Origin of the sequence: Vreelandella titanicae BH1 (assembly GCF_000336575.1) — a bacterium.
GTDB classification, from domain to species: domain Bacteria; phylum Pseudomonadota; class Gammaproteobacteria; order Pseudomonadales; family Halomonadaceae; genus Vreelandella; species Vreelandella titanicae.
In genome coordinates, this window is record NZ_AOPO01000020.1 from 1 (window position 1) to 56,683 (window position 56,683).

58 protein-coding genes are annotated in these 56,683 nt (G+C 53.4%); 39 read left to right on the forward strand and 19 right to left on the reverse strand.

The features are described from left to right. Positions 1-20: 20 nt before the first annotated feature. The 4 genes from HALTITAN_RS21960 to flgA form a co-directional block, all read right to left on the reverse strand. Positions 21-761, reverse strand: coding sequence for an SDR family NAD(P)-dependent oxidoreductase (locus HALTITAN_RS21960; RefSeq protein WP_027958736.1), 741 nt, complete (start codon positions 759-761; stop codon positions 21-23). 73 nt (positions 762-834) lie between these two features. Next, positions 835-1,284 carry a flagella synthesis protein FlgN gene (locus tag HALTITAN_RS21965; protein WP_009288413.1) on the reverse strand — a complete coding sequence of 150 codons (450 nt, stop codon included), beginning with the start codon at positions 1,282-1,284 and terminating at the stop codon, positions 835-837. Between the two features lie 13 nt (positions 1,285-1,297). After that, positions 1,298-1,564: a flagellar biosynthesis anti-sigma factor FlgM gene (flgM, locus tag HALTITAN_RS21970; protein WP_039860564.1), complete on the reverse strand. Its 267-nt coding sequence runs from the start codon at positions 1,562-1,564 to the stop codon at positions 1,298-1,300. Between the two features lie 96 nt (positions 1,565-1,660). After that, positions 1,661-2,377 (reverse strand): flagellar basal body P-ring formation chaperone FlgA, encoded by a 717-nt coding sequence (gene flgA / locus HALTITAN_RS21975; protein ID WP_009288414.1) that lies wholly within the window; start codon positions 2,375-2,377, stop codon positions 1,661-1,663. A 204-nt stretch (positions 2,378-2,581) separates the two neighbouring features. Here flgA and flgB point away from each other — a divergent pair, with 204 nt between their 5' ends. The 11 genes from flgB (at position 2,582) to flgL (ending at position 13,396) form a co-directional block, all read left to right on the forward strand. Further along, the gene (gene flgB, locus HALTITAN_RS21980; protein WP_027958738.1) at positions 2,582-3,016 is read left to right on the forward strand and encodes a flagellar basal body rod protein FlgB; all 435 of its coding nucleotides are present in this window, start codon (positions 2,582-2,584) and stop codon (positions 3,014-3,016) included. A gap of 32 nt (positions 3,017-3,048) precedes the next feature. Beyond that, positions 3,049-3,459 (forward strand): flagellar basal body rod protein FlgC, encoded by a 411-nt coding sequence (gene flgC / locus HALTITAN_RS21985; RefSeq protein WP_009288416.1) that lies wholly within the window; start codon positions 3,049-3,051, stop codon positions 3,457-3,459. A gap of 3 nt (positions 3,460-3,462) precedes the next feature. Continuing rightward, positions 3,463-4,161 carry a flagellar hook assembly protein FlgD gene (locus tag HALTITAN_RS21990; protein ID WP_009288417.1) on the forward strand — a complete coding sequence of 233 codons (699 nt, stop codon included), beginning with the start codon at positions 3,463-3,465 and terminating at the stop codon, positions 4,159-4,161. A 65-nt stretch (positions 4,162-4,226) separates the two neighbouring features. Further along, complete coding sequence (gene flgE, locus HALTITAN_RS21995; protein ID WP_009288418.1) at positions 4,227-5,498, forward strand: flagellar hook protein FlgE; 1,272 nt, start codon at positions 4,227-4,229, stop codon at positions 5,496-5,498. A gap of 31 nt (positions 5,499-5,529) precedes the next feature. Continuing rightward, positions 5,530-6,288 (forward strand): flagellar basal body rod protein FlgF, encoded by a 759-nt coding sequence (locus HALTITAN_RS22000; RefSeq protein WP_009288419.1) that lies wholly within the window; start codon positions 5,530-5,532, stop codon positions 6,286-6,288. A 50-nt stretch (positions 6,289-6,338) separates the two neighbouring features. After that, positions 6,339-7,121, forward strand: a complete 783-nt coding sequence (gene flgG / locus HALTITAN_RS22005; RefSeq protein WP_009288420.1) for a flagellar basal-body rod protein FlgG — start codon at positions 6,339-6,341, stop codon at positions 7,119-7,121. A gap of 37 nt (positions 7,122-7,158) precedes the next feature. Then, a complete protein-coding gene (locus tag HALTITAN_RS22010) occupies positions 7,159-7,848 on the forward strand; it encodes a flagellar basal body L-ring protein FlgH (protein WP_009288421.1) in 690 nt (229 codons plus the stop codon). A 168-nt stretch (positions 7,849-8,016) separates the two neighbouring features. After that, a complete protein-coding gene (locus HALTITAN_RS22015; protein ID WP_230805444.1) occupies positions 8,017-9,084 on the forward strand; it encodes a flagellar basal body P-ring protein FlgI in 1,068 nt (355 codons plus the stop codon). Beyond that, positions 9,084-10,115, forward strand: coding sequence for a flagellar assembly peptidoglycan hydrolase FlgJ (gene flgJ, locus HALTITAN_RS22020; RefSeq protein WP_009288423.1), 1,032 nt, complete (start codon positions 9,084-9,086; stop codon positions 10,113-10,115). Before HALTITAN_RS22015 ends, flgJ begins: the two co-directional genes overlap by 1 nt. 73 nt (positions 10,116-10,188) lie before the next feature. Then, positions 10,189-12,132 carry a flagellar hook-associated protein FlgK gene (gene flgK, locus HALTITAN_RS22025; protein ID WP_009288424.1) on the forward strand — a complete coding sequence of 648 codons (1,944 nt, stop codon included), beginning with the start codon at positions 10,189-10,191 and terminating at the stop codon, positions 12,130-12,132. A 16-nt stretch (positions 12,133-12,148) separates the two neighbouring features. Further along, entirely contained in the window at positions 12,149-13,396 is a 1,248-nt protein-coding gene (flgL, locus tag HALTITAN_RS22030) for a flagellar hook-associated protein FlgL (RefSeq protein WP_039860565.1), read from the forward strand. 98 nt (positions 13,397-13,494) lie between these two features. Here the strand turns inward: flgL and fliR are convergent, their stop codons facing one another. The 13 genes from fliR to fliF form a co-directional block, all read right to left on the reverse strand. Next, complete coding sequence (gene fliR / locus HALTITAN_RS22035; RefSeq protein WP_009288425.1) at positions 13,495-14,286, reverse strand: flagellar biosynthetic protein FliR; 792 nt, start codon at positions 14,284-14,286, stop codon at positions 13,495-13,497. Between the two features lie 4 nt (positions 14,287-14,290). Continuing rightward, positions 14,291-14,560 carry a flagellar biosynthesis protein FliQ gene (gene fliQ, locus HALTITAN_RS22040; protein WP_027958744.1) on the reverse strand — a complete coding sequence of 90 codons (270 nt, stop codon included), beginning with the start codon at positions 14,558-14,560 and terminating at the stop codon, positions 14,291-14,293. A 45-nt stretch (positions 14,561-14,605) separates the two neighbouring features. Next, positions 14,606-15,340, reverse strand: coding sequence for a flagellar type III secretion system pore protein FliP (gene fliP, locus HALTITAN_RS22045; protein ID WP_051052194.1), 735 nt, complete (start codon positions 15,338-15,340; stop codon positions 14,606-14,608). A gap of 89 nt (positions 15,341-15,429) precedes the next feature. Then, positions 15,430-15,870: a flagellar biosynthetic protein FliO gene (gene fliO / locus HALTITAN_RS22050; RefSeq protein WP_027958746.1), complete on the reverse strand. Its 441-nt coding sequence runs from the start codon at positions 15,868-15,870 to the stop codon at positions 15,430-15,432. Then, positions 15,867-16,394: a flagellar motor switch protein FliN gene (fliN, locus tag HALTITAN_RS22055; RefSeq protein ID WP_027958747.1), complete on the reverse strand. Its 528-nt coding sequence runs from the start codon at positions 16,392-16,394 to the stop codon at positions 15,867-15,869. The genes fliO and fliN overlap by 4 nt, the downstream gene beginning before the upstream one ends. After that, entirely contained in the window at positions 16,391-17,446 is a 1,056-nt protein-coding gene (gene fliM, locus HALTITAN_RS22060; RefSeq protein ID WP_009288427.1) for a flagellar motor switch protein FliM, read from the reverse strand. Before fliM ends, fliN begins: the two co-directional genes overlap by 4 nt. A gap of 21 nt (positions 17,447-17,467) precedes the next feature. Next, complete coding sequence (gene fliL, locus HALTITAN_RS22065) at positions 17,468-17,944, reverse strand: flagellar basal body-associated protein FliL (RefSeq protein ID WP_009288428.1); 477 nt, start codon at positions 17,942-17,944, stop codon at positions 17,468-17,470. 180 nt (positions 17,945-18,124) lie between these two features. Beyond that, on the reverse strand, positions 18,125-19,666 hold the full coding sequence (locus HALTITAN_RS24595) for a flagellar hook-length control protein FliK (RefSeq protein WP_051052187.1): 1,542 nt from the start codon (positions 19,664-19,666) through the stop codon (positions 18,125-18,127). 19 nt (positions 19,667-19,685) lie between these two features. Continuing rightward, a complete protein-coding gene (gene fliJ, locus HALTITAN_RS22075; protein WP_027958749.1) occupies positions 19,686-20,138 on the reverse strand; it encodes a flagellar export protein FliJ in 453 nt (150 codons plus the stop codon). Continuing rightward, complete coding sequence (fliI, locus tag HALTITAN_RS22080) at positions 20,135-21,529, reverse strand: flagellar protein export ATPase FliI (RefSeq protein WP_027958750.1); 1,395 nt, start codon at positions 21,527-21,529, stop codon at positions 20,135-20,137. The genes fliJ and fliI overlap by 4 nt, the downstream gene beginning before the upstream one ends. An 11-nt stretch (positions 21,530-21,540) precedes the next feature. Then, a complete protein-coding gene (locus HALTITAN_RS22085; RefSeq protein WP_027958751.1) occupies positions 21,541-22,314 on the reverse strand; it encodes a flagellar assembly protein FliH in 774 nt (257 codons plus the stop codon). Next, entirely contained in the window at positions 22,307-23,314 is a 1,008-nt protein-coding gene (gene fliG / locus HALTITAN_RS22090; protein ID WP_027958752.1) for a flagellar motor switch protein FliG, read from the reverse strand. The genes HALTITAN_RS22085 and fliG overlap by 8 nt, the downstream gene beginning before the upstream one ends. Next, a complete protein-coding gene (fliF, locus tag HALTITAN_RS22095) occupies positions 23,307-25,097 on the reverse strand; it encodes a flagellar basal-body MS-ring/collar protein FliF (RefSeq protein ID WP_027958753.1) in 1,791 nt (596 codons plus the stop codon). The genes fliG and fliF overlap by 8 nt, the downstream gene beginning before the upstream one ends. Positions 25,098-25,352: 255 nt before the next feature. Here fliF and fliE point away from each other — a divergent pair, with 255 nt between their 5' ends. Further along, positions 25,353-25,685 carry a flagellar hook-basal body complex protein FliE gene (gene fliE, locus HALTITAN_RS22100; RefSeq protein ID WP_039860567.1) on the forward strand — a complete coding sequence of 111 codons (333 nt, stop codon included), beginning with the start codon at positions 25,353-25,355 and terminating at the stop codon, positions 25,683-25,685. An 18-nt stretch (positions 25,686-25,703) separates the two neighbouring features. Here the strand turns inward: fliE and HALTITAN_RS22105 are convergent, their stop codons facing one another. Next, complete coding sequence (locus tag HALTITAN_RS22105) at positions 25,704-26,069, reverse strand: flagellar protein FlaG (protein WP_039860569.1); 366 nt, start codon at positions 26,067-26,069, stop codon at positions 25,704-25,706. A 331-nt stretch (positions 26,070-26,400) separates the two neighbouring features. Here HALTITAN_RS22105 and HALTITAN_RS22110 point away from each other — a divergent pair, with 331 nt between their 5' ends. The 27 genes from HALTITAN_RS22110 to HALTITAN_RS22240 all read left to right on the forward strand — a co-directional run bounded on the left by HALTITAN_RS22110 (position 26,401) and on the right by HALTITAN_RS22240 (position 56,021). Further along, positions 26,401-28,089, forward strand: coding sequence for an HD domain-containing phosphohydrolase (locus HALTITAN_RS22110; protein WP_039860571.1), 1,689 nt, complete (start codon positions 26,401-26,403; stop codon positions 28,087-28,089). Positions 28,090-28,287: 198 nt separating this feature from the next. Then, positions 28,288-28,704 (forward strand): flagellar export chaperone FliS, encoded by a 417-nt coding sequence (gene fliS, locus HALTITAN_RS22115; protein ID WP_027958757.1) that lies wholly within the window; start codon positions 28,288-28,290, stop codon positions 28,702-28,704. Positions 28,705-28,711: 7 nt separating this feature from the next. Continuing rightward, positions 28,712-29,122 (forward strand): flagellar protein FliT, encoded by a 411-nt coding sequence (gene fliT / locus HALTITAN_RS22120; protein WP_022520934.1) that lies wholly within the window; start codon positions 28,712-28,714, stop codon positions 29,120-29,122. Continuing rightward, the gene (fliK, locus tag HALTITAN_RS22125) at positions 29,119-30,534 is read left to right on the forward strand and encodes a flagellar hook-length control protein FliK (RefSeq protein WP_027958759.1); all 1,416 of its coding nucleotides are present in this window, start codon (positions 29,119-29,121) and stop codon (positions 30,532-30,534) included. The genes fliT and fliK overlap by 4 nt, the downstream gene beginning before the upstream one ends. Beyond that, positions 30,518-30,811: an EscU/YscU/HrcU family type III secretion system export apparatus switch protein gene (locus HALTITAN_RS22130; protein WP_022520932.1), complete on the forward strand. Its 294-nt coding sequence runs from the start codon at positions 30,518-30,520 to the stop codon at positions 30,809-30,811. The genes fliK and HALTITAN_RS22130 overlap by 17 nt, the downstream gene beginning before the upstream one ends. Positions 30,812-30,917: 106 nt before the next feature. Next, on the forward strand, positions 30,918-31,250 hold the full coding sequence (flhD, locus tag HALTITAN_RS22135) for a flagellar transcriptional regulator FlhD (RefSeq protein WP_022520931.1): 333 nt from the start codon (positions 30,918-30,920) through the stop codon (positions 31,248-31,250). Beyond that, positions 31,247-31,789: a flagellar transcriptional regulator FlhC gene (gene flhC, locus HALTITAN_RS22140; protein WP_009288432.1), complete on the forward strand. Its 543-nt coding sequence runs from the start codon at positions 31,247-31,249 to the stop codon at positions 31,787-31,789. The genes flhD and flhC overlap by 4 nt, the downstream gene beginning before the upstream one ends. A 246-nt stretch (positions 31,790-32,035) precedes the next feature. Continuing rightward, positions 32,036-32,905 (forward strand): flagellar motor stator protein MotA, encoded by an 870-nt coding sequence (motA, locus tag HALTITAN_RS22145; RefSeq protein ID WP_027958761.1) that lies wholly within the window; start codon positions 32,036-32,038, stop codon positions 32,903-32,905. Next, positions 32,902-33,849, forward strand: a complete 948-nt coding sequence (gene motB / locus HALTITAN_RS22150; RefSeq protein ID WP_022520929.1) for a flagellar motor protein MotB — start codon at positions 32,902-32,904, stop codon at positions 33,847-33,849. The genes motA and motB overlap by 4 nt, the downstream gene beginning before the upstream one ends. Positions 33,850-33,891: 42 nt before the next feature. Further along, entirely contained in the window at positions 33,892-35,988 is a 2,097-nt protein-coding gene (cheA, locus tag HALTITAN_RS22155; protein ID WP_022520928.1) for a chemotaxis protein CheA, read from the forward strand. Continuing rightward, complete coding sequence (cheW, locus tag HALTITAN_RS22160) at positions 35,985-36,482, forward strand: chemotaxis protein CheW (protein WP_009288435.1); 498 nt, start codon at positions 35,985-35,987, stop codon at positions 36,480-36,482. The genes cheA and cheW overlap by 4 nt, the downstream gene beginning before the upstream one ends. 132 nt (positions 36,483-36,614) lie before the next feature. Then, on the forward strand, positions 36,615-37,877 hold the full coding sequence (locus HALTITAN_RS22165; protein WP_035538269.1) for a methyl-accepting chemotaxis protein: 1,263 nt from the start codon (positions 36,615-36,617) through the stop codon (positions 37,875-37,877). A 60-nt stretch (positions 37,878-37,937) separates the two neighbouring features. Next, positions 37,938-40,085 (forward strand): methyl-accepting chemotaxis protein, encoded by a 2,148-nt coding sequence (locus HALTITAN_RS22170; RefSeq protein ID WP_009288437.1) that lies wholly within the window; start codon positions 37,938-37,940, stop codon positions 40,083-40,085. Further along, positions 40,082-40,954 carry a CheR family methyltransferase gene (locus HALTITAN_RS22175; protein ID WP_039860573.1) on the forward strand — a complete coding sequence of 291 codons (873 nt, stop codon included), beginning with the start codon at positions 40,082-40,084 and terminating at the stop codon, positions 40,952-40,954. Before HALTITAN_RS22170 ends, HALTITAN_RS22175 begins: the two co-directional genes overlap by 4 nt. Positions 40,955-41,045: 91 nt before the next feature. Continuing rightward, entirely contained in the window at positions 41,046-42,107 is a 1,062-nt protein-coding gene (locus HALTITAN_RS22180; protein ID WP_009288439.1) for a protein-glutamate methylesterase/protein-glutamine glutaminase, read from the forward strand. A gap of 59 nt (positions 42,108-42,166) precedes the next feature. Further along, positions 42,167-43,870, forward strand: a complete 1,704-nt coding sequence (locus tag HALTITAN_RS22185; protein ID WP_009288440.1) for a methyl-accepting chemotaxis protein — start codon at positions 42,167-42,169, stop codon at positions 43,868-43,870. Positions 43,871-43,972: 102 nt separating this feature from the next. Further along, the gene (gene cheY / locus HALTITAN_RS22190) at positions 43,973-44,362 is read left to right on the forward strand and encodes a chemotaxis response regulator CheY (protein WP_039860575.1); all 390 of its coding nucleotides are present in this window, start codon (positions 43,973-43,975) and stop codon (positions 44,360-44,362) included. Between the two features lie 41 nt (positions 44,363-44,403). Continuing rightward, a complete protein-coding gene (gene cheZ, locus HALTITAN_RS22195) occupies positions 44,404-45,099 on the forward strand; it encodes a protein phosphatase CheZ (RefSeq protein WP_009288441.1) in 696 nt (231 codons plus the stop codon). A gap of 104 nt (positions 45,100-45,203) precedes the next feature. After that, complete coding sequence (flhB, locus tag HALTITAN_RS22200; RefSeq protein WP_009288442.1) at positions 45,204-46,370, forward strand: flagellar biosynthesis protein FlhB; 1,167 nt, start codon at positions 45,204-45,206, stop codon at positions 46,368-46,370. Then, entirely contained in the window at positions 46,367-48,454 is a 2,088-nt protein-coding gene (flhA, locus tag HALTITAN_RS22205) for a flagellar biosynthesis protein FlhA (protein WP_039860576.1), read from the forward strand. The genes flhB and flhA overlap by 4 nt, the downstream gene beginning before the upstream one ends. A 58-nt stretch (positions 48,455-48,512) precedes the next feature. Then, positions 48,513-50,696 (forward strand): flagellar biosynthesis GTPase FlhF, encoded by a 2,184-nt coding sequence (gene flhF / locus HALTITAN_RS22210; RefSeq protein ID WP_009288443.1) that lies wholly within the window; start codon positions 48,513-48,515, stop codon positions 50,694-50,696. Continuing rightward, positions 50,693-51,265, forward strand: coding sequence for a C15 family peptidase (locus HALTITAN_RS22215; protein WP_009288444.1), 573 nt, complete (start codon positions 50,693-50,695; stop codon positions 51,263-51,265). The genes flhF and HALTITAN_RS22215 overlap by 4 nt, the downstream gene beginning before the upstream one ends. Before the next feature lie 25 nt (positions 51,266-51,290). Continuing rightward, positions 51,291-51,722 carry a flagellar protein FlhE gene (locus HALTITAN_RS22220; protein ID WP_039860577.1) on the forward strand — a complete coding sequence of 144 codons (432 nt, stop codon included), beginning with the start codon at positions 51,291-51,293 and terminating at the stop codon, positions 51,720-51,722. A 26-nt stretch (positions 51,723-51,748) separates the two neighbouring features. Continuing rightward, complete coding sequence (locus HALTITAN_RS22225) at positions 51,749-52,450, forward strand: RNA polymerase sigma factor FliA (RefSeq protein WP_009288446.1); 702 nt, start codon at positions 51,749-51,751, stop codon at positions 52,448-52,450. A 39-nt stretch (positions 52,451-52,489) separates the two neighbouring features. Then, positions 52,490-53,311, forward strand: a complete 822-nt coding sequence (locus tag HALTITAN_RS22230) for a motility protein A (protein WP_022520917.1) — start codon at positions 52,490-52,492, stop codon at positions 53,309-53,311. Between the two features lie 5 nt (positions 53,312-53,316). Beyond that, entirely contained in the window at positions 53,317-53,991 is a 675-nt protein-coding gene (locus HALTITAN_RS22235) for an OmpA/MotB family protein (RefSeq protein WP_039860578.1), read from the forward strand. A 23-nt stretch (positions 53,992-54,014) separates the two neighbouring features. Further along, on the forward strand, positions 54,015-56,021 hold the full coding sequence (locus HALTITAN_RS22240; protein WP_083868881.1) for a sensor domain-containing diguanylate cyclase: 2,007 nt from the start codon (positions 54,015-54,017) through the stop codon (positions 56,019-56,021). Between the two features lie 8 nt (positions 56,022-56,029). Here the strand turns inward: HALTITAN_RS22240 and HALTITAN_RS22245 are convergent, their stop codons facing one another. Continuing rightward, positions 56,030-56,632: a hypothetical protein gene (locus tag HALTITAN_RS22245; protein WP_009288449.1), complete on the reverse strand. Its 603-nt coding sequence runs from the start codon at positions 56,630-56,632 to the stop codon at positions 56,030-56,032. Positions 56,633-56,683 lie beyond the last annotated feature (51 nt).

A 56,683-nucleotide genomic window follows, 5' to 3' on the forward strand; every position in this document is an offset into this window, starting at 1 on the left:
TTTTTTTTTTGCGTAACACCTCACCAGTCGATAGATTTGCCATCCCAGGCCCAGAAGGTTCCACTATCTTCGGGCGTTCGCTGAGAGATGACTGCCAGCAGCTTCTCTGCTACAAATGCGGGTGCAAATAGCTTTTCGCTAGGTACTCGGTTTTGAAAAGGTTTAGAGAGGGCTGTGTCGGTGGTGCCAGGATGAAGACAAAGCACTAGCGATTGCTTATTCAGCCGCTTGAGCTCAATGGATGCTGTCTTAAGCAGCATGTTATGCGCTGCTTTGCTGGCACGATAGCTGTACCAGCCTCCTAACTGATTATCTTCGATTGAGCCAACGCGAGCCGAAAGGCTGGCAATCACTGCAGGGTGTGACCCTTTGAAAGAGTCTTTCAGTGCCGCTAGCAATAAAATTGGCACATAGGCATTGATGTTCATTGTTTGTGCAAGGCTTTCGACACTAAGCTGGTCGAGGCACTTCTCGGGAAAGAGTCGTTGCGCGTCATCATGAAGGATGCCGATGGCATTGAAAAAGAAGTGGATTGGCTGCGAGGCTAGTTCTGTTTTAAGCGCCTGCCGGCCCTGCTCTTGAGAAACATCAAGCATTAGGTGTGTAAGACGGGGGTTGTCAATTCGTGGTGGCTGCCGGCTTACCGCAATAACATGGCCGACCTTAGAGGAAGAGAGTAGCTGATTAATAATAGCAGCACCTATTCCCCCCGAGGCGCCTACAACCACCGCTGTATAATGATGAGGCAATAAATTGAACATGATCGTCTTTTGATTTGCCGCTGAGAGTGGGCTTTCATTGAAACGTCATGCTGATGGCTTGTCGAGGGAGGTATCAGGCGGAAGCGTTGATTCTGCCGGGTTGGGCGCTGTTGCGTCCATCAGGCTTATAGAGCGTTTTTTCAGCGATTTGACGAATATAATCAAGCATTGCCTGATTATGCTTCAGTCGTACGGACAACATCTGGCCCGTTAGCTCATTCATACGCGCGGCTCGCTCGCTTTTTTCAAGCAAGCTTTCCCAAGCTGTCAGGCAGCCAGCATCATGAGCTGCCGCTCTGGCGCCGTTTGCGCCTTCGGCATAACCAAGACGTTTTTGCACATTGCGCCGCACAGTCTCAATGCGCTCGAGTTCGGCCAATAAAGACTGTTTGTCTAGTGCAACTTGCGATAATGCATCACCGTCAATATCACCTTGCGTCAATAAATTTTGCTCGCTGGACAACAACGAAATTAACGCCTCAAGACGCTGTTGCTGGTCGGTAAGCAAGGATGCAAGGCTCATTTACAGCGTCCCCTTATAGATCTTTAAGATTGGCAATTAAGCCCTCGGCGATACGGTCGGCGCGCATTTCAAGGCGACCTTCACGTATAGCATCGCGAATTTCTTCAACTTTAGCAGTATCGACGTCCTGAGATTCATCGATACTTGATTGGCTCAGTTGAGTCGATTCGCGAGCTGCGCCGCCCGGTGCGACGGGTGATACGCTATCAGCCTTTTGCGTTTCATCACGCTGCTGGGCTTGGCTTGAGCGTAATAGCGAATTAATGTTATCAATTTTCACGTTGTCTGCCTCATCGTCAACGTCGATGCGCTTGGCGCTTAGTGTAGCTTGTATAACAGTACATCGGCAGCATTGGGCCTAACTTTAGGCTGCGAATTAAAAATCCACGACCAAAATACCACGCTCGGCGACACGAGCAGTCATGATTTCTCGTGGACCAAAACGAACTCTAATTTGCTCACCAAGAGCACCATCTTCCAATGCTTCGCCTTCGCGTGAAACTCGGAAGGCAGAGCCTTGAGCTATGACAGTAACGCGCTGCCCACGTTCAACTAAATGAGGTGCTTGTAAGTAATGCGCTAAAAAGACACTACCACTACGAATAGGGCGCTGAGCTATTTTACCCACGATATCCTCTTCAGCTGTCAAAGCCTGAGCTGAGAGATCGCCGAGATTGCCCCCGCGTTCGCTAAGCATGCTTGATGTAATCAGTGTACCTCGCTCAATATCCCTGGCTGCCACCACATAATCACCAATGACATCAATCTGCGCCTGTAAATAGCGAACTTGCCGGCCATCTTCACCGCAACGCACCCCAACGGAAACGCGGCCCAAGGGTGCTTGATTGGCGTTGGCCAAAAAAGGTTCTGGCTGAACGCACTCTGGCAAATGCGGAGAGGGTGGTCGTAGGTCAATGACCACTTCCTCGCCTAATGCCTGTGTCTCTTCGTACAAAAATTGATGCACTTGCTGGAGAAGATTGTCGTCATCAGCTTGAATCCTGGTGAAGGCAGTAACGCTTAGGATTGCCCAGAAGAAGGCTAATTGCCAAAAGCGAAGCGTGCTTGGCTTAGTAAAGCGCAGTCGGAGCATGGGGAGGCCGCTTACTTGGGGGCTGAAGAAGAAGGAACGTAACGAGGAGAATTCATCGTTCAGTGTAGCGAAAAGGTAGTAGCCGTATCACGCGAAATGCTGGTGGAAACGCCAGCTGTTCCATGCTTTAGGCTGACAGCTCCAGACGTATTCTTCATCATCAACAAAATCCATTTTATTTTTTGCCTCAACGCGAGGGTCGGCATGATTGATCAACTGGAATCTGCCTTTAATTTTCATCAGCAAGCAGTAGGGTTACGTCAAGCGCGTCACGAGGTGTTAGCGGCTAATATCGCCAATGCCGATACACCTAACTATAAGGCGCGTGACATTGACTTTGCTAGTGAGCTGAAAAAAGCAGTCGAAGGTACTCAGAGTGCATCTAGCCATACCGGAGGCGGTCTGACTTTAGCGCGTACTTCTGGTAGCCATATTGCTGGAGAAGGTCCCGCATGGCGTGGAGCGGGCAACCCCGATTTGCTTTACCGCATTCCCGACCAGCCCAGTTTGGATGGAAATACGGTTGATATGGATCGTGAGCGCACGCAGTTTGCAGATAACGCTGTTCGTTATCAAGTCGGCCTCACGATGCTCAACAGCCGTATTCAGGGGCTGAAGAATGCCATGCAGCCCGAGTGATTCTGTCTAAATTAGTGAGGAGTTAATCCACGATGTCGATGTTCTCTGCGTTTGATATTGCCGGGTCGGCAATGAGTGCCCAATCCCAGCGCATGAATGTTACTGCTAGCAATATGGCCAATGCCGACAGCGTCGCAGGGCCTGATGGTGAAACCTATCGAGCCAAGCAGGTGATGTTTGAGACCCAGTCACAAGGTAACCGCTATGGCGTTGGCGGCGTGCGCGTCACCGAGGTAGTGGAAGATGACTCACCCCTGCGGATGGAGTACATGCCCAACCACCCGGCGGCAGATGAAGAGGGTTATGTAGCAAAGCCCAACGTTGAGCCGGTGCATGAGATGGTCAATATGATTTCTGCCTCGCGCTCCTATCAAGCCAACGTTGAAGTCTTTAATACCAGTAAGCAGATGCTGATGCAGACGCTGTCGCTGGGTGAGGGGTAACCGATGAGTAGTACTATTGATTCTAGCGTAGTAAACAAAGTAAATGGCGGTGGTGCCAATGGCCTCCCTGCCCGCCAGTCTGATGAGCTGCGTGAAAGCTTTATGACGTTGCTGATTACGCAATTGCAGAATCAGGATCCGCTCAAACCGATGGAAAATGCGGAGATGACCTCCCAGCTAGCGCAAATTAACACGGTGAGCGGCATTGAAGAGCTGAATAGCACGCTAGAAGGCATTACCAGCCAAATGGATGCCAATCAGGCACTGCAGGCGAGCGGCTTAATTGGCAAAGGTGTCATGGTGCCTGGGAAGGATGTATTGCTGGAGCAAGATGGCGACGGCAACACTTATACAACGCCTTTCGGAATAGAGCTGGCCGAGCCAGCGAAGAATGTAAAAGCTACCATCGTTGGTGAAGGTGGACAAATCATCAAACGTTACGATGATCTCGGTCCACTGAAAGCAGGTGTTCATTCGTTCGACTGGCCTGGGTTCAATGACCAAGGCGAAGCGGCTGCCAGCGGCCGGTATACGGTGCAGCTAGAGGCAACTGACGCTGAAGGTGAAAAAATTGAATCTACTGCCTTACAGTACGCGGTGGTTAACCGGGTAACGCCGAATGACGGCAGTGGCAGCGTTCGACTGGATCTGGGCGCTATTTACGGTCAAATCAATCTGAACGACGTTAAACAAATTCTTTAATTGCTGACTAAACACAGTCATAAACCACAGCATTTGATTAAACACAGCTTTATTAGGGGAACAGCATGAGTTTTTCACAAGCACTCAGTGGTCTAAGCGCACAGCAACAAAAACTAGGTGCGGTGGGTAATAATATTGCCAACTCGCAGACGGTTGGTTTTAAAAGTTCTAGCGTCCAGTTCGCTGATGTATATGCTGAGTCGCGCATCGGGCTTGGCGTTCGTACCTCCACGGTACTGCAGAATTTTAGCGGGGGTAATATTGAGTCCACCAACCGCAATATGGACTTGGCTATTTCGGGTGAGGGCTTTTTTCGCTTTCAGCAGCCCAATGGCGAAGTAGGTTATTCGCGCAATGGTCAGTTGACTATGACCGCAGATGGACGTCTGGTGAATGCCCAGGGCGCGCAGATTATGGGTTATGCTGCCGATGCGAATGGTGATGTTCAGGCAGGTGGTGATGTTACTCCCTTAACGGTCGATTCCGAAGCCCTTGCGGCGAGTGCCACAAACGAACTATCGGTAGAGGTCAACCTGGACTCAGGTGAGGCGGGTATAGATACCGCTGCTGCTGGTTATGTGTTTGATCCGACTGATAACACTACCTATAGCTTCTCAACGAATGCCACTGTTTATGATTCGCAAGGTAATGCACGTAACTTATCTATGTACTTTATTAAAGATGATGCTGCGCCCAATCAGTGGCAGGTTCAAGGTCGTCTAACAGGGGGGCCTAGCGACGCAGAAGCCTATAATTTTGACCTCGGAACACTAGCCTTCGATACAAACGGTAGGCTCGTTGATGGTGCACCTACCGCGATCAATGATATTGACAGCACTGATGCTGGCTTTAACGTCGAGGGAGCTGGCGCCAATGAGTTCGGCCCAATTTTTACCGACTTAAATATTGCAGTTGATTTTCAAGGCTCTACACAGTTTGCAGAACAATCAGATCCCAAATCTATTTCCCAGAATGGTTATTCTTCGGGATCTTTAGTGGGGATTACCATTGAAGACGATGGCACCGTGATGCGTAATTACGCTAACGAACAGTCGCGTGCCGCGGGCCAAGTAGCACTAGCCAGCTTCCGTAACCCAGAGGGATTAAAACCTGAGGGGAATAATCTTTGGACTGCTACCGGTAGCTCAGGTCAGGAACTGGTAGGTGCGCCGGGTACCGGTCTGCGTGGCTTAATTGAGCCAAGTGCAGTTGAAACGTCCAATGTCGATATGGCTCGCGAGCTAGTCGATATGATCGTTGCCCAACGGGCCTACCAGGCCAACTCACAAACTATCAGTACCCAGGACGAGCTCCTGCAGACCATTATTAACCTTTAATGATCGGTCATTTAGGTAAGGAGTCAGTACCGTGGATCGAATGATCTATACCGCCATGAGCGGTGCTAAGCACACCATGGATCAGCAGTCAGTGGTGAGTAATAACCTGTCGAATGTAACCACCACCGGTTTTCGCGGACAGCTACAGGCTGCTCGCTCGGTGCCTGTGCAAGGCGAGGCCTTACTGGCAACGCGTACCTCGGCGGTAACCACCACGCCGGGCAGTGACTTTTCTCAGGGGCCAGTTGAGTATACTGGCCGTACCCTTGATGTCGCGATGCAGGACGACGCGTGGATGGCGGTGCAAGCAGATGACGGTACTGAAACCTATACCCGCCGTGGCGATCTGCAGATCGATAGTGACGGCGTGCTACTTAGTGTGGGGCGTCCTGTGCTGGGCGATGGTGGGCCCATCGCCATCCCGCAAGGGGCACAGGTCTCAATTGGTGCTGACGGGACAATTAGTGCCATCCCTGAAGGTGTTGGACCCGAAGCGTTGGTCGAGGTAGGCCGCATTAAACTGGTGACGCCTGAAGAGGGGGATTTAACCCGTGGTGAAGACGGCCTGTTTCGCGCGCCCCCTAACGAAGAAGGTGTCCCCGGTGCCTTGCCCGCCGACGAAAATGCCACGTTAGTAAGCGGTGCGCTCGAAGGCAGCAACGTTAGTGCTGTCGATGCCATGGTCTCGATGATCGATGTTGCACGCCGCTACGATATGCAGATGAAAGTGCTGAGTACGGCCGACGAAAACGCCCAGCGTGCCAACGGCATCCTGTCCATTCAAGGTTAATGTTGGTCATTCAGCACTGATGCTAATCAGTCGGCCAAGGGAGTTTAATTATGATTAAGTCATTGTGGACCGCTAAAACCGGTTTGGAATCGCAGCAAACAAAGCTAGACGTGATTTCGAACAACCTAGCTAACGTAAGCACCAATGGTTTCAAACGCTCACGTCCGGTGTTTGAAGACCTGCTATATCAAAATATGCGTCAACCCGGCGCTCAGAATAATATTCAGGATCGTCTGCCATCAGGCATGCAGATCGGTACCGGTGTGCGTGCTGTGGCCACGGAGCGCCTGCATACCCAGGGTGGGCTGGAGGAAACCGGCAACTCCCGCGATCTGGCCATCAATGGCCAAGGCTTTTTTAAAGTCTTGATGCCTGACGGAACGACGGGTTATACCCGTGACGGTAGTTTTCAGCTCAATGAAAACGGGCAAATGGTAACCGCCAACGGTTACCCGATTGAGCCCGCTATCTTTTTGCCGGCTAATGCTCTGTCAGTGAGTATCGGTGAAGACGGTACGGTGAGCGTTAGTCAGCCTGGTGTCGCGGTCGACAATCAGGTGGGGCAAATAACCGTCAGTTCCTTTATTAATCCAGCAGGTTTGCAAAGCATCGGCGGTAACCTCTACCTGGAGACGGGAGCTTCTGGTGCGCCCAATGAAAACATTCCGGGTGCTAATGGAGCAGGACGGTTGTTTCAAAATTATGTTGAAACATCTAACGTCAATGTTGTTGAAGAGATGGTCAATATGATTCAGACCCAGCGAGCCTATGAAATTAATAGCAAAGCGGTGTCCACTAGCGATGAAATGTTGGCACGCTTAAGCCAGCTGTAACGGTTGTTACTCACCGGGCTTACTTATAGGTTGCGTTATGCTGGAGTTGCACCACATGTCACGTCGTATTGCGCTAGTAGGACTGGTGCTTTTTTTATTGGTTGTAGCCGGCTGCGCTCAAGTTCCAAGAGCTTCAGTGGTGGGTGAGCAAGAGCAGATCAGCATTGTTGATCGCCCGCCACCCATCCCCAATGGCTCTATTTACCAGGCTAGGCAAGGTTATCAGCCACTTTTTGAAGATCGTCGGCCGCGCGCCATGGGCGACATCTTGACCATTGTGTTGGATGAGGAGGTCAGTGCGAGCAAAAATTCGCAATCCAATGCAGGGCGTAGCGGTAGCGCTAGCCTGGAGTTAACACAGTTGCCTGATGTCCTTGATACGCTTGCAGAATATGGCTTTGATATTTCAGGTGAAAACGACTTTACCGGTAGTGGCGGGTCGCAGGCCAATAACTCCTTTACCGGTACTATCACGGTTTCGGTGTTAGAAGTAATGAATAACGGCAATTTACGTGTGCGTGGCGAGAAGCAAATTGCCATCAATCAAGGTACTGAGTTTATTCGTTTTTCCGGCGTGGTTAACCCACGTACGATTACCGCTCAAAACACCGTTCCTTCCACTCAGGTAGCGGATGCGCGGATTGAGTACGTCGGTGACGGCTATATTAATGAAGCGCAGCACATGGGCTGGCTACAACGTTTCTTCTTAAACGTCTCGCCGTTCTAGCTCTATGGGGAGCCATCAATGACAGAGCTACGCCAGGCAGGCCCTTCAATGGCAGGTCGACCAATGAACGCGGGACAGCGGGTTATCGTGATGCGGTTAAGAAATGTGTGGATTAATTGTCGGCAAGCCATCAACGCCGGGCTTATTCAACTGACCACCTTAGCGCTAATGTGCGCGCTGGCTATGCCTGTTCAGGCGGAAAGCGTTCGTGAACTGGCGAGCTTTGCCGGCGTTCGAGATAACCAACTGGTCGGCTATGGCTTGGTCGTCGGCCTCGACAGTACCGGCGACCAAACGACCCAGGCGCCCTTTACCAGCCAAAGCCTGACTAATATGTTGTCCCAGCTTGGGGTGACCGTGCCTGCAGGCACGAACTTGCAACTGCGCAACGTAGCTGCGGTGATGGTGACCGCTGATCTCCCGCCGTTCTCAATGCCGGGCCAGCGTCTAGATATAGTCGTTTCGTCGATAGCCAACGCACGTAGCTTGCGCGGCGGCACGCTGTTGATGACACCTTTAAAGGGGGCCGATGGTGATACCTATGCTATTGCCCAGGGCAACATGCTCGTGGGCGGCGCTGGCGCCCAAGCGGGTGGCAGTAGTGTGCAAATCAATCAGCAGGCATCGGGGCGTATTCCCAATGGCGCACTGGTTGAGAAGGAAGTGCCGCTTAACCTAGGTGGCAATGGTGGCATGCTTGAATTACAGCTTAACGACTCTGATTTTGGCACCGTTCAGCGCATGGTAACGGCGATCAATAACGAGTTTGGCCAGTCGGTGGCATATGCACGTAATGGCCGAGTAATCGCCCTTGACGGTCCTACTGATGATAATGCGCGGGTCAACTTTATGGCACGCATTGAAAACGTTCAGGTCACACCTACGGAGGCTCCGGCACGCGTTGTGCTGAACTCACGTACCGGTTCGGTAGTGATGAACAGTGCCGTCACACTGCGTGAAGCAGCCGTAGCTCACGGCAGTCTGTCTATCATGATTGATACCCAGTTTGGCGTTAGCCAGCCGAATCCGTTTGGCGAGGGCGAAACGGTTGTGGTGCCCGACGCAGATATTGATATTGAGCAGCAAGAGGCTTATCTGCAAATTGTAGAGGGTGCCCAGCTCAACGAAGTGGTCAATGCATTGAATGCGTTGGGCGCTACCCCTCAAGACTTGATGTCGATTCTGGAGGCGTTAAAAGCATCGGGATCGCTACGTGCAGAACTGGAGGTCATTTAATGAGCGCGAGTGATATGACCAGTCAGTTCGCCCTGGACATGAACGGCTTTCAGCGGCTCCAACACAATGCACGAGTCGATCCTGAGGCTGGTGTGGGTGGTGCAGCCCAGCAGTTTGAAGCGCTATTTATTCAGATGATGATGAAGAGTATGCGTGACGCGACACCCAGTTCAGGACTGATGAACAGTAGTGCGACGGATACCTATCAATCGATGCTGGATCAACAGTGGTCACAGGTGATGGCTTCGCGTGGAATGGGCCTTGCAGATGTGCTTGTTGAGCAACTGGAGCGCCAAGGAGCCATCTCAAAAGCGCGGCCAGATGCGGATCAAGAGTTGCAAGCATTGATAGCCGGTATTCCCCGCGGCACCCCGCGTGTGCTTGACGATTCATTCGCGGCTAATCCTGACACGATTGAAACCCAGCATGAGCAGGGCAGCGGTCGATTCTTAGCCGAGCTAGAGGCCATTCGCCAAGGTGTCGAGAAGGGTAGAGCGGTGGATGAATCTGCGCTAAACCCGCTAGCGCAAACGACGGCCTCTGCTCACGTAGATCAGTTTATTCAAACGTTAGCGGCACCCGCTCAAGCGGCCAGTGCGTCCACCGGCGTTCCTGCTGAACTCATTTTGGCCCAGGCGGCGTTAGAAACAGGCTGGGGACGGCACGAAATTGCGACTCGCAATGGCAACAATAGTCATAACCTGTTTGGTATCAAAGCCGGTAGCCATTGGCAGGGTGAAACCACCGATATTGTGACTCATGAGTATATTAATGGGCGGCGAACGCAGGTGGTTGACACCTTCCGTGTCTACGACTCGTTTGAACACGCTTTTACTGACTATGCCAGCCTAATCGGCAATAACCCTCGCTATGCTGGGGTTGTTCAAGCACCCACCGCTGAGCAGGCCGCGCGTGAGCTGCAGGCAGGTGGGTATGCAACTGATCCGCTCTACGCTGCAAAGTTAGTCGCAGTGATGAATACCATGGGGCCGCTTAACGCTGAGGGAAATTTCCTGGCTGACGCTCGCTAGCCCTTTCCTCAAGTTTTTCTGTGCAGCGCCGATAATTGAAGTAATGATAGGTATCGGCCTAAGGAATTGAACCATGAGCATGTTTTCGATCGGCTTAAGCGGCCTCAATGCCGCACAGAATGCCCTGAATACTATTAGTAACAATGCCAGCAATATGTTAACGCCTGGCTACAACCGCCAGATTACCATGCTTGGCGAGGGTAGCGCTGGCAGTAAAGGCGTGAAGGTCAATGATATTGAAAGGCAGTTCAACACTTACGTGGCCAGCCAGTTAAATAACGCCAAAACACAGTCAAGTGCTTTATCAACGTACAATCAGCAAGTGTCACAGATCGATAGCCTGCTGGCAGACCGAGAAGCGGGTTTATCTCCGTTAATGCAAAAATTCTTCTCCTCAATAGAAGATTTAGCCAGTGCTCCATCTGACCCGGCTGCACGTCAGGGGGTACTCGGTACCGCTAATACGTTGAGTGCCCAGTTCCGTTCTTTTGACGGCTATCTGCAAGATATGCAGGGCAACATAAACGGGCAAATTAAAGATGAAGTTACTCAAATCAATAACACTACTGAGCAAATTGCCGGATTAAATAAAGAAATTGCGTTGGCTCGAGCGCGTACGGGAGAAGCACCCAATAGCCTGCTTAATCAGCGCGATCATCTTGTCTCTGAGCTCAATGAGCGCATGGATCTGCGCCTGAATATACAGGATGGCAAAACTTACAATATTAGTTTGCCTAACGGGCAGCCGCTGGTGACAGGGGCGGATACCTTTAAGCTAGAAGCTAGACAGGCTGATTACGATCCTCAGCGTACCGTTGTGGGTTATATTGATGGTGGCGGTAATTCGGTTCAGCTGGATGAATCAACGATAACGGGCGGAACCTTGGGCGGATTAATGGCTTTCCGTTCAGAAACGCTGGATAAAACCCAAAACCAAATTGGCCAACTCGCTGTCTCCTTAGCGACTGCTTTCAATGAGCAGCACAAACAGGGAGTGGATCTTAACGGTGACCAAGGGGAAAACTTCTTCGCGACCCGCTCTCCTCAGGGTTATGGTTATACAAGCAACAGCGACCCGAATCTGCTGACGTCGATAGAGTTCGACCCAGCAACCGTCGATAAACTGCGTGCCACGGATTACACCGTTTCATTCGATGCGTCTGGCACTCCTACTGTAACGCGTAATGATACTGGTGACGTGCTTGATAGCACGGATCCTGATGATGCTGACTTTGTTGATCTATCTGAATGGGATGCTGCAGCTGGCGAGGGTGAAATCACCTTTGGCGGCGTAACGGTTGCGTTTAACAGCGGTAATTCTGTCGCAGGCGGTGATCGTTTTGAAATCCAGCCGGTGCGTCGCGCTGCTGGCGGTATGGATACGCGTATCGCCGACCTCGATAAGATTGCGGCAGCTAGCTTGGTTGAACGTGAAGGTGACTTGGATATCAGTCAACTAAGTGCTGCAAGCGGTGCTTTTGCCACCAATGACGAATATGAGATAGAAGTTGACGATGCCGGTGGCTTGTCAGTTACTCCAGCGGCAACCGTCACCCGAAATGGCGAGCCTTTTACTCCAGGAACGGACACCCTGGCAGAAGGTGATATCGTCACTATTGACGGTCTTAGCTTTACCCTTGATACACTTCCTGAGACAGGTAGTACAGCTAGCCTGGATATCAGCCTTAGTGATGCTAGTTCAGGCGATAACCGCAACGCTCTGGCTCTGCAAAATCTGCAAAGTAAGGATGTTGTCGGCGGACGTGCCTCGGTAAGTGGTGCGTACGCATCAATGGTCAGTGATGTGGGTAACCGGACTAATATCACGCAGGTTAATTTGGAGGCGCGACAAGGCTTGACTGATCAGCTCCGTGCAGTGCAACAGTCAGAGTCTGGTGTCAACTTGGATGAAGAGTTGGCTAATCTCCTTCAATATCAGCAGTACTATGCAGCTAATGCGCGTGTCATAGATACGGCGGGGTCGCTTTTAGACACCATTTTGAACCTGCGTGGCTAATTTAGGAGCATAAATTATGCGTATTAGTACTGTTACCATGTTTGAGCAGAGTACCGCGTCCTTAAACCGTCAGCAGGGCAATCTGTCGAAGGTCAGCCAGCAGATTGCCAGTGGTCGGCGTGTAGTTAATCCTTCTGATGACCCGCAGGCAGCATCGCGTGCAGTGGGCGTGGATCAGTCACAAGCGATTACTCAGCAATATGCTGATTCACGCATTTCTGCGCGCAACTCGCTATCACAAACTGATAGCATTTTGAGAAGTATTGTCGATGCAATTGATAGCGCAAAAGGACGTCTGGTTCAGGCCTCTAGCGATACGTTAAGTGACGTTGACCGTGAGTCCGTTGCCAGCGAGCTCAAAGGCATCTATGAAACGATGATCGGTCAGGCCAATGCCACCGATGGTAACGGGCGCTATCTGTTTGGCGGCTATAAAGACAGTGCTCAGCCCTTCACGAAAGATGCCAGCGGTAACGTGCAGTATCAAGGGGACTTTAATGTACGCGAACAGCGAATCGACTCTACGCGGTTGGTCAAGGTCGCGGACAATGGCGACACCATTTTCAAAAGCGTACCTAGCAGTGCCGGCTACGTGGCAGAAGCAAAGAAAGATGACGGCAGTCTGAATAGTGGCAATGTGACATTTCGCGGGCCGCAGATACGCGATGTTAATGATGCAGATTATGGAACAGATTTCCGTATAACCTTTAACACCCCTGCTGATACATTCGACATCGAGACATTTGATGGCACTGACTGGAATGCAGTTCAAACTGAAGGTTATACAGGTAATTTGGGCGACTCTGCTCAGCAAGTAACCTACGGCGGTGTGTCAATTGATTTAGAAGGTACGCCTACTGCTGGAGACTCGATTCTAGTCGCGCAAGCAGGTGGCGAACAACGCGAGCCCAATCTCTTCCGTAGCATGGAAGAAGCCATTCGCGTTTTGGAAAATCCGGCCGACACCGACGCTAAAAAAGCTGACCTGCGTAATACCCTGAATACCTCAATGCGTGATTTGGATAATGCGCTAGATAATGTTTCAACGGTGCTGGCTTCAGTAGGGGCACGGGTTAATGAGCTTGACGTTGTGGATGTTGTAGGGGGCAATAGGATGATGAACTATACGGAGACGTTATCTGATTTGGTAGACCTTGATTATGCCGAGGCCATTTCTGAATACAGCTTGCGTCAAGTGGGTTTGCAAGCGGCACAGAAAACGTTTGTGGATATTAAAGGCTTATCGCTGTTGAACTATATGTAATAGATCCGCTTTTTGCTATTGCTTGATCACTTTGCGTATTGCTCAAACAAACTTTAACCCATGCTTATGTGAAACCTTTCACCTACAGCATGGGTTTGTTAGTTTAAGGGCGCCATCGTTTCGATTAACGTCTGCATAAACTCTAGGCCTTGCGTAAACAACCGCTGTAGAAAGCGGTTAATGTCGGTCATGAGCACCATCATTAATATTAGCCCCACGATAAGAGAGGTAGGAAAGCCAATATTGAAGACGGTGAGCTGGGGGGCAGAACGGTTCAGTATGCCCAGCGCCAGGTTGATGGTCAGCAAGGATCCCACCAATGGTAGCGCCAATAACATTCCCGACGCAAAAATCGTGCCCGCATAACGAGATAACAAAATAAACGCATCTGGGTTGAACGTCCCAATGCCAATGGGCAGCGTTTGGAAGCTCATAATCAAGGTTTCAAGCACCATCAGATGACCATTCATGGCCAAAAACATGAGCAGAGTGATCATGTAGAGAATGCGTGAGAGCACCATAATGTTGGTACCACTCGAAGCATCAAAAAAGCTCGCAAACGCTAGGCCCATTTGCAGACCGATAAAATCCCCCGCCGCTTGAACAACCGCAAACATGATATGCATGACGAGCCCCATCGCCAAGCCGATTAGAATCTGTTCGATCATAATCCCCACGCCTGCCCAGGACATTACAGCTATATCCGGCATAGCTGGTAAAATCGGCGCGATGACAATGGAAATTAAGGCTGCCAAACCTACTTTGGCTTGGTTGGGAACGCTGGAGTGGCCCCATAGAGGCGACGCTGCCATGAAAGCTGTAATGCGCGCAAACGGCCATAAAAAAGCCACTAGCCACCCTTGCAGCTGTGCGAAAGTGACTTCCACCATAGCGCTACATCACCATACTGGGGATATTAGTAAATAGGCGGTGAGTAAAATCGGTAATTAAGCCAATCAGCCATGGGCCTGCTAATACCAACACCGCGAACACAGCCAGAATTTTAGGAATAAAGGTTAGTGTCATTTCATTTATCTGAGTCGCGGCTTGAAATAAGCTGATGATAAGGCCGGTGAATAGCGCCGCCAACAGCATGGGGCCAGCAAGTAGAAGCGTTACTCGCATTCCTTGATAAGCAATGCTCATCACCATCTCGGGTGTCATAGCTGGGTTCCTGTGGGCTGTATAAACAATGTGCGGTATAACGCGCTATATCATGTAAAAGCTTTCTGCCATCGAGCCAATAATAAGCTGCCAGCCATCCACTAAAATGAACAGCATCAGTTTAAAAGGTAATGAGATAGTGATGGGCGGAACCATCATCATCCCCAATGCCATCAATGTGCTGGCCACCACGAGGTCAATGATCAAAAACGGAATGAAAATGGTAAAGCCGATTTGAAAGGCCGTTTTTAGTTCACTGGTGACAAAGGCGGGCAGCAAGACACGCATTGGCAGTTCTTCCGGGCCTTGCATGGGGCCCACATCGGCTAGGCGAACAAACAGTGCCAGATCCGGCTCTCGGGTTTGAGCGAGCATAAATTCCCGAAATGGATCCTGAGCCAGCAGTAAAAACTCTTCAAAATTTATCGTCTCATTAGTCAGCGGCACCCAGGCGTTGTCATATACCTGGGCCAATACGGGTGACATGATAAAAAAAGTTAAAAACAGCGCTATCCCTAACAGCACTTGGTTGGGCGGCGTTGCCTGGGTGCCCATCGCTGTCCGCAACAGGCTAAGCACAATGATGATACGAGTGAAGCTCGTCATCATCAGCAGCATGGAGGGCAAAAACGCTAGAGAACTTAGGAAAAGCAGGGTTTGCAGCGACAATGACCACTGCTGGCCCCCGTCATCAAGCGGCTGAGAAATAATGCCGGGAATCTGTTGTGCATGCACAGGGCTGGCTATAAAACACGCGACAGCAAACACAAGCCACATCATGAACGGTTTAGCCGTTTTGCTATTCAAAACATGGCTCTTCAAAAAAAGGTTCTTCAAAACACAGGGCCAAAAAAGGTGCATCCGGTACCTCATGGCGTCTGATGTGGATCGGTGGGCGCAGACGAGTCGCGACGGCCTGCGGCTAGCGCTTTGGATAAACGACGCGCAAAGCGTGAGGAAGGCGGAGCTGATGCGGTTGGCGGGCGCTCTTCAGGGGCCGGGCGCTCGTGGAGTTTAGTAATTCGGCCACCTCCCACTCCAACAACCAACCAGGTATCTTCTACTTCAACAATCACGATACGCTCACGATTTCCCACAGCCGTACTGCCCACAATGCGCAGGTGGGCGCCATGGCGAGTGGTATGGTTGCTCCAGCGCTTTAAAAGCGCTGTACAGATTAAAATGATCGCAATAACGAGAGCTAAAGCCGCGGCAGTCTTGCCCAAAACGGCCATCCCTACCAATGCCTCGCCACCGTTACCTAGTGCATCGAGCGAACCATTCTGCGCCGAAGAGGTTGCAACGCTCATCGGTTCAATTTATGAATACGTTCAGAAGGCGTGATGATTTCAGTAATCCGAATGCCGTACTTATCTTCGATCACAACAACTTCGCCTTGAGCAATCAAGTAGCCGTTAATCAAGATATCCATCGGCTCTCCGGCGAGTCCTTCAAGCTCAATAACAGACCCTTGTGCCAACTCCAGTAACTGCTTAATAGTTAGCTTTGTACGGCCGAGTTCCACGGTGAGCTTCACCGGGATATCCATGATCATCTCAAGCTCACGCGCCTGGGAAGAGCCGCTGTCTGGGCTCAACGGACGGAAGATATCCTCACTTGCCGCTTTCGCTGCAGGTGCTTTGGGCTCTTCTGGGGCAGCAGCTGTCTCTTCTTCGCTCTCTTCAGCAGCTTCTTGTTCCGCCATTGCGGCTGCCCAAGGATCTTCCTCTTCGCTGGCAGCATCGGCGCTGGAGGTGGGTTCTTCTTGCTCGGACATGGCATCCGCCCAATCGTCGTCAGAGACGTTCTGATCAGGCTTATTGGGATCAGTCATGCTTTGGATTCCTTGGCTTTCTGTCGCGTAGACCCTTTAATGAAGTCCTTGGACGATGCATTATTCATAGCGGCATGGTCAATCATATGTAACACACGCAGTGCATGCTGTTGACGTTGACTTCCGTACTCGCACTCCATGACGGGCACCCCGTCAACGCTTGCGGTGATTGAACTTGGAATGTCTAACGGCAGCACGTCGCCTTTTTTCAATCCCATCACATGGGCGATACGGCTGGGTATCTGAGCAAATTCAGCGACTAGCTCCACTTCCGACTGACGCAGCTCACTTGCCATTCGGCGTGACCAACTGCCGTCTTGGTCGTGATTGCTGTCATTAATTGGGTTAGCTAGTAAGTCGCGTAGCGGCTCAATCATGGCGTACGGCATGCATATCTGAAAATTGCTAGATAGGTTGCCCACTTCAATGTTGAACTTGGTGTTCACCACAATTTCATTGGGTGAGTTGGTAATGTTGGCAAACTTTGATTGCACTTCTGAGCGTAAAAAACTGACATCCAGCGGATAAACGACTTTCCAGGCCTCTTGGTATGCCTCAATAGCGAGATTGAGCAGGCGCTGGATAATACGCTGTTCAGTATTAGTGAACTCCCGGCCGTCCGATTTAGTGACAAAACGACCGTCACCACCGAAAAGGTTATCCACCACCATAAAAACGAGATTGGGGGGGAATACGACGAGTGCTGAACCCCGCAGTGGCTTCATCGACACAATGTTCAGGTTGGTAGGCACGGGAACATTACGTGAGAACTCGCTAAAGCTTTGATAGCGAACTGACTCGACGGTAATGTCCGCGCTACGCCGCAGTAGGTTAAACAGGCCAGTACGAAAGTAGCGAGCAAAGCGCTCGTTGATAAAATCAAGCGCATGCAAACGCTCACGAATAACGCGATGCTGGGTCGACGGATCGTAAGGGCGAACCCGGGCTTCATCTGACGCATGGGAAGATGAAGCCGATGGCTCATCGTCTCCACTAACGCCCTTTAGCAGGGCATCTATTTCTTCCTGGGACAGTAGATCGTCCTGTGACATGAACGGCTCCAGTTCCCGAGGTTATTGCACAATAAATTCGGTGAATAAAACTTCACGCAAATCAAGTGGCGGCTGATTCTCCGTCAGCGGGACGTTGAGTCGATCAACAATCGCTTGTGCAAGCTGCTGCTTACCTTCCGGGGAAGTAAGTTCATCAGCCTGCTTGCCGGATAGCAGCATCAGCAAACGGCTGCGCACTTGAGGCATATGCTCTTCTAGAATGGTTTTACTCTCTTCATCACCCACACGAAGAGTCACGCCTGTATAGAGCAAGCGTGAACCATAACTGTCATCGGCAAGATTGACGGTAAAGGGTTCAATACGCATAAAAATAGGCGGCTCGCGCTCCATCGCTTGCTGCATCTCAGCGTCTTCTGAACCGTCATCACGCTGATCCATTACCATATAAATAGCTGCCGCTGCGCCTGCTGACGACAGCAAGACCAGGATGATCATTATCCAGAGCAGTTTTTTTGACCCGCCGCTTTTTTCTGCCATTTGCGATTCCTGTGAACTCCATGCGTATCACTAGCAATGTATTATGCCTAAAGCGCATGCTGGTGATGAAATGAACAGGCTTATTTGGTAAGCCTATCTTTTGGTTTAGCTATTTCACGTACGTATTTATGAGCGTATTAATCGACGTAGTTCTAGAATGGTCATGCACTCTGTCAATGCTTAGGCGTATAGATCGACCCGCCCATCCAGTCTTAGCGGGCTGCGCTCGGTGCTTTGGGTAAGTGATTCATCCAAGCCTATATCGCCGTTGCCGCTCCCAGCCTCGGCACCCTGTTTGCCGCCTGATTGAGCAAAAGCCTGCTCGTTGGGGTCACGCTGTTCGCCAACCGATGTCTCGCCTAGCGAAATGCCTTGCTCAGCCAGCGCTTCCCTCAGCTGGGGAATCGCTTGTTCGAGCACTTGGCGTACCTGGGCATGGGCGGACAAAAAGTGCGCTTGCGCCCCCTGTTCACCAAACTTCAGGGAGATAGACAACGGCCCTAATTCTGCAGGGTTTAATTGCATCTGAACGTGCTGTTCGCCACCACGCTGTGAAATCTGTACTAACTGCTGGCTCAACTGTTGTGGCCAGGCGGGGCTGTTGACAGGTGTCGCTAAAGTGGCCGCTGTCGGTGTGACATTGGGCGAAAAGCCTTGGGTAGATTGCGATGTAGCTAACGGACTGCTGCCGGTATTTAACGATAATCCAGTAAGTAAGTGCTCACTGCTTGGGCTTGCTTTCGAAGCCCCGTCTCCTGTCAATAGAGCGGACATTAAGGCTTCGCTGCTGATCTGGGTGGCTGCAGTGGGAGAGTTAATCTGCTGAGCTGCATTACCAGTGTTCATTTGAGCAAAGAAAGTATCAGGTTGTGGCCTTAGGGCTGCCTGGAGCTCGGCAACAGGCGAGCGGACATTGGTTAACTGAGCCGACTCTGCTGATTGGGGGGAGGCACTTTGTAGCTGACCAGCCAGCGCATTTAGCGCGGAGGCAAGCTGTGCTGCTTCCGTTTGACTAATATTTAACTGCTCAGCGACGACCTTCAGCTCTGCTGGGACGATAGGCTGCGCAGCATCCGTTTGATTAATATTTAACTGATCGGCAATGGCTTCCAGCGCGGCTGGGTCGATAGACTGCCCAGGCCCACTTTTATCCATACTTAGATACTGGGCAATTGTCTTGAGTCCCTTGGAATCGACCAGCTGTGCCGCTTCCGATTGACTAATATTTAACTGTTCAGCGATTGCTTCCAGCGTGGCTGGGGCAGCGGGTGAAGCCAACTCAGGCCTGCTTTCCGTAAAAGATGCCATTAGCGCGAGACGGCCGGCAATTTCGTCAAGGGGAGTCAATGCTTCTCCAGCATCTAGACCTAGCGTTTCTAGGCTGACCTCTGAGCTCGGCTGTTGCAACTGAGCCAATAATTCAGACAAATCGCGCTCACTGACATCCAGTCCCAGGGTTTGCAGGACTTCACTCAAATTTTCTACATCGTCAGCTGATGCATCCGACAAAAGAGAGCTGAGTTCATTTAGCTGAGCTTGCGATCGCGGCGTATGAGAAGCAGCAGCTTCACTGAAAGCAGACGCTGATAATCGCTGAGCGCCAGACGCTTGCAACAGCGTTTGATGAAATACGCCCTTAGCTGTGTCTTGTTGGCCGAAAGTGCCTTGAGACTGCGTCTGAGGCGAATTTTGGCTGACCGAAAGCAACTGGTGAATGTTCATGTTCAGTTCCCTGGCCCCGCTAATGCGGAGTGTCGTTATGCTGACGAGCCGCGCGGCTTGTCACCAAGTCATCGTTAGTTTTTTGTTCATGACGTTCACTGCGGCGGTGCTCTTCAAGTAGTCGACGCGACGCCAGTGTATCGTAGGAAGAGAGCTTTCGCTGCTCTTGTTGCCAGTTCTTTTTACTCTGTTCAACGCTTGCCTGTTGAGACGCTAACGCTTGTCGAGCGCGGCTTAGGGCCGCGTCCAAAGAGGCTAAGAACTGCTGATAGTTGTACATAGTGGCAGGGTCAATGCCGTCACGCATCGCTTTCTGCAAGCGCTCAGCGTACTCCGCCCGATAGCTCAGTAGCGACTGTAACTGAGCGGTCGTTTGTTGCTCCGTTTGTCGCTCTTGTGCCAGTACTTTACCCGCTTGGTCGCGGGCACCTCTGGCTAAGTCGGTTAACATTTCGAGCTGGGAAGTGCTCATGTGCGTCCTCCTACCAGTGCGTGCAGCGCTTGGCGAGCATCGACAAGCGTTGCACACTCATCAATATTCTGTTGAAGGAAGTTTTCCAACGATGGAAAGCGTTTCACTGCTTCGTCGAGCTGGGGATCATGGCCAGGGCTGTAGGCCCCCACGCTGATAAGATCCCGGTTACGCTGGTAGCGCGAGAAGAGCTGTTTGAACACTCGCGCTTCCTGAAGCTGATCGGCTGAGGCGATGGAGGTCATTGCGCGGCTAATTGAAGCTTCAATATCGATGGCCGGATAATGACCTGCTTCCGCTAGCGTTCTCGACAGCACGATATGCCCGTCTAGAATGGCGCGAGCAGAATCGGCAATAGGATCTTGTTGATCATCGCCCTCGGTTAGCACGGTATAAAACGCCGTAATGGAACCACCACCACGCTCAGCATTACCTGCGCGCTCCACTAAGCCGGGCAGCTTTGCAAAAACCGACGGCGGATAACCTTTAGTAGCGGGTGGCTCACCAATGGCCAGGGCAATTTCCCGCTGTGCCATGGCGTACCGGGTTAACGAATCCATGATCAGCAGGACATCACGACCTTCGTCACGAAAACCTTCTGCCAGGCGAGTCGCATACGCGGCACCCTGTAAGCGCTGTAGCGGTGAGGTATCAGCGGGGGCGGCGACGACGACAGCACGCCGTCGACCCTCAGGGCCCAAAATGTTATCGATAAAGTCTTGTACTTCACGGCCCCGCTCACCAATCAAGCCCACCACAATGACGTCGGCCTTGGTGTAGCGTGCCATCATGCCTAGCAATACTGACTTGCCCACACCGGAGCCTGCAAATAGCCCCATACGCTGACCGCGACCTACGCAAAGCAGCGCATTAATAGCGCGAATGCCTACGTCAATTTGCGCATCAATTGGCGCGCGAGAAAGCGGATTAAGCGGCGGCGAGCTGAGTGTTGCTCGAGGTATCTCATCGATGCCCTCCCGATCATCAAGCGGATTGCCATTGCCATCCAGTACCCGGCCCAGCAGACTATCGCCCATCGGGAAGCGGCGGGCACTGTTGTTGCCGCTTTCATCAAGAGGCGCGACGCGAGCGCCAGGCATTAGCCCTATGACCTCTTCCAAGGGCATCAGGAATAGCTTATCACCAGAAAAGCCGACGACTTCCGCTTCGGCATGCCTATCGCTGTCGGACAAGCGACCGTCGCTGCCCGGCAATTCAATCCGACAGGCGCTACCCACCGCCACACGTAGCCCAACCACTTCAATCACCATTCCCGTCGCACGAATGACGCGGCCGTTATTGCGGTAGCGAGGCAGATGGCTAACACGCTGCTGCGTGCGTCGCAATGCCTTATTCCAGCGATGTTGATGGGGACAGGTGGTATCTGCCATAGCGTATCCGCCTAGGATGAAGGGACGTTAGAGGAGGGTGGAGAATTGAGACCGCGTTTGCGCGATTGGGCTTGAATAGCGTGCCAACGGCTTTCAAAGGTTGCGTCAATTTCACCCTGAGCACTGGTTACCCGGCACCCGCCACGGGCCAGTTGGTCATCAGGCTGGAGCTTCCAATTGGCGGCCCTGAGCTCATTACCCAAGTGCTCCTCTACTAAAGCGTGATCATCGGGGTTAAGCCAAAGACGTTGCTGGCCTACCAAGGGAGGCTCGGTGTGCAGAAGCTCGCGGACAATGGCCAAAACTTGTTCAGGTGTGTCCTGTAGGGCATCGCTAGCAAGTTGTTTGCCGGTGGCCAGTGCTAACTCAACCAGGTCGTAGGCGATGGTGTCATCAAGTCGTTCAAGCGCATTTGAAAACTGTTTGCCCAGTGTTTCCAGCGGCGCAACGGTCTTGTGGATTTGTGCTTCTAGCTCTTTTTTGGCCTGTTCGGCAGCGTCTGCTAACCCCTTTTCCAACCCCTCTTTGCGACCCTGCTCAAAGCCTGCGTCATAGCCCTCTTTTTCGGCTTGCTGACGAATACGCTCGTGCAGTGCCTGGCGCTCATCCTCTTCACGTTGGCGTGCCAGTTCAGCCGCTTTTTGTGCCGCCTGTACTTTGCGTTGATGGGCCGTGGGTACCTCGCCCTCTGAGGCATGGCTACTCTTCGTGGACGCCAGTTCTTCCATTTGCCAGCGGCGCCAATCGCCATGGCGATCAAATTTCGGCGAGTGAGTATTAGACATACTCGTCGTCTCCACCTGCCAAGACGATTTCACCAGAATCAGCTAAGCGCCTAACGACCTGCAATATAGCCTTCTGCTCGGTTTCCACCTGAGAGACGCGGATCGGGCCGCGGGCTTCCATATCTTCACGAACTAAATCGGCAGCGCGCTGTGACATATTGCGCAGGAATTTGTCCACCAAGGCGTCCTGAGCCCCTTTAAGGGCCACCACCAGCGAGTTGGTATCGACTTCTTGGAGCACCATTTGAATAGCGCGGTTGTCGAGGTCGAGCAGATTCTCGAACAAGAACATTTCGTCGATAATTTTCTGAGCCAAATCCTCGCTGTGCGCACGCACGGTCTCGATGGCGGTCTCTTCTTGGGAGGAGTTCATCAAGTTGAGGATCTCGGCCGCGGTTCTTACGCCGCCCATTTTGCTGCGCTTGAGGTTCTGACCGTCCAGCATGCTAGTGAGTACTTCGGTCAGCTCTTGCAGTGCGGCGGGCTGAACGCCGCTGAAAGTAGCGATACGAAGAACCACGTCATTGCGCAGTTTTTCCTCGAATAGCTCGAGGATGTCGGAGGCTTGATGACGATCCAGGTGAACTAGAATGGTTGCGATAATTTGCGGGTGCTCGTCGCGAATGAGTTCGGCCACCATGGAGGCTTCCATGAGGTTAAGCGCGTCAATGCCCGAATTATTGCCAGTGGTCTCTAGAATATCTTCAATCAGACTCGTCGCGCGTTCGCTGCCCAGTGCTTTGGTCAGCACTGAGCGAATGTGATCGCTGGAGTTAAGATTAAGCGCTACAAACTCTTCGGTCTCTTTATGGAATGCTTCGAGCACCGCCTTCATGTCGTCATGGGAGACCTGGTTCAGCCGGGCCATCTCCATACTGATTTCTTGCACTTCCGCAGCGCCGAGGTATTTAAAGACCTCAGCGGCACTGTCTTCATCGAGTGCAAGCAATAAGATGGCGCTCTTGCGAGCCCCGTTCATTTCAGCAATTGAACTACTCATTGGCATTCATCCAGCTACGAATGATCATCGCGACCATGCGGGGGTCTTCTTGAGCCATTTCACGCAGGTCATTGAGGTTATGCTCATAGAGTGAGGTTTTACGCCGACGCTTCGGCTTGGCGTAGGTCTCATCGCTCTCGCCTGATGGCTCTTCGCCTTCTTCGTCATCATCTTCACCGCCTACGCTGGCGGCCAGCGTGCCGCCGGGCGTTGCTGCCGCCATAACCGGTGTTTGGGTATAGCGTTTAATTAAGGGGCGCAAAATCAGCAGGTAGAGCAATAGAATCGCCAGGGCAACCAATAGGTAGCGACCTACCTTGCCAGCCAGTGACAGAACGCTGGGATCTTTCCACCATTCGACCTCCGCGGTTTCCTCGACACTGCGCGCGAAGGGAGAGTTGACGACCTCCACTTCATCGCCTCGCAGTTGCGAGAAGCCCATTGCTTGACGAACTAGACGCTCAATCTGGGCAATTTCTTCATCGGTTAGCGCAACGTCGACCCACTCGCCTTCATCGTTCATTTCCGAACGGTAGTTTACGACCACCGCGGCGGATAGCCGCTCTATCTGACCAAGGCGATGCTGGACATGCTCAATGCTGCGATCAACTTCGTAGTTGATGACGTCATCCTGACGCAAGTTGCGCAACGCTTCGGGGGGCACATCCTCTTGCTGATTAGCATCCTCTTCCTCGCCCTCCGGCTGGTTGATGGGGGAGGGCAGTGTGCCTGGCGGCGTGTTGCTCAGCGCGCCTGGAATGCCGGTGGCCAATGGGTCTTCACCGTCAAATGTAAGGCTCAACTGGCGGCTACGTACGGCTGCTTCGTTGGGGGGCTGATTGGGCCCGTAGCGTTCAGAGGTCTGCTCGCGTCGAGAGAAGTCGATTTGCGCTGCAACCTGGGCGCGCACATTATCACGACCCAAGATGGGCGTTAGAATATGCTCAATACGCTGCTGGTAAGAGCGCTCAACCTCGACAATATATTCAAGCTGTGAACCATCCAGGTCATTACCGTTGCTTGTCTCGGCAGACAGCAGTCGGCCATCCTGATTAACCACCGTGACATCTTCAGCGGCTAGGTCAGGCACGCTGCCCGAAACCATATGAACGATCGCGCTGACCTGGCCTTCACCTAAAACCCGGCCCGGTAAAAGAGTCATCACAACGGATGCTTTAGCTGGCTCACGGTCGCGAATAAAGACTGATGGCTTGGCCATGGAGAGGTGCACTCTCACGCTTTCCACCGGCCCCAGCGATTCGATTGAGCGCGCAAGCTCACCTTCAAGACCTCGCTGGTAATTAATTTGCTCGGCAAACTGGCTAATCCCAAATGCCTGGCTGTCCATTAGTTCAAGGCCAAGGTTGCCCCCGCGGGGTAACCCCTGCTCAGCAAGCTGCAGGCGCAGTGTGTGGACTTGATCACTAGGCACCATTAATGCCTGGCCGCCTTCGCTGAACTGGTAAGGAATGCCGCGGGTATCGAGCTCATTGATGATGCTGCCACCATCAGCTTCGCTTAGGTTGCTATACAGCACGCGGTACTCGGGACTGCTGGCCCACATAAATAGAGCCGCCACAATAGCAATTGAGGCGGCGCCTGCGATAAGCAGTGCGACTAGCGGATTGCCACGCAGCTGTTTCAGCGTACGCTCAAAAGCTGAGCCGCTGGTGTCGCGTTCGGTGTTTCCACTACCGGTGCTTCCACTATTGATATTTCCACTGCGGGGAGCGGCTTGATTCGTACTGTTTTGACGGCCTGCCGTTGCACCGGTTTCGCTCATGCGACCCTCCAGAGGGGCAGGCAAAACTGGTGTCGGCCCAGGCGCATCACCAAAGAAGGCATAGGCTATATCCGTCGATCGCGGTTATCCGCCAAAAAGATGAGGCGGAATTGTGATGACAGTCATTATCCGGTGACTAGTCGAGCATAAAGGAACGATAAGCTTCGCTTTTTATGCGCATTTGTCCGTATGAGGCGGGGCGCTTTGGTGTTAGGCTTTTTGCATTAGATATTTTTTGCGAATTGAGGTGAGCGTATGAGTACTCCCGCAATACAGGCTGCGCTACAGCAGATGCAAGGCATGGCGACCCAAGCGGCATCCACGCAGCCCCTTAGTGGTGCGCAGGCGTCAGCGGCTGTCGGGCAGGGCGGTTTTGGCGGTGAGCTGCAGGCCTCGATTCAGCGCATTAACCGACTTCAGCAGACGGCTAACAGTCAGGCGATGGCTTTTCAGGCGGGTGATCCTGATTTGCAGCTCAATGACGTGATGGTTGACATGCAGAAGGCCAGCGTTGCGTTTCAAATGGGGCTTCAGGTTCGCAATCGTTTGGTATCTGCATATCGTGATGTTATGAACATGCAAGTGTAGGGTTGTCTACGTCACGCATTAGGCTTCAATTGAGATTATTCGTCCCTGCATTTCTTCAAGTCGCTCGGCAATTTTGAGTACTTCTTCTGCTGGGATCTGGCGTATGACGTCGCCAGACTCCCTATCTATGACCCGCGTGATCACGCGTGATGTTACTTCGCTTAATTCGAATTCTAAGCCATGTGGGCGCATTGTCTCGTTAATGCGCTGGATGGGTTTGACGAGCTCTTCGGATGATATTTCCTGCTCATTAATGTCTATGTTTTTAATCTGAGTGTTCGTTGTTGCTAGCTGAGCTAGAGTGTTTTCGAGCCGTTGGCTTGGGTTCAGCTGGGCTAAGCCTGATGACTGCAGCGTTGTTGCTTCGGTGGGTAGTGAGCTCATGGGGCACGTTCCTCCTTTAAGATCAGCTCTGGCAGCCAGTTAGGAGTGCAACAGCGTGGAGCGGCAGCCATAGCTTGGAATTTTGCTTATCAATAAGTGTTTCTATATCAGTATCGGCAGTCAGCTAAAAAACTTTACTCTTGCCGACGTGGCGTTTTGTTTTCTGGTTCTTGGGAGTGTCAGCCATATAGCCTCCTCTCTCTGTTTGCTATGGCTTGCCTAATAAGTATGAAAATGGTGGCTTTTTGTGCATACGCCATGCTGTGGGCATCTGATATGCTTCTCGAGTTTGCGGTGAACTAATTAACGCATAAGAGTAAGCGAGGCGAGAATGGTGGCGCAGCAGGATGAGTTTGAAACAATAGTAAGTACAACAGTGATCGAGTCTCTGCTGAATACCTTGATCGAAACCGGTGGCGTCTCGCTCTGTCTTGCTGCGACGGGAGCTCGTCCAGAGCCCATTGTCTTGATGGAGCAGCACCAGGGCCAAGCATTGGTGATGGATCTTTCCTCTGTTGACTATTTACTTCACCATTTACAGGGTGGTGCTGCGTTTTACTTGCGCGGGCAGGCGCAGGGGAAAGTGCTGCAAACGCCGCTCCTGCAACTGACGGAGACGCGTCAGGCCGGGGGGCGCTTTTTGTGTTGCAGTGATTATCCTGCATCGTTGGAAGTGCTGCAGCGTCGTGAGTCCTTCCGTGCTGAGCTGCGCATGGGGATGGTGGTGTCGGCAGGTTTGTATGGTGGTGATGCCGAGATAGAGGGTGAGCTGCGGGATTTATCCCAGGACGGCTGCCAGCTTGAATTGCCATTGGCCGCTAGCGGGCTGCTAGCGGGAGCCGCTAGCCCGCTAAAGTTGGCGTTTACCTTCCCCGACGGCACCTACTTTGAAGTGCTTGGAGAGGCTCGTCATCAAAAAACCGACGCTGAGCGCCATCTACTGCGCGTCGGTTTTAACTTCGTTGAGTGTAGTGCGGAGCAAGAGCGGCAAATTTGGTATTTCGTGTGTGAAATAGAGCGCGAAGCGGCACGCTATAAAAAAGAAGAACAAAACGAGCGTCAGCCCTCTCCGCTGTTCGCGCTGCCAAGCAAACGATCCGGTGCAGGAGAGTTGCTTGGGCGGCGTGATGTCAAGCGCTACGCGACCCCTATGGCGCGTCGGCTTGTCAAAGTCGCTGCCTATCTGGATACACAGTTGTTGTCGTTACAACAAGGTAGCGATATCGATGGGCGTCAGCTCTCCCGCTATGCTGATCGCATATTGGGTCTTCATGAAGAGGATCGTGAGGCGCTGCTATTTGCTTCACGTTGCTTATCTCCCGAGCCTTTAATAGTGCGCCACGGTATTGCTGTGGCTGTGCATTTGCTCGATTTTGTGGGTGCCAGCATGCCTCGTGAGTTGCGCAAGGCGATAGTGGCCAGCGGTCTTATTCACGATCTTGGCAAGGCGCTTGTGCCTCAGGTGCTGTTCAAGGCGCCGCACTTTGAAGCTAAGCATCGAGAGGCGATCAGTGAGCATGTCCAGCTGTTGCTAGACCGCTTACATAACTGCCAATGGCTGTCTGCGGGTATTGTCCAGGCGGTGATTGGGGGGGTTAACGAGCGTATGGATGGTAGTGGGTATCCATGCGGGTTGAGTGGGGCTGACCTCAGTGAACTGGCTAAGGCGAGTGCTGTTGTCGACGTAGTAGAAGCTATGCGACGTGACCGTGCAGATCGTCCAGCTAAAACAGCACAGCAAATTTATCGGCATTTATTGCAGCACCCACACCATTTTGATATGCGTTGGATTAAACGCTATATCGATCATTTCAAGGGATTGCCAATAGGTTCGCTGGCGCAGTTCTCTAGCCAGCAGAAGGGGTGGATCTTACGTCTTGATGCTAAAGGCAACCCCACAGAGGTGTTGCTTGCGCCACAGGTCGAGCCGCCAATGCGTGACAATGTGGGAGTGATCGTGGGGGGTAATATCGCTGAGCGACTTGGGCGAACTGTCGGTGAGATCGCCGTGTCTACTTGAGTAAGCAGGAAGTTAATGCGTGATGGCAGTTGGTCGAGTCATGAGCTGCGCTGAAAAAAGCGTTGTAAGCCGTTAAAGTCCCCCAGGCTCACGCCGATAGATACTAGTAGTGCCGTTTGTTGTTTATTTTTATCTTTTAATAATCGTGGTCTCTCCTTATCCAGGGTGAGCATAAAACCACGTATAGGAGTTCCGCTTATGACTTACTCTCGCGGTGGCGCCGCCTATGGGCGGGGAGCTAACGCTTATGCGCGTGTTGGCGTAGAAAGCGGAGTGATGTCGGCAGATCCTCATCAGCTTATTGTGATGTTGTTTGACGGCGCCCAGGCCGCTATTCGTGCTGCACGCATCCATATTCAGTCGGGTAATACGGCCGAGAAAGGCAAGTCGATATCGAAAGCGCTGGATATTGTAAATAACGGTCTCGTAGCCGCTCTTGATCAAGAGCAGGGCGGCGAGATTGCCGAACGCTTAGCATCGCTTTATGACTATATTTCGCGCCTACTGTTGGCGGCGAATCTGCGTAACGATGAAGAGAGCTTAAATCAGGCCGAACGCCTGCTCGAAGATATCGCCTCAGCCTGGCGTGATATTGGTCAACAGCAGAGCGCGTGAGGCAATAATGTCAGCTCCTATATCCGCTCGTGATAAAAATGCTCAACAGACGCTGCTCACTAGCTATGAAACGCTATTGAGCCGCGTTGAGCACATGCACGAACTGGCTAATGGCGAACAGTGGGCAGAGCTAATTGATCAGCGTACCAACTATGTAATGTTGGTGGATCAGTTGCGTGAGCTGGATACCACCGTTGTGCTTGATGCCGCTGCTCAGCAGCGTAAGGCAGAACTGCTGGAGCGCATCCTTGAGCACGATGTGGAAATACGGCGTCGTTTGGTGGCGCGCCGTGATGAGCTGGGTAAGCTCATAGGGGTATCCCAGCGTCAGCGGAATTTACATAGGGCCTACGCACCACAGCAAGGGGCTCCGGTAGCTTATGACGCCGATGATGCTGATTCCACGAGGTCATCGTGAGTGGTATTACCCCTCTGATTGATACGCTCTTGCACCAAGTGCTTGGGCGGCAAGGCGAGTTGTCGCTGCAGCGAGCATTGAGTCAGCCTGTGAAGCCCGTTTCACCCGGCGAGGGGCCGCGTGCCGTAATGGGTGATGCCAATCTGGATGGCCGTGCGTCGACATCGCCGCTAGGCGACCTAAAGCGTTTACCGCACCCTCTTGATGGGGGGCGAACGTTGCCCCGAGGTGAGGCGCAGCCTTCGCCTTCAGGTTCAACGCAGACCCATTTTAGTCCTGCAGCACGAACAATCGCCGACGTGCTGCTGCGCTTTCCAGCCCCTCCCTCGGTAATGCGGCCCGAAGCACCTCTTATCACCAGTCAGGAAGCGCCAGCAGCGAGTACAGTAGCAACACGCTTAGAGGCAAGTATTCGCGATAGTGGTTTGTTTTATGAGTCGCATCTAAAGCGCTGGTTTCAAGGTGAGGGAACCCGCCAGCAGCTAATGAACCAACCGCAAATGCAATCCGGCCCTCGCCCGCTTACTCCTCTTTTATCGACAGGCCCGAATGTGTCGCTCCCAGCTGCAGCGCCTTCGACGGCGTCTGCCTTGTCTACAGCTGTCTCAGTTGGGGTGCCACTGACTCCACAAATGCCTACGCAGTCAGCTGGAGCGCCCCTGACAGCACAGGCGCTTACGCAGGTGGGGGCGGGAGCGCCTTTGGCAGCTCCCCTGGTAGGGCAGGGAGGCATGGCTATTTTACCCAACGTGCCGCTAGTGCCTGTTACTCATGAGCAAGGCTTAGCGGTTCGGTTGGCGAGCGCGTCCCATTTTTTAGCAACTGGCTCGACGGCTGCTGCCTCCACTACCCCCGCTCAAGGGGCTGCTTCGCAGGTGTCGACTAATCCTGCCCAGCCGGCCCCTATGCCTGGCGAGGCGCGCGACAGCCATCAGGCAAGGGCGGAGTATAGCCAGGCTAGGGAGATGAGCGATCTGATGGCCAATCGACCGGCTCGCGAGGTCGTTCACGAAAGCCTGCAGAGCCTGGTGCGCCACCAGCTTGAAATGTTGGTGATGCCGTCTATTCGCTGGGAAGGTGATGTCTGGGCAGGCATTTTTATGGCTTTAGTAATCAATTTGCCTACTCGTGAAGAGGGCCAGGAAGGAAAACAGCAGGGGGGAGAGCCAGACGGTGGATGGCGTTCTGATATGCAGCTCGATGTTCCCAGTTTAGGGGCATTCAGCGCGTCGCTATGGCTCTATCGAAACGTGTTAAGCATCGATTTCACCACCGAAAGTACGCACGTTTATCAGCGTATTGACGCTGGACTGCCCGCGTTAGAGAAGCGCCTTAGCGCCTTGGACTTACAAAAAGTGCAGCTTCGCGCGCGCCATATCGAAGCGGAGGCACCCCATGGCTACGCCGGGTGAGCGACGCCGTCAAGCTGTTGCTCTGGCTTACCAGGATAATGACCGTGCTCCACGGGTAGTGGCGAAAGGCTATGGTGATCTGGCCGAACGTATTATGGCTGAAGCTCAGCGTCAGGGTATTTATGTGCACGATGCGCCTGAGTTGGTAGCGCTTTTAATGCAGCTAGATCTGGATGCGGAAATTCCGGCAAGTCTCTATCAAATTGTCGCAGAACTGCTGGTGTGGGTGTTCGAACTATCAGAGGAAGGGCTAACTCATCGTGAAACGCCTGAGTAGCCATTTACAGACATTGTATGCAACCATGAGGGTAGGTAATAAAAAGTCATTAATGGCGCCAGTATAATGGTCACAACACCGCGCCTGAGTCGTTTAATGGGACATTATGAGTCAAACCAACTTTCTCGATGAAATTCAGGAAATTAATTTAGCTTATTTGCTTCTGGCGCAGCGCTTGCTTGATGAAGATCGTGAGGCTGCTATGTTTCGCTTAAAAATAGACAGCGATGTTGCCGAGCTGATTGTCTCGCTTAATGCTCGCCAGCTTACCAAGTTGGCGCGAACCAGCCAATTATTGTGCCGGTTTAGCCAAACGAGTGCCGAGCGGCTTCGACAGCTTACAGATAATCCCCGCGATCAGGGGTTGGCAGGGCTTCATGCATCACTGCTGTTGGCAAGCGATGCATTTGAGCCAATGCCATCGGGAGGCGAGAAGTGAGCCAGAAAAGCTTGGTCGATGAAATGCACCAAGTGCAGCTGGCAATCGAATTGATTGAGCTGGGTGCGCGCCTTCAGGTGCTGGAAACAGAAACGGAATTAAGCCGCACGCGTTTGATCAAGCTGTATAAGGAAGTGCGTGGCATGTCACCGCCTAAGGGCATGCTGCCTTTTTCCACCGACTGGTTTATTACTTGGCTTCCCAATGTGCATTCGTCGCTGTTTTACAACATTTATTTAAGCCTGAAGGAGGCGGCAGGCTGTGATCGCATCGATGCCTTTGTCAAAGCATATCGGCTCTATGACGAGCAAATGTCGCTGGAAAAGGTGGAGCCGGTTCTCGGGTTAACCCGTGCGTGGACGCTGATACGCTTTTTCGAGAGTGATTTGCTCCAGCTTAATCAGTGTACGCGTTGCACTGGGCAGTTTGTGGCGCACGCTCATAGTCCCGCTCAACACTATGTGTGCGGTATTTGTCAGCCCCCCTCAAGAGCGGGTAAAACGCGCAAAGCACAGCGGGAGAATAGTGAAAAAATGTAACAATCTCTGCGATTACATCACTGATGGTGTGAAGTAGGGTATAAGACAGTAATGAGTACTAACAAGAAATAAGTGTATTGGCTTAGATAGGCCTAAAAGCCAGTGGTGCTTTTTCATTAAACAGACGTCTGACCCTAGTATAATAGGGCTAAGACATGCTTGGAATGGAACATTGCTTAAACATCAGATCAGGTGGCTAAGTTTTGGTTCCCTAATTTAATACTGAATACCGCAAGGATCCTGCTTGTGCTGATACCTCTAGGTTATGTAATCGTATTGCTATCTGTGTTTGGTGGCTATGTGCTGGCAGGTGGCAGCTTAGGCCCCTTGTATCAACCTCTTGAGCTGCTGATTATTGGCGGAGCCGGGGTTGGTGCATTTATCGCAGCGAACAATGGCAAAGCGATTAAAGCGACCTTTAAAATTTTGCCCCGGCTCAAGCGCGCCAAAAAATATAACAAAGAACTTTATATGGAGCTGATGGCGCTGCAGTATAAATTACTCTCCAAAATTCGCCGTGAAGGCATGTTAGGCATTGAACGGGATATTGATAATCCCGAGGAGAGCCCGCTGTTTCAAGAGCATCCTACGGTATTGGCTGATCCTCATATCATGAATTTTCTAACGGACTATCTGCGCTTAATGGTAAGCGGTGGTATGGAACCCATGGAAATTGATGAGCTGATGCTGCACGAGATTGAGGTCTTTGAGCAGGAAGCTCATATTCCTGTCGATGCCATTGCCAAAGTCGGCGATGCCATGCCTGCCTTCGGCATCGTGGCGGCAGTAATGGGGGTCGTTAAAACACTCACCTACGCCGATGCTACGCCGACTCAGATGGGTGTGATGATCGGCCAAGCGCTAGTGGGCACCTTCTTGGGTATTTTGCTGGGCTATGGTTTTGTTAGTCCGCTGGCAAGTTACATCGAACGGCAGGCGAAAGAAGCCGAAAAAATGCTCCAGTGTATTCGCATTACGCTGCTCGCTAGCTTGCACGGTTATGCGCCGCAGTTGGCTGTTGAATTTGGTCGCAAGGCACTGTTTGCCGCCGAGCGCCCTAGTTTTACGGAGCTTGAAGAGTATGTAAGGGATGCAAAAAAGGCCGGTAACGCATGAGTAAGGGTGGTGACAAGCGTCCGATTGTCATTCGACGCAAAAAAGTCGTCCATGCCCATCACGGTGGTGCCTGGAAAATTGCCCTAGCGGATTTTATGACTGCTCTGATGGCCTTTTTTTTGGTGCTATGGCTTTTGAGCGTTTCCAGTGAAGAGACGCGCAAGGGGGTGGCAGAGTACTTTAGCACCCCCCTGGTGACGGCGATAACCGGTGGCGATCGTTCGGGCAGCACCAGCGCGATTCCCGGCGGCGGGCCCGATCCCACTCATAGCGATGGGGAGCGGGCGCGCATTGATAGCCTTCAGCGCACTCGTCCAAGCATGCAGGAACGAAACTTTTTCCGGGATTTACAAGAGCGTATTGAACGGGCCATTGAGCGAGATCCCGAGCTGCGCCAGTTGCGCAATCAAATGCGGTTTGACTTGACCCGCGAAGGGCTGCGCATACAGCTACTCGATACCGACCAGCGCCCCATGTTTGAGCTGGGTAGCGACCAAGTGGCGCCTTATATGCGCAGCTTGTTACGTACCATCGCACCGCTGCTAAATGAGCTTCCCAATGAGCTAAGTATCAGCGGGCATACCGATAGCGTTCCCTATGCGGGAGGCTATCGTGGTTACAGTAACTGGGAACTTTCCAATGATCGCGCTAATGCGTCGCGCCGCGAGCTTATTGCGGGTGGCTTTGATCCAGGTCAGTTACTACGCGTGTCGGGCTTTGCAGATCGTGTGTTATTGCCCGAGACTGAGCCAACCGATCCTATCAATCGACGCATAGAGCTGGTGGTGTTGTTTCCGGAAATTGCTGATGCGATTCGCAATCCTACTGTAATGGAGTCGGGAGATGCATCGCCAGAAGCTTCAATCGAAGCACTAGAAGCTTCAGCCGAAGCGCAAATTGAATCAACACAACAAGACGAGCCTCAGGTTCAAGCGCAAGAGTGATCTGAGCCTGTCATAAAAGACGACGTTAAGGTGGAGCGGTGTATGGATATAGCGGATTTTTTTGACACCTTTTTTGAAGAGGCTGAAGAGCTGCTGTCGGATATGGAACAGCATTTACTGGAGCTGGATGTTGATGATCCAGACAGTGAGCAGCTCAATGCTATTTTCCGTGCCGCCCACTCGATCAAGGGGGGGGCGGGAACCTTTGGTTTTACCGTGCTACAGAAAACCACGCACATTTTGGAAAACCTCCTCGATTACGCACGTAAAGGCGAACTGACGCTGCGAGCCGACCTCGTGGATACCTTTTTAGAGGCTAAAGACATCATGCATGAGCAACTCGATGCCTACCGCAGCGAAGAGGAGCCTAATCAAGAGGCATTTGAACGCATTTGCCAAACGCTGCAGCAAATTGCCTTGGACGAAATTGGCCAACAGCTTGATGGGCCGACTATTCCTGCTGCTGAGCCCAAGGCTGCGCCGACGCCTGTGCCAAGTGAAAACGACGCGGAAGCAAACAGTAATAATGCAGAGGCGTCCTCGAACGGCCATCTGCTAGTGGCACTGCTCAACGTTGAAGATAAAGACCGCATTTTGCTGGTTGAAGAGTTAGAGCAGCTCGGTGAAGTGCAGTCCCAGTCAGGCGACGCAAAGCGTTACGAGGTAGTGCTCAAAAGCAGCGACAGTGCTGACGATATTGAAGCGGTCATGTGCTTTATTATCGAACCTGATCAGATTGAGATTACGGCTGTTGAGGGCGTCGCTACTGAGCCAGCCCCAGCCGAGCCAGAAGCCTCGACGCCTGCAGCCCCAGCGCCGCAAGCGCCGGCAGAAAGCACGGCCTCTAAGGCAAGCGCGCCAAAGCCTGCTGCCAAAGAGAAGCCCAAAAAAGCTGCCGCCGAGTCTTCGTCAATCCGCGTATCGGTAGATAAAGTCGACCAAATTATCAACTTGGTGGGTGAGCTGATTATCACCCAGTCGATGCTCGATCAAACGGTTAGCGATTTAGAAGATCAGTCGGTGGGCAATGCTTCACTGCAAAATGGCATGAGCCTACTGCAGCGCAACGCCCGTGATCTCCAAGAAGCGGTCATGTCTATTCGCATGATTCCCATGGAGTTTGTATTCAGTCGCTTCCCCCGCGTGGTGCGCGACACCGCCGGTAAGCTGGGTAAAGAGATCGAATTAATTACCGAAGGCAAGTCGACCGAGCTGGATAAGAGTTTGGTCGAACGGATCACTGATCCGTTAACGCACCTGGTGCGCAATAGCCTCGATCATGGCGTGGAAATGCCCGATGTGCGCGAAGCCATTGGCAAGCCGCGTGTTGGCAAATTAACCCTCTCCGCACGTCACCAGGGTGGCAATATCTTGATTGAAGTGCGCGATGATGGTGCCGGCATGGATCGTGAACGCCTGCTAGCCAAGGCGCGCGAAAACGGCCTCAATGTGTCGGACACCATGTCGGACGAAGAGGTCTTCCAGCTCATTTTTGCTCCCGGCTTCTCAACGGCGAATGAAGTGACCGACGTATCTGGGCGTGGCGTGGGCATGGATGTAGTGAAGCGCAACATTCAGAGCATGGGCGGTCGGGTTGAAATCCAGTCGAAGCTAGGTGAAGGCACCAACACCCGTATCGTGTTGCCGCTTACGTTGGCCATTCTGGACGGTATGTCGATCAAGGTCGGCGGCGAGACATTTATTCTTCCGCTCTCTACCGTACTTGAATCACTGCAGCCCGCCAAAGACGATATGTACGCCATGGCCGGTGACGACGTGGTGATCAAAGTCCGCGACGAATATCTGCCCGTGATTGCCATTCACGAAGTGCTTAACGTCGAGAATGCGATTACCGACCCGACCAAAAGCATCGCTGTCATTGTGCAGGGCGAAGGCCGTCGTTACGCCATGTTGGTTGATGAGTTGATCGGACAGCAGCAGGTCGTGGTCAAAAATCTGGAAGACAATTACCGCAAAGTACCAGGGATCTCGGCCGCGACCATCTTAGGTGACGGTAGTGTAGCGTTGATTCTGGATATTACTGGTTTACACCGCCTGAGCCGATATAAAAAAGAGGCAGGCAAAAAAGTAGTAAACAATCAAAACCTTTCATCTTTTAAGGAGGCTGAGCCGTCATGAGTCAAGCCAACAATGGTGCGGTACTAGCCGCAGAAGCCGAAAACCGCGAATTCCTAGTGTTCTCATTAGGCGATGAAGAGTACGCCATTGATATTTTGAAAGTGCAGGAAATTCGTGGCTACGAAAACGTAACCCGGATTGCCAATGCACCTGAATTTATCAAAGGGGTCACTAATCTGCGCGGCGTCATTGTGCCAATCGTAGATCTCCGCATTAAGTTTCACTTTGATAAAGTCGAATACGGTGGCCAAACAGTGGTGATCGTGGTCAATGTTGCAGACCGGGTGGTCGGCATCGTAGTGGACGGCGTTTCCGACGTGATGACACTGACCCCTGATCAGATTAAACCGGCGCCAGAATTTGGTGTCACGCTCTCGTCTGACTTCCTGAGCGGTTTGGGTAGTCTGGATGACCGCATGCTGGTACTCGTGGATATCGATAAGTTGCTCACCAGCGACGAGATGGCACTGGTGGAAAGCACCAGCAACCAGTAAGACTAAAAAACATGGCACAGGGAGCGTGCCAAATCAGTTCTACTCAATGATGCATTCTCGCGCTACGGAAAGTGCCAGCGAGTGCCGGTTGTGCGTGGAGAAAAGGGCGTGACACAGCGAATGCGGCAATTAATGAATAATATGACGGTGCGCTTGAGTTGGGGCTTAGTGCTAGCGACACTTTCGGTGCTTGTTTTAATTGCCAGTGGTATTGGTCTTTATGCCCTGCACCATGGTGCAGCAATCGTGCAGGCCTCTGACGATGTGCAGGCACAACAGGCCGCTTTCAGTGCTTTTGCCGCGACAATTCGCTGGGCACTACTCGGGATAGTCGTAATGACTATCGCCACGGTAATCGTGGTTATCTGGGGGGTGACGGCCAATGTGTTGCGCCCGCTAGATCGCTTGGTGGGCTATTTTGAGCGTATGGCCCAGGGGGATCTAAGCCAGGCCATTACCTCTCCGGGTAATAACGAAATAGGGCGGCTTTATAGCGCCATGGCCCATATGCAGAGCTCACTCTCGCAAACGGTAGGTACCGTGCGCACCAGCGGTACATCGATTTATGAGCGCTCTCAGCAAATAGCCAGCGGCAATAACGACCTTTCTTCGCGCACCGAGCAGCAGGCCACCTCGTTAGAGGAGACGGCTTCCAGCATGGAGCAGTTAGCCTCAACGGTGGGTCATAATGCTGAAAATGCCCGCCAAGCCAGCCAATTGGCCGGGAGCGCGACCCTGACAGCCCGCCGTAGTGGAGAAGAGGTTGGTGAGATCGTCAGCACCATGCAAGACATAAGCGCAAGTTCTCATCAAGTCGCTGATATTATTACCGTTATCGATAATATTGCGTTTCAGACCAATATTCTGGCGCTGAATGCTTCGGTGGAAGCGGCGCGTGCTGGCGAGCATGGCAGAGGGTTCGCCGTGGTGGCACAGGAAGTACGTAGCTTAGCCAGTCGCAGCGCCGCTGCCGCCAAAGAGATTCGCACGCTGATTGATGCATCGCTCAGCAAGGTAGATACCGGCACTCAGCGGGTCAATCAAGCTGGACAAACCATGCAAGATCTAGTGGGCGCTGTTCAGCGCGTCAGCGATATCATGGATGAAATCGCCGCCGCTTCTGAGCAGCAGAGTAGCGGCATTGGCCAAGTGAATCAGGCCGTGGCGCAAATGGATCAGGTTGTGCAACAAAATGCTCAACTGGTGCAGCAAGCCGCGCGCAGCGCCAATGAACTTGAAAGCGAAGCCGCACGCTTACGCGAGGCGGTTGAGCGCTTTCGTGTCACTGAATTATCAGCCCCGCGCGCTCCGGCTGTATTGCCAGCGGCAGTGTCAAAACCCGCAACAAGGCGTCCACAGCCAGTAGCAGAAACAGAAGAGTGGTCATCGTTTTAATTTGCTTGGTAGGGCAGGCGCACTCTTTTTGAAAAATAAAACATTAAAAAAAGGCACACCATGCGTAATAACCAACCAGTCTCTCAGCGTGAAATCGAACTAAAAGAAGACGACTTCCTAGTCTCGCGTACCGATACGAAGGGACGCATCACCTATGCCAACCCTGCGTTTATCGATATTAGCGGCTTTGAACACGCAGAGCTGATAGGTGCGCCGCATAACCTGATACGCCACCCGGATATGCCGCCGGCAGCCTTTGAAAACCTCTGGAAAACCGTCAAAACGGGGGAAACGTGGCGAGGGCTGGTCAAAAACCGCTGCAAAAATGGCGACCACTACTGGGTAAATGCCAGCGTCACGCCGATTATCGAAGATGGACAAGTCGTGGGCTACACCTCGGTGCGTGTACAGGCAAGCCGCGCAGCCATTGAGCAGGCCGAGCGGGCCTACGCTGAAATACGCGAAGGCCGCAACAAGCGGCTTTACTTAGATAAAGGCCGGTTACGCCAGAAAGGTGTGATTAAGCGTTTGGCCCGGGTACGCCTCGACACCATTCGTGCCAAATTGGTAGGCATGATTGTCGTTGCAGGGCTGCTGTTATTAATCAGCGGTGGGCTTGGTCTGTATGGTTTGAATGTCTCTGGCGAGCGCTTGGGGCAACTGAATAATGACGGTCTGCGTGATGTTATTCGCCTGCAGAAAATCGATCAAACCATTGCCCAAACGCGCCAAGCGATGATTGAGCCAGAGCGTATGGAACTGATCAATCAACGCTTCGAGATGGGTGAAAGCATTGAGGAGAGCGCCGCAGAGGTTGCTGAGGTGTGGCAGGAGTATTATTCCCGTGAGGTCAATGCGACTGAGCTTGCCACCGAGTTTGACCAGCAGCTACAGACCTTCCTGCAGAACGGCATGGGCCAGGCGGCCAGCGTGCTTCAGGCAGAAGAGACCTACCAAGCCTTTACTGGTCTCGATGCTGTGATTAGCGTCATGACCAGCGAGGGCCGCATCCTGTCAGTCATGGTTAATCAACTGATTTCCCAGAAACAGCAGGCAGCTGAGGCCATGGCTGTTGATGCTCAGCAAGGTCAAACCACGATGCTGGGCGCTCAAGCCATAGTACTTGGAATTGGTTTACTGCTACTTATTTTGATCGGCATGGTTACCCTGCGGGCGATTACCAGGCCGCTAAAAAGTGCTGCAGGTTTTACGCTGCAAATTGCTGGCGGTAATTTGGCCGCTAAAGTCCCCGCCCAGAGACGCGATGAAGTGGGCCAATTGATGGACTCGCTGAATACTATGCGCAAAAGCCTCAGCAGCATCATCGCCGATGTAAAAAGCGGTATTGATGTGGTCACTCCGGCTGCTCAGGACATTGCCAGCGGCAACGAAGAGCTGTCGTCGCGTACTGAACAGCAGGCGGCCTCTTTGCAACAAACCGCCTCCAGCATGGAAGAAATGACTGCCACTGTGCGGCAAAACAGTGAGAACGCTCAAGAAGCCCGCCGTCTAGCCGATAACAATGCTATCCAGGTAACGAATACTGGCGAGTTGATGACACAGTTAGTCGACAACATGCAGCGGATTACCCAAAGCTCCCAGCAGATGGCCGATATTATCAATGTTATCGATTCGATCGCGTTTCAGACCAATATTCTGGCGCTGAATGCATCGGTAGAAGCGGCTCGGGCCGGCGAGCATGGGCGTGGTTTTGCGGTGGTGGCCGAAGAAGTGCGTAACCTGGCTGGCCGTAGCGCTGGTGCCGCCCAAGAAATTCGCGGTTTGATTGATGGCTCTAACCGTGAGGTAAGTGCGGGTGCCAGTATGGTCACCAAAGCCGAAGCTGCGATTAGCGAAGTGGCGGAAGCCGCGCGCAGTGTGACGCAGATCATGCACGAAATTTCAGCCGCCTCCGAAGAGCAGAGCCATGGTATTGCCCAGGTTAACCAAGCAGTAGCAGAGATGGATCAAGGTACCCAGCGTAATGCGGTGCGGGTTCAGGAAACCGCACGCGCGGCGGTCTCGCTTGAGAAGCAGGCGGGGCTATTAGCGCTATCGGTGGAAGCGTTTCGATTAAACAGTCAGGGGGCGCTACGTCCGCCAGCAGTGACAGCGACTAAGCACACTGCTCAGTTGCCTAGCACATCGTCGCCGAATTCGCCCGTTAAACGGCAGGCAGCCTCAGCAGAGGAGTGGGAAGCGTTTTGACCGAACAACGTGAACGGGTGGTAGACGCAGGTCAGTGGACATCGAGCAGTCAGATTGAGCGCGATCTAGTACTGACGGATGCGGATTTTACACGGATTCGCGAGCTGATTTATCAGCGCGCCGGCATTGTGCTGGCTGAGCATAAACGTGAAATGGTCTATAGCCGCCTAGCAAAGCGGCTACGCCACCATGGCATGACGCGCTTTACTGACTACTTGGTGCGCTTGGAGCGTCAGCCAGAAGCCAAGGAGTGGGAGGCGTTTACCAATGCACTGACCACTAACCTCACGGCCTTTTTTCGTGAGGCGCACCATTTTCCGCTGTTGGCTGAGCATATAAAGAACAAACAAGACCCGGTCACTATTTGGTGTTCGGCCGCCTCCACCGGGGAGGAGCCTTACTCGCTGGCAATGACATTGTTAGAAACGTTGGGCGCTAAAGCGTCGCAGGCCAAAGTGATCGCCACCGATATCGATACGGATGCGTTGGCCAGGGCTCGCGCTGGCGTTTATCCCCTGGAACAGGTGCGCAAGATCGATGAGGCACGGGTAAAGCGGTTTTTTCAGAAAGGAACGGGTAACCATGCGGGCTTTGCAAGGATTCGCCCAGAAGTATCCGCACTGGTGGAGTTTTTGCCACTGAACCTGCTAGCGCCGCAATGGCCAATTAAAGGCCCTTTTGATGCCGTGTTCTGCCGAAACATCATGATTTATTTTGATAAAGATACTCAATCAAAAATTCTTAAACGCTTTGCACCACTGATGAAGCCCGATGGCTTGCTGTTTGCAGGCCACTCGGAAAACTTCTCGTATATCAGCGGCGCATTCAAGCTGCGTGGTCAAACCGTTTATAACCTGGCCAAAAAATGAATAACTATCGTGTCTTTATAATCGCTTTAGGCGCTGTGGCTCCGGCGGTTGCAATAACACATCAGGCGTCTACAGCAAGAGGAGGCGTGCTTTGAGCGCAGCCAAGATCAAAGTGTTGTGTGTCGATGATTCGGCGCTAATTCGCGATTTGTTAACGGAAATTATTAATTCCCAGCCCGATATGGAAGTCGTTGCGGTAGCGCCTGACCCCATTGCCGCCAGGGATTTGATCAAGCAGCACAATCCTGATGTGCTCACCCTTGATGTGGAAATGCCACGCATGGATGGCTTGGATTTTCTTGAGCGTTTGATGCGCCTGCGTCCTATGCCGGTATTGATGGTGTCGTCGCTCACCCAAAGCGGTTCGGAGATTACCCTGCGTGCGCTAGAGCTTGGCGCGCTGGATTTTGTCGCCAAGCCGAGTCTGGGCATCCGCAATGGGATGATGGAGTACGCTGACGAGATTGCCGAAAAACTGCGCGCCGCTGCGCGCTCGCGGCCTCGTCAGGCGCGGCATAAAAACACTCCGCCACCGGAAGCCCTGAAAGCCCCGTTAGTGTCGAGTGAAAAGCTGATCATTATTGGCGCGTCTACGGGGGGCACCGAAGCGATTCGTGCGGTACTTGAGCCGCTGCCCGCCAACGCCCCGGCGATTTTGATTACCCAGCATATGCCTGGCGGTTTTACCCGTTCGTTTGCGGAGCGCTTAGACCGGCTGTGCCGGATTACGGTGAAAGAGGCCGCCGACGGCGAGCGGATTCTACCTGGGCACGCTTATATCGCCCCAGGGGATCAACACCTTAAGTTAGCGCGTAGCGGTGCCAACTACGTAGCGCGGTTAGATAGCGGCCCACCGGTCAATCGCCACCGCCCCTCGGTAGACGTGCTGTTCCATTCAGCGGCTCAGCATGCGGGCAAGAACTCCATCGGTGTCATTTTGACCGGTATGGGTAAGGACGGTGCGGCAGGGCTGCTAGAGATGCGTCAAGCGGGCGCACCCACCATTGCCCAGAATGAGCAGACCTGTGTGGTCTTCGGTATGCCCCGTGAAGCTATTGCTGTCGGGGGGGCTGTGGAAGTGGTGGCGTTAGATGACATTCCCTCGCGAATGATGGCGCTGATCGCCGCCTCCGGCCGCGCCCAGCGTGTGTAGTGCAATTCATAAAAAGTTAGTAATCATAAAAACTAAATAAGCTCGCAAGGGAAATCACAATGAACCGTTTACTGCGCAACTTGAGTATTCACGCCGCCGTGGTCACATCGCTTTGCTGCTTTGTCGTGCTGATTTTAATGGTTTCGGGCTTGAGTGTGGTGGCCGATCGCAATTCACAAAATAACTTAGCCACGCTAAGCGGTATCAGCGATGCGCAGTTAAATGAGATGAATCGCGCCGATTCGCTGCTTAACCAAGCCATGTTGGCTATGGAAACTGCCTCCAACTACCTGATGGTAGGGCAGACCCAGCAATCCAATGAGCAGGTTGCCGTTGCCGCTGATCGCATCGAGCGTTCTGAAAAGCGTTTCGAGCGCTTTGCGGCAAACTCATTTTCACCGCAAGGCGAGGCATTGGCGAACACCCTAATTGAAGATTTTAATACCGTAATGGGGCTAGTTAAACAACAGCACGATACCTTTGAATATATGGACTTAACCAGCTACAACAACCTGCGCGATGAGCTGGTAGAGCCGATAAATATCTTATCTGAAAGTATGACGGCGTTTGTGGCCTACGGCTTCCATCGGGTAGATACCATTCGCGCTGACGCGGATGCCCAAGGCAATCTGTTTGCCATGATCAATGCTGGAGCGGTGATTTTTGCCTTACTGATGACCTTGATAATCTACCTAGGTTTACGCCGTACAGTGATTGCGCCGCTAAGAGGCGCCATCCAACGGCTTGATGCGATTGCTGAGGCTGATTTGACCAACCCGCTGCCGGAAGCAGGTAAAAATGAAATTGGCCGTTTGTTTGGTGCTATGGGCACCATGCAGCAAAACCTCACCAATATCGTTGGCCGGGTGCGTGAAGGCAGTAACGAAATTCACCACGGCACCCGTGAGATTGCCAGCGGCAACGCTGACCTCTCCTCACGCACGGAGCAGCAGGCGGCATCGATTCAACAAACCGCGGCCAGCATGGAAGAGATGACCGCGACGGTAAAACAGAACGCCGACAATGCTCGTCAAGCCAGCACCCTGGCAGCAGACGCCTCCACCACGGCTGAGCGCGGTGGACAAGTGGTGGAGCAAGTGGTGCAAACTATGCACGGTATCTCCACCAGCTCGAAAAAAGTCGCCGATATCACCAGCGTTATTGACTCAATTGCTTTTCAAACCAATATTCTGGCTCTCAACGCCTCGGTAGAGGCCGCCCGCGCCGGCGAGCAAGGTCGCGGATTTGCGGTGGTGGCGGGGGAAGTGCGTAATTTGGCCAGCCGCAGTGCGGATGCGGCCAAAGAGATTAAAACTCTGATTGATGCTTCGGTAACACAAATTCAGCAAGGCTCCACTCTGGTCGAGCAGGCCGGTACCACGATGTCGGATGTGGTTACTGCAGTGCGCCGTGTTACCGATATCATGGATGAAATCTCCGCTGCCTCCCAAGAGCAGAGTGACGGTATTGAGCAAGTCAGCCAAGCCGTGGGCCAGATGGATCAAGTCACCCAACAAAATGCCGCGCTGGTACAGCAAGCCTCTGCGGCGGCGGCCTCCCTTGAGGAACAGGCCAACCGGTTGGAGCAAGCCGTAGCCGTGTTTAAGCTGTTAGGTATGCAGGGGGCGTCCCATCAGGCGCTGCCTTCCTCATCGCCAGCAACGGACGTTATGCCTGCGCCTAGGGCCGACCAGCAAGCTCGTCGCCCAGCTCCAGCTCCAGCCTCGCAGCGCAGCGACCACGAAGAGTGGGAGGAATTCTGAAGAACCGTTTTGAAAGAGCCGTTTCAAAGTAGCCGTTTTAAACCCCTGACTGTACTTTTCAGTCGCCCTTGTGCCATATACTGATTGATTAGAGGATGACCCATGGCAGATAAGAATATGAGTTTCCTGGTTGTAGACGACTTTCCCACCATGCGTCGGATCGTACGTAGTCTGCTTAAAGAGTTGGGCTTCACCAACGTGGATGAAGCCGAAGATGGACAAGATGCGCTCAATAAGCTGCGTGCCGGCAAGTTTGAGTTCGTCGTTTCCGATTGGAACATGCCGAACCTTGATGGCCTGGAGATGCTCAAGGAGATCCGTCAGGATGACGCCTTGAAAGACCTTCCTGTGTTGATGGTGACCGCAGAAGCGAAGAAAGAGAACATTATAGCGGCTGCTCAGGCGGGCGCTAACGGCTATGTCGTCAAGCCGTTCACTGCCGCTACCCTCGAAGAAAAGCTCAATAAGATCTTCGAAAAACTGGGTATGTGAGCAACTGGGCCTATGTGCTTGGTTAACGAGGAGACAACGTTATGAGCCAGAATGAGCAGTCCGATTCTGCCCAATCGTCCGAACAAGCCGCCGAAGACTTAATTCATCGCATCGGTAAGTTGACGCGCATGCTGCGCGAAAACATGCGTGAACTGGGGCTTGATAAAGAGATTGAGAAGGCGGCCGAAGCCATCCCCGATGCACGCGACCGCTTGCACTATGTCGCCACCATGACGGAGCAGGCAGCAGATCGAGCGCTCAATGCCGTTGACCGTGCGCAGCCGCTGCAGGATCAGTTGTCAGACCGGGCGGAAGCGTTGGATAAACGCTGGGCCGAGTGGTTTGAAGCACCGAAAGAGCTGGATGAGGCGAAAGCGCTCGTTGTCGAGACACGCACTTATCTTAGCGAAGTGCCCGATGTGGTTTCAGCGACTAACAAAGAACTGATGGAAATCATGATGGCTCAGGACTTTCAGGACCTGACCGGCCAAGTGATTAAGAAGATGATGGACGTGATCCATGAGATCGAACATCAGTTGGTGCAAGTGTTGATCGATAACGCGCCGGGCGCCCATGCACGAGAAACGCTGCAGCGCAAGGCCGAGGATCAGTGGAAAAGCGACAGTGCACGGCGTAACGAAGAGCTTTTGAATGGGCCGCAAGTGAAGGATAATGTCCCTGATACCGTCTCTGGGCAAGATCAAGTAGACGACTTATTGGACGAATTAGGCTTCTAAGATGCGTTATTAAACGCCCTCTGGGCACGCAAGTACGCCATTCAGCCGTCCCTATGGACGGCTGAATACGTGATAAGCTTTGCTTCACCTGGCCGGATACCCGTATGGCAGATAACGATAGCGACCAGGAAAAGACCGAAGAGGCCACGCCCAGGCGGAAAGAGAAAGCCCGTGAAGAGGGTCAAGTTGCCCGTTCCCGCGAGTTAAATACGTTTTTACTTTTGCTGGGTGGGGTGATCGGCCTTTATAGCATGGGCAACATGCTCTACGACCAGCTGGGTGCGGTGATGGAGCAAGCTTTCTTGTTTGAGCGCCGCCAGGCAATGGAAAGTACGCCGATGCTGGTCAATGCGCTGGACCTTGGTCAGCGCACGCTATTTGCCATGATGCCGCTGTTTTTACTGTTAGCCATCATTGCATTAGTTGCCCCTGGGCTGATGGGAGGCTGGCTGATATCGGGTAAATCGATGCAGCCCAAGTTTTCCAAGCTAAACCCTATTAAGGGCGTAAAGCGTATCTTCTCCACCCAGGCTCTGATCGAATTGGCAAAAGCGATTGCCAAATCGTTTCTGGTGGGGGGCGTGGCTGCGACGTTTTTGTATTTCAACATCGGCAAATTTATGGCGCTAATGGATCAGCCTATCCAGCAAGCGCTAACCAATGCCTTAAGCATGGCGGCTCAGGCAGCTGGGCTAATGGTGCTGGTGTTGATCGTGGTCATTTTGATCGATGTCCCTTTCCAGCTCTGGGACAATGCTAAGAAGCTGCGCATGAGTCAGGAAGAGATTAAGCGTGAGCACAAAGAGTCCGAAGGCGACCCGCATGTGAAGGCGCGCATTCGCCAGCAGCAGCAGGCCATGGCGCGGGGCAGGATGATGAGCAAAGTACCCGAAGCGGATGTCATCATCACCAACCCTACGCACTACGCGATAGCACTGACTTATCAGGAAGGCAGTATGGGCGCCCCGCGGCTGGTGGCAAAAGGCGCCGACGCAGTGGCTGTACGCATTCGCGAAATCGCTGAAGAGGCAGGCGTGCCTCGCTTGCAGGCAGCACCATTGGCGCGGGCCCTGTATCATCACGTCGATCTAGATGCAGAAGTACCTGCCGAACTGTATACCGCGGTGGCGGAAGTAATGGCCTGGGCCTACCGCCTCAAGCAAGTATCACAACAAGGAGGCGAGGTGCCCCCAACCCCCGATAACCTGCCGGTTCCGCCGGAGATGGAAAGCCCCGGGCATGGCGCCGGTGGTAATGAGGCGCAACCATGAAAGGCTTGAGTCAGCTAGTAGGTCGGCGCGACTGGATGGGTGATGTGCGCATGAAGCTGCTGGTCGGGCCGCTGCTCATCCTCATGATTTTGGGCATGATGATTGTGCCCTTGCCTCCCTTCGCCCTGGATTTACTCTTCACCTTCAACATCGCTCTGGCCATTATGGTGTTATTGGTCAGCATGTTTACGCAGAAGCCGCTGGACTTTGCGGCGTTTCCTGCCGTGTTGCTATTTACTACGCTGCTGCGCCTGTCGCTCAATGTGGCTTCTACCCGTGTAGTGCTGATGGAGGGCCACCAAGGCGGCGCCTCTGCGGGTAAGGTCATTGAAGCGTTCGGGGCGTTTCTGGTCGGCGGTAATTTCGCTGTTGGCCTAGTGGTCTTCCTGATTCTTGTCATCATCAACTTTATGGTTATCACCAAAGGTGCTGGCCGTATTGCCGAAGTGGGTGCGCGCTTTACCCTGGATGCAATGCCTGGTAAGCAGATGGCCATCGATGCCGATCTGAACGCCGGCTTGATCGGCGAAGAAGACGCCAAAAAGCGCCGCGCGGAGGTTTCTCAAGAGGCGGATTTCTTTGGTTCCATGGACGGCGCAAGTAAGTTTGTCCGTGGCGATGCCATTGCCGGTTTGGTGATTATGGTGGTCAATATCATCGGCGGGCTGATGATTGGCATGCTGCAGCACGATATGAGCTTTGGCGCTGCTGGTCAGACCTATATGTTGTTGGCGATTGGTGATGGCCTGGTGGCGCAAATCCCTGCTTTGGTGATCTCCACCGCCGCGGGTGTCACAGTATCCCGGGTCAGCATGGATACGAACGAAGATATTGGCCAGCAAATGCTTAGCCAATTGTTCGTTAATCCTCAGGTACTGATTTTGGCTGCCGTGGTGATGGGCATGCTGGGTATGGTACCTGGCATGCCCAATTTCGTATTTCTATTCTTTACCGCGTTGTTGGCTGGCCTGGCATGGCTGTTAACGCGCCAAAAAGAGAAGGCGTTGGTCAAGGAGGAGATTGCCGCGGCACCGGTGCCTTTACAGGAGACTCCCGAAGCGAGTTGGGAAGATGTGCAACTGGTCGATACGCTTGGCCTGGAAGTGGGCCATCGCTTAATCCCGCTGGTGGACTCGCGTCAAAAAGGCGAGCTGCTCGGGCGCATTAAGAGCGTACGTAAGAAGTTTGCCCAAGAAGTGGGTTTCCTGCCGCCGGTCGTCCATATCCGTGATAATTTGGAGCTGCCGCCGAACGCCTATGTACTCTCCATGAAAGGCGCCGAGATTGGTCGCGCCGAGGCACAACCAGGTAAATGGCTAGCGATTAACCCCGGGCAGGTATCGGGCGAGCTGCAGGGCACCCATACTCAGGATCCCGCTTTTGGCTTGCCCGCTGTCTGGATTGATAGCAACCAGCGTGAGCATGCCCAGGTGTATGGCTACACCGTTGTGGATGCCAGTACCGTCATAGCGACCCACTTGAACCACTTGTTGCACCGTCATTCACCCGAGATGCTGGGCCGTCAGGAAGTACAGAAGTTGCTGGATAAAATGGGCGATGATCAAAAAACGTTGGTCGAAGAGGTGATCCCCAAAGCTATTTCATTGACGGTACTGCAGCGTATCTTGCAAAACCTGCTTGACGAAGATGTCTCTATCCGCGACATGCGCACTATTCTCGATACCCTGGCCGAGTACGCCACACAGCAAAAAGATCCTAATGAGCTGACGGCGCTGGTGCGAGTCTCGCTGGGGCGCGCCATTGTCCAGCAGTGGTTTGCGGGGCAGGAGACACTCAATGTCATGGGGCTGGATGCTCAACTGGAACAAGTGCTGGTACAGGCCATGAATGGCAACGGCGCCATGGAGCCCGGGTTGGCAGAAACGCTGATGACCCAGGCCCAGCAGGCGCTGGAGCGTCACGAAAGTTCCGGCGAGCCGCCGGTGCTGGTCGTGCAACATTCACTAAGGGCGGTGCTGTCGCGCTTCTTGCGTCGCCGGTTACGCCATATGTCGGTACTGTCCCAGGCTGAAATTCCCGACGATCGCACATTAAGAGTGACCACAGTGGTCGGCGGACGTTAAAGATGGCACGCCGTGATAGGCTAGCGTCGTCCATTTTCAGAACAGGCAAGGGTAAATCATGAGCGTTAGACGTTTCGTGGGAGCCAATAGTCGTGATGTGATGCGCCAAGTGCGTGAAACGCTCGGTGAAGACGCCTTGATTGTCGCAAATCGGCGTACCGAAGGGGGCGTTGAAATTTTAGCGATGGCGGATGAAGCCATCGACCACTTTGAACCCTCACCAGAACCTGCACCACCCGAAACGCCGACAGCACCCCCAGCGCAAGACCCCATGCAGGCGATGAGCGAGCGCTTACTGCGCGAAATGCAGGATATGCGAGCGCTGCTGGCAAACAGCCAGTCAACCCATACTGCTTCACCATCGCCAGCAGCGCCCACCGGAACGGCTGCACGGCTGCGTCAACTGCTATGGAATGTGGGTTTTAGCAGCGAAATTGCCGATGAACTGCTGGCTGGGTTGCCTGCATCGCTAACCAGGTTAGACGGCGATAGCGAAGCCCCACTGCAGTGGCTGCGACAGCAGTTAATGGATCGCCTTTACGTACTCAACGATGAAGCAAGCTTTTTCGACCAAACCGGCATTGTTGCCCTGGTGGGGCCAACGGGGGTAGGTAAAACCACCACCACCGCCAAGCTGGCCGCTCGTTTTGTGATGCGCCACGGCACGCGCCCGGTAGCGCTGGTTACCACCGACAGCTTCCGGATCGGTGCCCATGAGCAGTTGCGCATTTATGCGCGCCTGCTGGATACCCCGATGTACGCCTTGGATGCCGAACAGCCCATCGACGATTTGCTGGGCCGCCTGCAGGGCAAGCAGTGGGTAATTATCGACACCGTAGGCATGAGTCAGCGTGACCAGCGGGTGATAGAGCAGATTGCCCACCTGCAAGGAGGACGCTCGCGGGTACGTTTGGTGCTGCTACTCAATGCTGCCAGCCAACCGGAAACCCTCGAAGAAGTGGTGCTGCGCTACCGTCAGGCCGCGCGGGCGGCGGGCGCAGAGTTAGATGACTGTATTATCACCAAACAGGATGAGGCGGGACGTCTGGCTCCAGTGTTAGATATTATTATGCGTCACGGGATGCGCGTCCTGTTTGGTTCTAATGGTCAGCAGGTGCCCGAAGATATGGCCCTTGCCGCCCCCGATGCGCTAGTGGATCAAGCGCTGAGTACCGCGACTCCTCAGCGTGAACGGGTGCAAAGTGCCGATGCGCCGATGGGAATGCCGCGCTGGTCGCGGGATGTCCTGGGCCAAGGGCGTCGTTTGTCGTCGCTATTGGCGAGGTTGCGCCAACGTGTCACGGGATTTGCGGAATTAGAAGAGATCTGGAACCTAGCTTCGCTGCCTAGTCGTTTGCAGGAAACGCATTTGGATGCATTACTTGCCGGTTATCCAGCGGCAAAGACCACCTTAGGGATGGCGTGGTTTCCGCGGCGCAATGAGCGCGGCTGCGACTGGGCAATGCCGGACATTGGCCTGGACACGGATGGTGCCTGGCTGGCGCTACCCTGGCTGCAGCATCGCCACGCCGCAGGATGGCAGCCACGCTTAGCCGCGCTGTCGGCATCGAGCGGTGTAGCGGTGCACTTACTGCCGCGCTTCCCTGAACCGGATGCACTAGCGTGGCTGGAAGCTGAGCACTTGACCTGGGTCAGCCAAGTGGCCCCCAGTCATCGGTTACGCTTTCACCACGAACGTCAATCTATCCGCCAGCTATTTAGTGACAGTGTGCTAACGCACCATGTGGGCGTGCGTTTTCGTGGCCAATCGGTGCAACTGTGGACTGCCTACGCCGAAGTCGAGGACGCCAGCGGCACGGCTCTACTCGCCTGGTTCGGTGAAGTTCGCGATCCGGAAAGCGCCAAAGTAGTGGCGCGCCGCTACTGGCTTACCCCCGCTCGGCTAGGAGCAGAGGTGCTCTCACTGCTGTTAACCCAGCTGCAAAGCGAAGGCTTGGCCGCCTTGACGCGTCGCGCGTGGCAGCAGTTAAAAGAGGCCGATAGCGGGGATCTAAATGCTGAAGTTCGCCTATTGATGGCCAGCGGTGTGGCATCGGTCGCCGGGCATCTCGATGTTGCTGATGATGAGGAGGCGCAGACGCTGCGTGGCGATCTGCTCAACCTATTAGGCAACAGCCGTCGCCGCCGCGATACCGGCATGCTTGATGCACTGGTCTACGCCTTTATGGCACGAGATGCGATTCGTCAAATGGGCAGTGTTAGTCGAGAGGGCGTGGTGTGAGCGAACAGGATCAAGCATCGGGTCTACGCAAGTGGGCAAACCTGCAGCGCCAACAGCAGCAAGCTGAGGGTACAGTTGATGTTGCGGCGGCAGAACACGTGCCGGAATCTAAACAGCCTACCTCTCTGTTAACGCCGACAGCTGCAGCGGTGGAAGAGCCAGCAACGGTGGTAGCGCACCAGCCCAAAATTCCGCTTATTGTGGTCGGGCTACCAGGTAGTGGTGCAGCCCAGGTGAACAAGGTTAAAGCAAGATTAGGGCAGTGGTCGACGTTAGGTCGAAGCTGGGCCGGTGATCCTGAGGATTGGGATATTCATATCGTCATGGCCGAAACGACCGACCTAGCCCAACTTTGCGATCAATACAGCCGTTGGGCACTGTGGATCAGTAGCGATGCCGATACCTTTGCTTCCATGTTCCGTACCTTGCGTCAATTACATGAGCGTGGCGGGCCGCGCCGTTTGCTGGCGCTCCACGAGCCGCATTTGCCGCGTCAAGGGTTGCTCAATAACTTGCGTGAGGCAGCTGATTACTACTTAAATATGGAGCTGTTGGTACTTGCACGATGAGCGCACTCTGCTGAGGAGACCAAGCATGCTAAGCTGGCTATTAAGAGGGAGACTGCTACTGAGCCCAGTACTGCTGACAGGGTGTCTACTAGCAGGGTTAACGGGAAACGCTCAGGCGACACCCGGTAGCTGGAGCAGCCAGATACCAGGTCTGATGGTAGCGATGAGTGATAGGGCAAGTGCTAGTCAAAACGCTACCCCACCCGCTGCTGCTAACAATGTGGAGTCAGCACAGCTCGGGCGTATTCATTGGCAGTTTCAATATCCCCCTGGTGCGCTATTAAACGCTTGGCTGTGCCATCCTGAGCAGTGCGTTGCGTTAGCTGGCATGCGGGGGACTACCACTGCCCTGGCGGGGTTTGCCGCGGATGCGCCGTTGCATTTTCGCTTCGCTTTACGTCCGGGGCAGCGGCCTGTTCGTGTCCAGGGGCTGCAAATGATTGTGAACTATCAGTGAAGGCTGGATAGACGCGAGGCGAGAGGATGTACACAGCACAAGGCAGGATCAAACAGAGTGAGCTGTTGACGCAATACATGCCACTGGTACGACGTCAGGCCTTGACGCTTCAGGTCCGTTTGCCAGCCAGCATTGAGCTCGACGACCTTATTCAAGCCGGGATGGTAGGGCTGCTGGAAGCACTGGGGCGCTTCGATGCCACCCAGGGGGCAACGTTCGCGACGTTTGCCAGTCAGCGTATTCGCGGTGCAATGATGGATGAATTACGTACCCGCGACTGGTTGCCCCGCAGCGTGCGCCGCTCAGCGCGAGCGGTTGACAGTGCCGTTCGTCAATTAGAGCAACAGCTCGGACGGGCACCAGAAGAGAACGAAATCGCCCAACACCTTGAAATGCCGTTGAGTGAGTATCAGCAGCTCCTCAACGACACCAACAGTGGTCAACTGTTGCCGTTTGAAGAGCTGGTGGCCGACGGTGGCGAGCCTAGCAATAATGAATTGGCTAATTCACCGTTCGAGCAGTTGCTAGACGGCCAGCAACGACAAACGTTGATTGAGGCAATTGAAGCGCTGCCAGAGCGTGAAAAGCTGCTAATGGCGCTGTACTACCAAGAAGAACTCAACCTTAAGGAAGTAGGGGCTGTGTTGGGCGTCACGGAGTCACGCGTTTCACAACTGCACAGCCAAGCCGTCAGCCGCTTACGCGCGCGTTTACACGACTCGGCATAACACCTCTTTTACTCACTTGTGACCGGCAAGGAGCCGTGGATGAACCCTTCGACGCTGATAGGCATATTTGCCAGCATACTACTGTTGGTGAGCGTGCTGTTTTTCACCGCAGAGTCCCCTGAAAGTTTTATCAATTTGCCGGGTTTGGCCATTGTGGTGACCGGTACCCTAGCGGCAACCTTTATCAGCTATCCGCTGAAAGAGGTGCTCCGCGTCGTACGGTTGGTGGGCTTGGTATTCCGGCGCGAAAATACCTATATGCGTGACGATATCCGCGAATTGGTGGATATGTCGCGACTCTGGTTTAAGGGCGATGTACGTGCTGTCGAGCGCGAGTTGGAGCATACCCGAAACCCGTTTTTGCGTACCGGGATCCAACTGGTCATTGCCAACACCAAAGAGGATGAAATTTTTGACATGCTGCGTTGGCGCATTGCCCGTCTTAAAGCGCGTGAGCATGCCGAGGCACAAATATTCCGTACCATGGCCACCTACGCACCCGCATTTGGCATGATCGGCACCCTGGTGGGGCTGGTCAATATGCTGGAAGTCATGGACGCAGGCGACCTGCAGGTGATCGGCCCGCGCATGGCGGTGGCCCTGCTCACCACCTTCTACGGCATTTTACTCGCCAACTTGGTGTTTAAGCCGATTGCGGTGAAACTCGAGCGCCGCACCGAAGAGCGGCTGATTACCATGAACATGGTGCTGGAAGGTATTTCGCTGATTACCAAGCGCCGCCTGCCGTCGTTTATTGAAGAGACCCTCAACTCGTTTGTAGCTAACTATCACGATGAAATCCGTGATAACAGCGTCAAACCAAGGCCTGATTCGTCGGTTAGTGCGGCGGCGAAGGGGTAGGCCAGATGCTTGACCGTGATACGCGCCACGCACTGGAAATGACGCCGTCGCCAGGCGATGGTGACGAGGGTTGGCTAACCAGCTATTTGGATGTGCTGACGCTGCTAATCACGCTCTTTGTGCTGCTGCTTTCACTGACACCGCCGGGAGGCGGTGAGGCGGCTGATACTGCTTTCATGCGCTCGGCTAGCGCTGTATCATCATTGCCGCTGGCGTCTCTAGCCACTGGTATTCAGCCCCGCCATTCAGGGGTTCAGCCGCAGTTTGATGGGCTCGACATCCCCGGTGTCAGTGTTTCGCAAGGGAGTGAAGGGGTCACGTTACGTATTGATACCAGCCTTTTATTTCCCAGCGGTCAAGCTGTACTGACTTCCCGTGGGCAAGAGGTGGTAGAAAGCCTTATCGATGTGCTGACCCGTTTTGACGGTCAGATTTCGGTAGAAGGCCACACCGACAGCGTGCCTATTTCAACGGCCCGCTTCCCCTCTAATTGGGAGCTTTCATCAGCGCGGGCTATCGCTGTGGTGAGGCATTTAGAGCGCCAAGGATTCAATATCTCTCGTATGCGGGCCGTCGGTTATGCCGACACCCAACCCATGGAACCGAACGCAACGGAGGAGGGCCGAGCTGCCAACCGTCGCGTAGAGTTGTTGCTAAGGCAGCAGGTCGAGGGTGAATAGATTGCGAGGCCACGTTTGTGTCCATGTACCACCCGCGGTTGCAGTCGTTTGGAGCTCTGCTGGTTTTAGATGCCGATTGTCGCCGCATTCAAGCCAGTAGCACCAACTTAACCCGCTTGACCGGTATTGAGCGCCCTGAAAATGGGCCGCACACTCTTGCCTATGTGTTAGGAAAACGGCTAAGCCAGCGGGTGCGCCGCGAGTTGCAGGGGCAGCAGAAACTCTCCGGCCCGCTGGTGTTTATTCGTTCCAAGCATAGCTACATGCGTTTTCAGCTCTATGCTTACCGAGCAGGTGGGAAGGTCATCGTCGAGATTGAGCCACTCAACCCCCAAGGTAAGCGCCGCCTGCTTGGCACAGTCAATGAGCGGCTGATGCATTTAGCCGACGCAACCCACCAGGAAGAGCTGCTCGACTGCTTGGTTAACGCTATTCAACAGCTCACCGGCCATGATCGCGTCACCGTGTGCCATTTCGACAGTGATTGGCATGGTTTAATGGTTGCCGAAGCGCTGGGCAACCAGCTGCCTTCGCTGTTGGGTCAGCGCTTCCCCTCAAGCGACTTCCCTGTCGCCTTACGCAAAAGTTACCAACTTTACCCCGTTCGGTTAATTGAAGACGTCGATGCGCCGCCTGAAACGCTGACTCCCGCCTACTCGGGAGTCAGCCTTAGCGGCAGCTTTTTACGCGCCCCTGCCCCTGAGCGGCAGCGGTATTTAAATCGCCTGGGGGTGCGTGGGTCATTCAGTTTGGCCATGCAGGGGGATACTGGCTTATGGGGTCTAGTGTTTTGCCATTCGCCAGCACCGCACTCGGTTGCACCCCCCGTGCGTGATGCCGTTCGCACCCTCGTGCAAATGGCCACCCAGCGCATGCTGTTGCTACGGGCGCGTCAAGAAGCCCGCTACCTACAACGGGTTCAGGATAGCCTCGTGCTCAGTGCGCGAACGCGCAGCGAGCCGCAAAGTCCCCAACAGTTACTTCATGAGCAGGCGGCTATCTGGATGAAGCTGTTTCGCGCCCATGGCGTGGTGCTGTGGGTGAATGGTGGCGCTTATCAAGCGGGTGTGACGCCGACTCCAGAAGCGATAAGCCAGTTTGTGCTGCGCCTGGAAAGAACTCATGTACATAGCGGCCCTTGGTGCACGCGCGAAATCGGCAAAGAGACGTTAACCGCTTCGCTAGCCATGCCCGAGCAGTGTGGGGCTCTAGCAGTGCCGCTGCCAATGAGTTCGACCCAGCGCGCCTGGCTGATTTTTTTTCGCCCCGAGCAGGTGGAAACGCTGTATTGGGCGATGCAGCCTACAACCAACCCTAAACCGGCCGTGATATTGGCTCCATCGGTTGCTTGGTCTGAAGAGGTAGTCGGCAGAAGTGAAGCGTGGCTGCGGGTAGAGCGCTTAGCGGCGGTAGACTTGGGGGAAGACCTGACGCTGGCGATTTCTGCCTATGAAATTAGCTCACTGAATATGCACCTGGAGCACGAACGCAAAGCCCTTGCCGAAGCCAACCAGCGTCTTGAGCAATTAGCCCATTTCGATCCTCTAACCAAGGTGTGGAACCGTTACCGCATCGAAGAAGCGATCAATGCAGAGCTGGTGGCTGCCAAGCGCTATGCGGCCGCTTTTGCCTTGCTACTGTTCGATGTGGATAACTTTAAGCAGATCAACGATGCTCACGGCCATAGCGTGGGTGACGATGTGCTGGTGGCCCTGGCGCGCTTAGTGGAAAGCTCGCTGCGTGGCTGCGACCACCTGGGCCGTTGGGGAGGCGAAGAGTTTATTGTGCTGGCGACTCATTCCGATGTTGATGCCGCCACTGGCCTGGCTGAGCGGCTGCGCTCGCTGGTAGAAGAGCTGCGTATAGAGGGCGTTGAGCAAACGGTTACAGTGAGTATCGGTGTCGCCGTTTGGCAGCCGGGTGACAGCTGTAAAACCCTTATCTCCCGGGCTGATGACGCCATGTACCGCGCTAAGCATGGCGGACGCAACCGCGTTGAAATGGCGCTTGAGCCTGTGGTGCTGATTTAAGCAAACCTTTAGGTGCCACTACCTTCACACTGGGTGAGCATCCGGTTGATCGCCGCATCGGCGCCTTTTAGGCTAAAGGTCATATACCACGGCTCGCGCTCGTCCTGGTCGAAGCCGAGAAATAGCTGCTCCCCCTGGCGCATGTCGGCCATCAGTGATGCCAAGTCACTTAAATAAAAGTGAGCATAAAACCCGTCATCGCCGCGCTCAGTGATAAATTCCGCCATGGTGTCGATAACGGGCCGCTCATCGATGCGCAGCCGAGTGGGCACCAGGTTTACTGTACGGCTCTCTCCCTGCTGCTGCTCAAGGGTGACGCGCATCTCCAGCCAGGGTAAATCGCAAACGCCCGAGGTGGCATTCAAGCTCAGCGTCGCATCCGAGTAGCTGTGGGTTTCTACCGCCCGATAGTGGCGTTCGCCCCCCAGTGAGAGCGTCATTGACTGCCAATGGTCGTGGGTGGCCACATCGTCGGTATTGAAGGTGGTCGCGTTAGCGACGGGCGTAGCGACCATCCACATGGTCGCTATCGCCACAACGGTAAACGTGAGCGTGCAAAGATACTGGGATGGAGAGCGCAGGAAGTGAGTTGCGGACATGATTAAAGCCATTTAACCCAAAACCCCAGTCTATATCGTGTTTGGGATTGGCAAAATAGTAAC

What these genes read in the sequence shown, in the direction of transcription:
- flgA (WP_009288414.1), bottom strand. Translation starts at nt 2,377, where the DNA reads ATGCTCCGACTGCGCTTTACTAAGCCAAGCACGCTTCGCTTTTGGCAA.
- fliG (WP_027958752.1), bottom strand. Translation starts at nt 23,314, where the DNA reads ATGAGTAGTTCAATTGCTGAAATGAACGGGGCTCGCAAGAGCGCCATC.
- flgK (WP_009288424.1), top strand. Translation starts at nt 10,189, where the DNA reads ATGAGCATGTTTTCGATCGGCTTAAGCGGCCTCAATGCCGCACAGAAT.
- fliI (WP_027958750.1), bottom strand. Translation starts at nt 21,529, where the DNA reads ATGGCAGATACCACCTGTCCCCATCAACATCGCTGGAATAAGGCATTG.
- cheY (WP_039860575.1), top strand. Translation starts at nt 43,973, where the DNA reads ATGGCAGATAAGAATATGAGTTTCCTGGTTGTAGACGACTTTCCCACC.
- HALTITAN_RS22185 (WP_009288440.1), top strand. Translation starts at nt 42,167, where the DNA reads ATGAACCGTTTACTGCGCAACTTGAGTATTCACGCCGCCGTGGTCACA.
- fliJ (WP_027958749.1), bottom strand. Translation starts at nt 20,138, where the DNA reads ATGAGCACTTCCCAGCTCGAAATGTTAACCGACTTAGCCAGAGGTGCC.
- HALTITAN_RS22130 (WP_022520932.1), top strand. Translation starts at nt 30,518, where the DNA reads ATGGCTACGCCGGGTGAGCGACGCCGTCAAGCTGTTGCTCTGGCTTAC.
- fliT (WP_022520934.1), top strand. Translation starts at nt 28,712, where the DNA reads ATGTCAGCTCCTATATCCGCTCGTGATAAAAATGCTCAACAGACGCTG.
- fliE (WP_039860567.1), top strand. Translation starts at nt 25,353, where the DNA reads ATGAGTACTCCCGCAATACAGGCTGCGCTACAGCAGATGCAAGGCATG.
- flhB (WP_009288442.1), top strand. Translation starts at nt 45,204, where the DNA reads ATGGCAGATAACGATAGCGACCAGGAAAAGACCGAAGAGGCCACGCCC.
- fliF (WP_027958753.1), bottom strand. Translation starts at nt 25,097, where the DNA reads ATGAGCGAAACCGGTGCAACGGCAGGCCGTCAAAACAGTACGAATCAA.
- fliM (WP_009288427.1), bottom strand. Translation starts at nt 17,446, where the DNA reads ATGTCACAGGACGATCTACTGTCCCAGGAAGAAATAGATGCCCTGCTA.
- cheA (WP_022520928.1), top strand. Translation starts at nt 33,892, where the DNA reads ATGGATATAGCGGATTTTTTTGACACCTTTTTTGAAGAGGCTGAAGAG.
- cheW (WP_009288435.1), top strand. Translation starts at nt 35,985, where the DNA reads ATGAGTCAAGCCAACAATGGTGCGGTACTAGCCGCAGAAGCCGAAAAC.
- fliN (WP_027958747.1), bottom strand. Translation starts at nt 16,394, where the DNA reads ATGACTGATCCCAATAAGCCTGATCAGAACGTCTCTGACGACGATTGG.
- HALTITAN_RS21990 (WP_009288417.1), top strand. Translation starts at nt 3,463, where the DNA reads ATGAGTAGTACTATTGATTCTAGCGTAGTAAACAAAGTAAATGGCGGT.
- flgB (WP_027958738.1), top strand. Translation starts at nt 2,582, where the DNA reads ATGATTGATCAACTGGAATCTGCCTTTAATTTTCATCAGCAAGCAGTA.
- HALTITAN_RS21960 (WP_027958736.1), bottom strand. Translation starts at nt 761, where the DNA reads ATGTTCAATTTATTGCCTCATCATTATACAGCGGTGGTTGTAGGCGCC.
- HALTITAN_RS22245 (WP_009288449.1), bottom strand. Translation starts at nt 56,632, where the DNA reads ATGGCTTTAATCATGTCCGCAACTCACTTCCTGCGCTCTCCATCCCAG.
- HALTITAN_RS22015 (WP_230805444.1), top strand. Translation starts at nt 8,017, where the DNA reads ATGTGCGCGCTGGCTATGCCTGTTCAGGCGGAAAGCGTTCGTGAACTG.
- HALTITAN_RS22240 (WP_083868881.1), top strand. Translation starts at nt 54,015, where the DNA reads ATGTACCACCCGCGGTTGCAGTCGTTTGGAGCTCTGCTGGTTTTAGAT.
- HALTITAN_RS22085 (WP_027958751.1), bottom strand. Translation starts at nt 22,314, where the DNA reads ATGTCTAATACTCACTCGCCGAAATTTGATCGCCATGGCGATTGGCGC.
- fliQ (WP_027958744.1), bottom strand. Translation starts at nt 14,560, where the DNA reads ATGACACCCGAGATGGTGATGAGCATTGCTTATCAAGGAATGCGAGTA.
- HALTITAN_RS22110 (WP_039860571.1), top strand. Translation starts at nt 26,401, where the DNA reads ATGGTGGCGCAGCAGGATGAGTTTGAAACAATAGTAAGTACAACAGTG.
- HALTITAN_RS22235 (WP_039860578.1), top strand. Translation starts at nt 53,317, where the DNA reads ATGCTTGACCGTGATACGCGCCACGCACTGGAAATGACGCCGTCGCCA.
- fliS (WP_027958757.1), top strand. Translation starts at nt 28,288, where the DNA reads ATGACTTACTCTCGCGGTGGCGCCGCCTATGGGCGGGGAGCTAACGCT.
- HALTITAN_RS22010 (WP_009288421.1), top strand. Translation starts at nt 7,159, where the DNA reads ATGCTGGAGTTGCACCACATGTCACGTCGTATTGCGCTAGTAGGACTG.
- HALTITAN_RS22165 (WP_035538269.1), top strand. Translation starts at nt 36,615, where the DNA reads ATGAATAATATGACGGTGCGCTTGAGTTGGGGCTTAGTGCTAGCGACA.
- fliO (WP_027958746.1), bottom strand. Translation starts at nt 15,870, where the DNA reads ATGAGCGTTGCAACCTCTTCGGCGCAGAATGGTTCGCTCGATGCACTA.
- flhA (WP_039860576.1), top strand. Translation starts at nt 46,367, where the DNA reads ATGAAAGGCTTGAGTCAGCTAGTAGGTCGGCGCGACTGGATGGGTGAT.
- fliL (WP_009288428.1), bottom strand. Translation starts at nt 17,944, where the DNA reads ATGGCAGAAAAAAGCGGCGGGTCAAAAAAACTGCTCTGGATAATGATC.
- motB (WP_022520929.1), top strand. Translation starts at nt 32,902, where the DNA reads ATGAGTAAGGGTGGTGACAAGCGTCCGATTGTCATTCGACGCAAAAAA.
- flgG (WP_009288420.1), top strand. Translation starts at nt 6,339, where the DNA reads ATGATTAAGTCATTGTGGACCGCTAAAACCGGTTTGGAATCGCAGCAA.
- flgJ (WP_009288423.1), top strand. Translation starts at nt 9,084, where the DNA reads ATGAGCGCGAGTGATATGACCAGTCAGTTCGCCCTGGACATGAACGGC.
- fliR (WP_009288425.1), bottom strand. Translation starts at nt 14,286, where the DNA reads ATGGTGGAAGTCACTTTCGCACAGCTGCAAGGGTGGCTAGTGGCTTTT.
- HALTITAN_RS22230 (WP_022520917.1), top strand. Translation starts at nt 52,490, where the DNA reads ATGAACCCTTCGACGCTGATAGGCATATTTGCCAGCATACTACTGTTG.
- flgE (WP_009288418.1), top strand. Translation starts at nt 4,227, where the DNA reads ATGAGTTTTTCACAAGCACTCAGTGGTCTAAGCGCACAGCAACAAAAA.
- flhD (WP_022520931.1), top strand. Translation starts at nt 30,918, where the DNA reads ATGAGTCAAACCAACTTTCTCGATGAAATTCAGGAAATTAATTTAGCT.
- fliP (WP_051052194.1), bottom strand. Translation starts at nt 15,340, where the DNA reads ATGATGTGGCTTGTGTTTGCTGTCGCGTGTTTTATAGCCAGCCCTGTG.
- flgC (WP_009288416.1), top strand. Translation starts at nt 3,049, where the DNA reads ATGTCGATGTTCTCTGCGTTTGATATTGCCGGGTCGGCAATGAGTGCC.
- flgL (WP_039860565.1), top strand. Translation starts at nt 12,149, where the DNA reads ATGCGTATTAGTACTGTTACCATGTTTGAGCAGAGTACCGCGTCCTTA.
- cheZ (WP_009288441.1), top strand. Translation starts at nt 44,404, where the DNA reads ATGAGCCAGAATGAGCAGTCCGATTCTGCCCAATCGTCCGAACAAGCC.
- HALTITAN_RS22105 (WP_039860569.1), bottom strand. Translation starts at nt 26,069, where the DNA reads ATGAGCTCACTACCCACCGAAGCAACAACGCTGCAGTCATCAGGCTTA.
- HALTITAN_RS22220 (WP_039860577.1), top strand. Translation starts at nt 51,291, where the DNA reads ATGCTAAGCTGGCTATTAAGAGGGAGACTGCTACTGAGCCCAGTACTG.
- HALTITAN_RS22170 (WP_009288437.1), top strand. Translation starts at nt 37,938, where the DNA reads ATGCGTAATAACCAACCAGTCTCTCAGCGTGAAATCGAACTAAAAGAA.
- flhF (WP_009288443.1), top strand. Translation starts at nt 48,513, where the DNA reads ATGAGCGTTAGACGTTTCGTGGGAGCCAATAGTCGTGATGTGATGCGC.
- HALTITAN_RS21965 (WP_009288413.1), bottom strand. Translation starts at nt 1,284, where the DNA reads ATGAGCCTTGCATCCTTGCTTACCGACCAGCAACAGCGTCTTGAGGCG.
- HALTITAN_RS22225 (WP_009288446.1), top strand. Translation starts at nt 51,749, where the DNA reads ATGTACACAGCACAAGGCAGGATCAAACAGAGTGAGCTGTTGACGCAA.
- HALTITAN_RS24595 (WP_051052187.1), bottom strand. Translation starts at nt 19,666, where the DNA reads ATGAACATTCACCAGTTGCTTTCGGTCAGCCAAAATTCGCCTCAGACG.